Origin of the sequence: Streptomyces vulcanius, from assembly GCF_042653945.1 — a bacterium.
Taxonomy (GTDB): domain Bacteria; phylum Actinomycetota; class Actinomycetes; order Streptomycetales; family Streptomycetaceae; genus Streptomyces; species Streptomyces mangrovi.
In genome coordinates, this window is sequence record NZ_JBHSFK010000050.1 from 1 (window position 1) to 51,779 (window position 51,779).

The window sequence follows — 51,779 nt, forward strand, 5'->3', positions numbered from 1 at the left end:
CTCCTTCGAAGCGTCGGCCACGCCCCCGGGCCGAGCAGCATCGGTCGCGGGGGTTCGTCGTGGCACAGGGCGTGCGACGTCGGCCGTGATCGTGTTCGTGGCCGGCTCGGGCCGTGGGTGTCGGCGGGCCCGGGGGACGGAACGGGCTGTAGCGGTGGGTGCCGCCTGGCGCGGCGAGGGGCATACGGTCGCCCGTCTTCCGCCCCCTCACCCCCCCTCAGCCCCCTCCGCCGCCTTGGGCGGCGCCGCTGGTACGAGCGCGGGGCGGCGCTTGCCGGCCTCGCGCCGCGACCTCGTCCGCCACTGGCGGCCCATGCCGCCGCCGTTCGATGTTCGGGTCGGCCCCGCGGCGAGTAGTCGAGGGGCGGTCTCGGCGTTCAGGTCCAGCTCAAGCCGTTGTCCACGGCAGATCTGCCGGCGCGCTCGGCGCCGATCAAGCCACCGTCGTGGCCTCTGCCCTTCGGCTCCAGGGCGGGGACGGGGGCTCGTGGGGGAGGTGAAATGACAGTGGTCCGGCTGCATGAGGATGCAGCCGGACCACTGTTCCGGGGTGGGCGATACTGGGTTCGAACCAGTGACCTCTTCGGTGTGAACGAAGCGCTCTCCCACTGAGCTAATCGCCCGGACGCAGGAGGAACATTACCCCATGTCAGGGGGTGCCTGTGACGATGAGCGGGAGGGGCCGACCGGCCCCGCTCCCCCGTCGGCGATCACTGGTCCTTGATGTTCCAGGGCATCGCCATGCCGAACTTCCACAGGTAGATCCCCAACAGCACCCCGATGATCACGAGGCCGATCGAGGTGAGGATGATGTTGCGGCGCCGGACCTTGGGGTCGAGGGCGCGCTGGGCCGCCTCGGTGACCTTGCGCTTGGTCCAGCGCAGCACCAGCTGGGCCCAGACGAACTCGGTCGCCCAGATCGCCATACCGCCGAAGATCACGACCCAGCCGGGCCCGGGCAGCGGCAACATGACGATACCGGCACCCACCACGGCCAGCCCGATGACGAAGACGCCGACCTGCCAGCTCAGGTGCAGCACGCGGCGCGCCTTGATGAATTCGGGCGCCTTGGAGCCAAGCCCCTGCTCCTGCGACTCCCCTGCCGGCTCGTTCACCTTCGTCCCGTCCGCCGCCACGGCTACCTCGCCGAGCTCGTCACTCCCCGTATTCATACACCCAGACCCTACCCGAGAGATTCCAGTCACCGGAATGGTGGTACTTCGCGAACAGGGCGTCGGCCGGAAGAGTTACGTAAAGACACGCAAAACACTCAGAGGGGTTTACAACGGCACCGTAGGTGGCATGTCGATTTCGCCGACGTGCGAATCCCCGAGCGCACACTGAGCGAAAGGCCCTGGCGCTTATGAACACCACGGTCAGCTGCGAGCTGCACCTGCGCCTCGTTGTGTCGAGCGAGTCCTCCCTGCCTGTCCCCGCAGGCCTGCGGTACGACACGGCCGACCCCTACGCCGTGCACGCCACCTTCCACACCGGAGCCGAGGAAACCGTCGAGTGGGTGTTCGCCCGCGACCTCCTCGCCGAGGGCCTGCACCGGCCCACGGGCACCGGCGACGTCCGCGTCTGGCCGTCGCGCAGCCACGGTCAGGGCGTCGTCTGCATCGCCCTGAGTTCTCCTGAGGGGGAGGCCCTCCTCGAGGCCCCGGCGCGGGCCCTGGAGTCCTTCCTGAAGCGGACGGACGCGGCCGTGCCTCCCGGCACGGAACACCGCCACTTCGATCTCGACCAAGAGCTCTCGCACATCCTGGCGGAGAGCTAGGGCGAGGCTCACTCCGAGCCGCCCGGCGCCGTCCACTCGGGGAGACGGCTCGGGCCAAGACAACCGCACAGGGAACGCGCCGACGCCGCTCCACGGGCTGCCGTGGAGCGGCGTCGGCGTGCTTACGGGCACCTACCCGGTCTCCCCGGGTTGCCCGCCGGGGCAGCCGACGCCCAGCCGGAGGTCGGCCCGAGCTCTCAGGCCCGTGGATTCCCGGCCCGGGGCGGCTACCATCGGCCAGCATCGGCGGGCGCCCGCCCGACCCCCCAGGCCAGGGAGCGAAACGTGCTGATCACCCACGACGCCCGGTGTGCGCTCGATGCCGTGGTGGATCTGGTGAACACCGCACCGGAGGACGACACCACCCCGGACGGGCTGGCTGATGTCGCCGCGCTCGCGGAGTTCGTACAGAACCACGAGATCAGTGATGTCGGTGTGCTGTCCGAGTTCGACCTGTCGGCGGTGCGCAAGGTCCGCGGCCGGTTCGCCGGGATCTTCGCGGCCCAGGACGCCCGGCACGCCGCCGGACTCATCAACGAACTCGTCGCCGCCGCGGGCACCACGCCCCGGCTCACGGATCACGACGGCTACGACTGGCATGTGCACTACTTCGCCCCCGGTGCGTCCGTCGCGGACCATCTCGCGGCCGACTGCGGGATGGCGCTGGCCTTCTTCGTGGTGGCCGGGGAGCAGGAGCGGCTGCGGCGCTGTGAGGCGCCGGACTGCCGGCGCGCCTTCGTCGATCTCTCCCGCAACCGCTCCCGCCGGTACTGCGACAGCCGCACCTGCGGCAACCGTCTGCACGTGGCCGCATACCGTGCGCGCCGCAAGGAGGCGGCGGGCTGAAACCGCCCCGCTCCGGCGACGGCTGGATCCGCACGTGAGCCGGATCGGGGTGGGTTGATCCCAGACATGGCCGATCCGAGGCCAGGACCGATCCGGGGCGGCCGATCCGGGGGCCGGGGCTGATCCCCGGGGGGTTGGTCCGAGGGCGAGTCTGATCCCGGCATCCCGGCATCCCGGCATCCCGGCATCCCGGCATCCCGGCCGGGGCCGATCCGGGGGCAGGGCTGATCCCGAGGTGGGGCTGGTGCGGAGGTGCGCCTGGTCCGGGGACGAGCCCGATCCCGGGCGGAGCTGATCCGAAAGGTGGGGCCGATCCCAAGGCAGGGCTGGGCTGCGGGTGGGGCCGGGTGGGAGATTGCTGACGCGGCCCCGGCGGGTGGCGCCGGGGACCGCGGGTACGGCTCAGAGCAGCAGCAGGTCGTGCAGCGCAGCCATGAGCAGCAGGGTCCCGATCACCGCCAGAAAGATCATCAGCGGTGGCTGGGAGAGGGCGAAGAGGCATCCGCGCGGCTCGTTCTCCGGCGGCGCGGCGTCGCCTTGGTCCGTGTCCAGTTGTGTCGTGTCGAGCATCTCGCCGCGATGATGTCCTAGGCCAGGCACCTCGCGCGATCAACACGCCCGGATTGAGCGGGTGTTCGCCGTATTCCGTAGCGTCGGTTTCAGGCCGTGATCGTTTCCGGACAGGGAGGGGCCGACTGTGTTCTTTCCATCACTGGGCGCCCATCAAATGCGGGTCGGCTTCATATGCCGTGCTTCTTGAGGATGGCCTCGATGTCGCTGAAGTCCTCGGCGCCGCTCGTCGCCCGGGGCGAGGAAGCGGTCGGGCGGGACGGCGCCTGGCCCAGGGAGGGGGCCGAGGCGCCCGGCGCCACCGCTCCGGGCTGTGCGGAGCGGGCTGCCGCCTTGCGCTCCTTGCGGGTGCCACCCCGACGGCGCTCCACGGCGCGTGTCGTCGCGAACAGGGCCCAGGCGGCGCCGAGCACCACGAAGCCGGCCCAGGCGGTGGGGCTGAAGGCGGTGTCGGCGATCCACTCCACGATCCCGGTCATCACCAGCCCCAGGGGCACGAGCGAGTACGCCGCGATGCGGGCGGCCGACAGGAAACGCTTGCGGTAGGCGCTGACCGCCGCGATGCCCAGGCCGGCCGCGGCGACGGCGGAACAGACGGTCTCGGCAATCATCCGGTCCTCCAGGCGGGGCGGGTACTCGGGCAGGGTCGGTCGGACTCGGCGCTGCGACAGGCGGAGCCTTTGTCCCTTCCATCCTGCACCTCCGTACCGCTTTCGGGCCATGTTCCAGCGGGACATCAGGGACATCTCCGGGTCGGCTCCTCCGCAGGTGCCGGTCGTGGGTGGGACGGCCGGGCGCCGGCTGGGAGACTGGTGCCATGAGCGACTCCTCCCCCGCCTCCTCACCGGCTGCCCCGTCCGACTCCGCTCCGGCGTCCTCCTCGGCGTCGGACCGTCCCACCGTCGTCCTGGACGTGTGGTGCGAGTTGCAGTGCGCGGACTGCCGCAGCGCCCTCGACGATCTGCGGGCCCTGCGCGAGCGCTACGGCGACCGGCTGGAGCTGCGGCTGCGGCACTTCCCGCTGGAGAAGCACAAGCACGCCTTCGCCGCCGCGCAGGCGGCCGAGGAGGCGCTGGAGCAGGGGCAGGGCTGGGCGTACGTCGAGGCCGTGCTGGGCCGGGTCGACGAGCTGGACCGTGGGGGCGAACCCTTCCTGGTCGAGGTCGCCGGTGAACTCGGGCTCGACGCAGAGGAGTTCGACACCGCGCTGATCGACGGCCGGCACATCCTGATCGTGGACGCCGACCAGGCCGAGGGCAAGGCGATCGGCGTCACCGGCACCCCGACATACGTCATCGGCGGCGAACGCCTCGACGGCGGCAAGAGCCAGGAAGGGCTGCGCGAGCGCATCGAGCAGATCGCGGACCGGCTGCTGGCCGAGGCCGAGTGAGGCGCACTCGCGACGGGGATGGCGACGAGACGGGGACGGGGAACGCCACCGATTGACCAGCCATCCGCCACCAGCGACGAACAGTCGGCCGCTCCCGCCCACGCCCGCCCGCCTCCGGCATTGGCCTGACCGGTACGACGGCTGAGGACGCGGTCGCGGACAACAGGGTCACGAAGGGGAGCCATGGGCAGCGGAGGCACGGACGGCGCGAGCGCGGAGGGCCCGGTCGGCGGCGGCGCCACCCACCCCGTGGCGGAGGGCGAAGCGCTGGTCGGCGGCATGGCGAACGCGGGTGCGGTGTTCCGCAAGGGCGAGGTGGTCGACCGTCCGGCACCGCCCCACGCTCCCGCTCTGCACGCCTGTCTGCGCGCCCTGCGCGAGCAGGGCTTCGACGCGGCGCCGGTCCCCGTCCGGCTCACCTCCGACGGTCGCGAGCAGCTGAGCTTCGTCCCGGGCGAGGTGGCCCTGCCGCCGTTCCCCGGCTGGGTGATGACGGACGCCGCTCTGCGGTCGGTGGGGCGGCTGCTGCGACGCCTGCACGACGCCGGTTCGACGGTCCCCCTGGACACCACCAGCGGTGCCGGGTGGCCCACGGACCTCGCCGATCCGGAAGGTACGGAAGGTGCGGAAGGTGCGGAAGGTGCGGAAGGTTCAGACGGTCCGGAAGCGGGGACCGTGCTGTGCCACAACGACATCTGCCCGGAGAACGTCGTCTTCCGCGACGGACGGGCCGCCGCCCTCATCGACTTCGACCTGGCGGCGCCGGGGCGCCCGCTCTGGGACGTCGCGATGACCGCCCGGTACTGGGTGCCGATGGCCGATCTGGCCTCCACGGCCCCCTTCTATCCCGCCGGGCTGGACGCGCCCGCGCGGCTGCGGGTCCTCGCCGACGGCTACGGGCTCTCCGCGCGGGAACGCTCCGAGCTGCCCGCTGTCGTCGAACAGGCCACCGAGGTCTGCCGGGCGTTCGTGACCGCCCGGGTGGCCGGTGGTGATCCGGTCTACGTCCGGGCGCTGGCCGAGCGTGGCGGGTGGGCGCGCTGGGACCGGATGCAGGCCTGGCTGGCGGCCGGGCGGGACGCGTTCACGGCCGCGCTCTTGGAGTGAGCCGACGGCCGTGAGCCGACGGCCGCCGGCAAGCAGGATCAGAGCAGGTTCTTGTACATCGAGTACCCCACGCTCACGTACCCCAGCGACTCGTACAGCCGCTCGGCGGGAGTGTTGCCCGCGAAGACGTTCAGACCCAGCACCTGTCGGCCGGCGGCGATCGTCTGTGCCTCGGCCAGCAGCATCAGGGAGCGGCCGTGTCCCCGGCCGCGCTGCTCCTCGTAGACCTCGATGTTGTAGACGAATGCCTTGTCGCCGATGAACGTGACCCACAGGTCGCCGACCGGGGTGCCCTCGTGTTCCAGGACGCTGATCAGCGTGTTCTCCGTGGCCAGGCCCTGGGTGAGCGAGCGCGCGTGGTCCTGCCGGGACTTGGCGCGGGCCCCGGCCTCCGGGATGCCCCGGTCGATCCAGTCCTGTGCGTAGCCCGTGATGCCGCGGTCCTGCCAGGGGCCGTACTCGTCCTCCGTCAGGGAGCGGGCCCTGCTGCCCTCGGGCAGGGCGGGTGGCTCGGTGCCGAGTCGCTTCTCCATGCCGCGGTTGCGGTGGACGTAGCCGAGTGCCGTGGCGAGGCGAAGTGCGGCCTCGGCGTCGCCCGGGACCCGGATCTCGACCTGCCGGCAGCCCCAGCCGCGCGCCACCTCCTCGGCGGCGAGCGCGGCCACCGTGCCCCTCCCCCGGCCGCGGTCCGGCTCCTCGATGTGCAGGTTGCCGATGTGGGCGACGGCAGGTCCGAAGGCGGCGTCGGTGGTGAGCCGGACCGCTCCGACGGGACGGCTGTTCACGCACACCTGGTAGTGGCGCGACAGTGTCCCGTCGGCGGCGCGCTGAAGCGGCTCGGTCGGCCGCAGAGTCGTGGTCATCAGGGGGTTTCTACCCGTCGGACGGGCCTGAGTCAGCTTCTTTTGCCGACCCCTAGGGGTCGAGGTCGTGCCCGGCGCGCTCGTCGAAGATCCGCATCGCCTTGGCGGTCACCGGGCCCGGGGCGCCGGGCAGTTCGCGGGTGTCGACGCGGTGGACGGCCTGGACGTCGCGGAGGGTGGAGGTGAGGAAGACCTCGTCGGCCCGCTCCAGCACGTCGAGCGGCAGGTCGGTCTCCCTGGCGCCGGTCCACCGGACGGTGAGTTCGCGGGTGATGCCGGCGAGGCAGCCGGAGGTGAGCGGCGGGGTGTGGATCTCGCCGTCCAGGACGACGAAGACGTTCGACCCGGTGCCCTCGCAGAGCTGTCCGACGGTGTTGGCGAACAGGGCTTCGGTGGCGCCGTGTTCGTGGGCGCGGGCGAGGGCGACGACGTTCTCGGCGTACGAGGTCGTCTTCAGGCCGGTGAGGGCGCCGCGCTCGTTGCGGGTCCAGGGGACGGTGACGACGGCGGTGGTGTCGGCGCGGCGGGTGGTCCCGCCGAGGGCGACGACGAGGGTGGGGCCCTGGTCGCCGCGGTCGGAGCCGAGGGGGCCCTGGCCGCCGGTGTAGGTGATGCGGAGGCGGCCGAGGGGCATCGGGTTGGCCTCGAGGACGGCGGCGCAGGCGCGGCGGACCTCGTCGTGGTCGGGGTCGGGCAGGCCGAGGCCGCGCGCCGAGCGGGTCAGCCGGTCGAGGTGACGGGTGAGCGCGAACGTCTTCCCGTCCGTCGCCTTCACCGTCTCGAAGATGCCGTCGCCCACGGTGAGCCCGTGGTCGAAGACGGAGACACGGGCGGACTCGCTGTCCTGCAGCCCGCCGTCGAGCCAGATCTTCACGTCAGTCCCTCTCAGTGCCTGTCAGTCCCGCTCACTCGCGTCGTACGATCCCGACGCTACCGCCAGCAGGCGCGCCGCCTTCAGTTCGGTCTCCGCCCATTCCGCCCCCGGGTCGGAGCCCCAGGTGATGCCGGCGCCGGTCCCGAAGCGGAGCACACCTGCGGCGCGGTCGATCCAGAAGGTGCGGATGCCGACGGCGAGCTCGCCGGTGCCCCGGTCGGCGTCGACCCAGCCGATGCCGCCGCAGTACGGGCCGCGGGGCGCCGTCTCCAGCACGTCGATGATCCGCAGGGCGCTGGACTTGGGGGCGCCGGTGACGGAGCCGGGCGGGAAGGCGGCGTCGAGCAGTTCGGGCCAGCCGGCGTCCGCGCGCAGTTCGCCGCGGACCGTGGACACGAGATGGACGAGCCCGGGGTGCTTCTCGACGACGCACAGGTCGGGGACGGTCACGGTGCCGGCGGCGCAGACCCGTCCGATGTCGTTGCGGACGAGGTCCACGATCATCACGTTCTCGGCGTAGTCCTTGTCGAGGAGGTCCGCCTCGGTGCGGCCGGTGCCCTTGATCGGGCCGGACCACACGGTCCGCCCGTCGCGGCGCAGGAAGAGCTCGGGGGACGCGGTGGCGATCTCGACGCCGTGCCCGGGGAGACGAATCGTTCCTGCGTACGGCGCCGGGTTGCCGCGGGCGAGCAGGGCGGTGAGCGCGTCCACGTCTGCGCCGGGGGCTACGGGGGCGGTCAGGACGCGGCAGAGGTTGGCCTGGTAGACCTCGCCGGCCGCGATGTGCTCGCGTATCCGGCGCACCCCAGCGGTGTACTCGGCGCGGTCGAGCGACGACGTCCAGTCACCTGCGGCGGGCCCCCGCCACCGCCCCGGCACGGGCGCGGGCACACGCTCCTCGCGTACTTCGGCGAAGCGCGCGCAGACCAGCCGGCCCTCGAAATCCGCGCTGACGGCCCAGAAACCGGTCGCGTCGAGGGCGGCGGGGTCACTGGTGACGTCGAGGAGACCGGTGGCGACGCGGGTGCCGAAGCGGGCGAGCGGAGGGAGGTCGTGCACGGTGACGAGTCTAAGGTGGGTGTCGTACAGGTGGCCCGGGCCTGACCTTCAGGGGGCCTGACCTGGTCCTCGGGTAGGCACAGCGCAGCACGCTGCACAAACGCGTTTTTGTACTGGCCCGGGTATCCGCTAGAGTTCAACACGTCGCCGGGACGCGAGAGCCGACCGAAACGACATGCGGACGTAGCTCAGTTGGTAGAGCGCAACCTTGCCAAGGTTGAGGTCGCGAGTTCGAGCCTCGTCGTCCGCTCGAAGGATCAAGGGGTCTTCCCGGTCCCCTGCACTCCTGGTGGAGTGGCCGAGAGGCGAGGCAACGGCCTGCAAAGCCGTCTACACGGGTTCAAATCCCGTCTCCACCTCCAAGGACGATTAGCTCAGCGGGAGAGCGCTTCCCTGACACGGAAGAGGTCACTGGTTCAATCCCAGTATCGTCCACTGGATCTTCGGATCCCCCGCGCGATTAGCTCAGCGGGAGAGCGCTTCCCTGACACGGAAGAGGTCACTGGTTCAATCCCAGTATCGCGCACGCAGTACACGCCATCCCGGACGATTAGCTCAGCGGGAGAGCGCTTCCCTGACACGGAAGAGGTCACTGGTTCAATCCCAGTATCGTCCACATATCGCTGAAGCCCCCGGCCGTTTCGTACGGCCGGGGGCTTCTGCGTGGGCGGGAAGCCGCTCAGCTGGAGAACAGCATGCGGCCGAAGCTCTTCTGGCGGTGGTGGCCGCCGTGGCCGCCGTAGTGCCCACCCCCGTGACCTCCGCCGTGCGGGGCGCCCCAGGCGGGGGCGGCCGGGGCGGCCGGGTACCCCTGGGCGCCGGGCGGCGGGGGCGCGGGCTGGGACCACTGGGACTCCACGCGGGTCAGCGCCTCCAGCTCGCCGTAGTCCAGGAAGATCCCCCGGCAGTTGCTGCACTGTTCGATCTGGACGCCGTTGCGGTTGTACGTGTGCATCTGGGCGTGACACTTCGGGCACTGCATGGTTCGGCTCAACTCCTCGCAGGTCGGTCCTGTTTCGCGTACCGCCAGGACAGACTCAGTCCGGCCGCGGTCGGTTGCACCCTACTTCGTGGAGCTTGTCGCCAACTGCGGAGGGAGGGAACCCATGCGGTCACAGGCATCGACGAGGGAGTGCTCGACCTCGTCCAGGGGCCGCTCCTGCGCGACCGCCTTGGCGACGAACCGGGCAGCGCTCTGGACGGTGAGGGCGCGGGCCGGGACGTCCAGGGCGGGCCAGGGGTCGCCCGTCGCGGGGACGGCGGGGCCGTCGGCGGCCCGGTAGGCGTCCAGGAAGCGGGTCCACTCGTCGGGCGGGAGCAGGCCGCAGGCGTACCAGGCGGCGGGGCGGGCGAGGTCCCAGGCCGGGACGCCCACGCCGAGGTCGTCCACGTCGATCAGGCGCCAAGGGCCGTCGGGGGCCGGGTGGCGGACGAGTTGACCGAGGTGGAGGTCGCCGTGGCAGAGGGTGGCGGCGGTGGCAGGCATGGGGGCCTCGGCACGGGCCCACGGCGGGAGGGTGGCCCAGGCGCGCAGGACGGGCGCGGTCGCGGGGTGCCGGGCGGTCGCGCTCGTGCGCAGGGTGGCCACGGCGTGGGCGGCCTTGGCGGGGCCTCGCATCGGGGGGAGGGTGGCGGGGGCCGGGGCGCGGTGAATGCGGGCGAGGAGGGTGGCGGCGGCTTCCCAGGGGGCGGCGTCCGGGTCCTCGGGGTCCACGGGGGTGCCGTACGGCCAGAACGTGACGAGCCGGTCGTGGAGGGGGAGCGGGGTGGGGGTGAGCGGGGGCAGGAGGATGCCGGGGAGGGCGGCCGCCGTGGTGAGGCGGTGGGTCAGTTCGGCGACGGTTGTGCCGGGGGCGTGGGCCTTCGCGACGGTGTCCGCGTGGCGGACGACGGTGGCGTCGGGGCGGTCGGCGAGGGTGCGGGCGGTGCAGGGGCAGGTCGCGGGGGTTGCGGCTCCGTGTGCCCGGGCTCCGGCTCGGTACGTGAGCTCGGTGAGGAGGGGGGTGGGGGCGGTCACGGGGCTCCCTGGGCGGGGGGTTGGGTCTGTCTGGGGTGAGGGTACGCAGATGGGGGCGCCCATGTGTGTGCGTACCGCGGAGCCGGCGCTGGTCGGGGGTTCGTTTCGCTTGCCCGCGCCGGCGGGGTGCCGCTGCGCCCACCCGTGCCGCCCCTGGCCGCACGCATGCCCGCAGTTACGGGTGGGAAAAAGCAATGCCGGCGCAGCTCCCCAGCTGCGCCGGCATTATTGCCGTCCGCCGCACCCCCGTCCCCACGGGGTTTCAAATGGGTGGATGTCCCCGCCCGGACCGCTCTTCCGGGCCTGGGGTCGCCGCTCAGCGCCCCAGCATCACACCCACGGACGACGCCTGTGTGGCCACCGTCTCCCAGCCGTCGAAGACAAGGAGCAGCAGGGCCGCCAGAGGAAGGGCCATCAAGGTCGCCACCAGCGGGTGGCGACGGCCCGTCGCACGCTTTTCGTTGCGGATGATGGTCCGCGGTGCCGTGTGGGCCATGGTCCCTCTCCTGACCGTTGTCGGTTTTCGTTGGCAGCGGCGGGTGTCTGACCTCGGGGGACGAGTGCTGCACCCGCCGCTTGACCTCAAATCTAGGCGCGCGGCGGACGGTGGTCGTCATGCCGTCGTACCGATTGCCGGGCCTCCCGGAGGATGAGCCATGACCTGCGGAGTACTCCCCTGGGTGGAGACGGCGACCTAGGTCTCGGGGTCTTCCCGGAGGGGGTGTCCGGTACGGATCGTTTTCTCCGCGCTCACCTCGGGCAAGCCCTCCGGAGTGACTTCGATCACTTCCACCGGCCCTTGATCGAGCGTAGGCGCTTGTCGTGTCCCCGGCATCCACATCTGTCTGCACTCGGTCACCCCGCACCGGATCAATCCCCCTTGTCCGAACGGGTGGTTGAGGTCATGGCTTCGCCAAAGTGCGCGTGTTCTCAGGCCCTCTGACCACTCCTCAAGTCTGCCGCCCGGCACTGACAATCGATCGGGAGCAGAGGGCGCGGCCTCTGCGCGCGAACGGCCGTGGAAACGTAAGCTGTGCCACGTCAGACGGACCGGGCAGCGGGGATGAACATGGCGATGATGCGCCTGAGGCGCGAGGACCCGCGCGTCGTCGGCTCGTTCAGGCTTCACCGACGGCTCGGCGCGGGCGGGATGGGCGTCGTCTATCTGGGCTCCGACAAGAAGGGGCAGCGGGTCGCGCTGAAGGTGATCCGGCCCGATCTGGCGGAGGACCAGGAGTTCAGGTCGCGGTTCGCGCGCGAGGTGTCGGCCGCCCGGCGGATCCGCGGCGGGTGCACGGCCCGGCTGGTCGCGGCGGACCTGGAGGCCGACCGGCCCTGGTTCGCCACTCAGTACGTGCCCGGGCCCTCCCTTCACGACAAGGTCAACGACGAGGGTCCGCTCGGGGCGGCCGAGCTCGCGGCGATCGGGGCCGCGCTGTCCGAGGGGCTCGTCGCGGTCCACGAGGCCGGGGTCGTGCACCGGGACCTCAAGCCGTCCAACATCCTGCTGTCCCCGAAGGGGCCGCGGATCATCGACTTCGGCATCGCCTGGGCGACCGGTGCCTCGACGCTCACCCACGTCGGCACCGCGGTCGGCTCCCCCGGTTTCCTCGCCCCGGAGCAGGTGCGGGGAGCGATGGTCACCCCGGCCACGGACGTGTTCTCGCTGGGCGCCACCCTGGCGTACGCCTCGACGTCCGACTCGCCCTTCGGGCACGGCAGTTCCGAGGTGATGCTGTACCGCGTGGTGCACGAGGAGCCGCACCTGCACGGTGTGCCCGACGCCCTGGCCCCGCTGATCCGGGCCTGTCTGGCGAAGGACCCCGAGGAACGGCCCAGCACCCTCGACCTCTCGCTGCGGCTGAAGGAGATCGCCACCCGCGAGTCCCAGGGAATGGGCGACCCGAGGCCGCCCGTGCCGAGGGCGGCGGAGGCGGACCGGCCCACCGGTCGGCTCGCGGAGGCCGGCTATCCGGAGCGGACCCTGCGCCAGCCGGGCGGCCCGGGACCGGGCACCCCTCCCCCACGCAACGGAGTGCCCTCCGCACGCGGTACGGCTCCTTCGCGGGGCGGGGTTCCGTCGCGTGGAAGCAGTGCCTCACGGGGTGGCGGCGGTGACGGTACGGGTACGCCGCCGTCGTCGCGGTCAGGTTCGCGGCCGGCGCCCGCCGCACGCAACGCCCGTCCCGGCAGCGGCAGTCGGCCCGCGCCGCGCAGTGGGGCGAGGCGTCCGGGGCAACGGAACACCGGGACCGGGCGGAACACGGGGACGGGGCGGCGCCCGGCCAACCCCCGGCTGCTGCGGCAGCGGCTGTTCGTCTTCGTCGTCGTGACCCTGCTCGTCGCGCTGGGCATCGGCATCGTCCAGGGCTGCCAGGGGCCCGCCCGTGGACTGGGCGTCGACGACGGCGTCGTACGGCAGCAGCCGCACTCTCAACCGCAGGGGCAGCTGCCGCCCCGTGGTCAGTAGTCGCTAGCCCTGGGGGCGGCCTGTCGCCACCGCGTAGAAGGCGACCGCTGCCGCCGCGCCCACGTTGAGGGAGTCGACGCCGTGGGACATCGGGATGCGGACCCATTCGTCTGCGGCGACCAGGGCCTGGGTGGAGAGGCCGTCGCCCTCCGCGCCCAGCATCAGGGCGACCCGGTCCATGGTGTGCGGGGCCGCCTCGTCCAGGGGGCGGGCCTTCTCGTCGGGGGTGAGGGCGAGGAGGGTGAAACCTGCCTCGCGGACCGACTCCAGTCCCTTGGGCCAGGTGTCCAGACGGGCGTACGGCACCGAGAAGACCGCGCCCATGGAGACCTTCACGCTGCGGCGGTAGAGGGGGTCGGCGCAGTCCGGGGAGAGGAGCACGGCGTCCATGCCGAGTGCCGCCGCCGAGCGGAAGATCGCGCCGATGTTGGTGTGTTAGGCGGATTCATCACCTCTAACACCTTTGCCTGCATGTGTGGTTGAACAGGAGTACGAGAGCCACACAAGGAGACGCATGGTTGACGTACGGCAGATGCCGTCACGCCCCAAGCGCCGCCGGGGACGCGGGTATATACGTGTCTCCAAGCGACGCCGAGACATGATCAGCCCCGAGATTCAGCGGGAGGCAATAGACGGGCTCGCCCTTCGGACCGAGATCGACCAGGTCGAGGCACCTATTGAAGACCTCGGGCTCTCGGGCCGCGACTTCGAAGAACGCCGGATCAAGGACCTGGTCCTCGCCGTACAGGACCACGAGATCGACGTTGTCCTTCTGTGGAAGTGGAGTCGATTCGGTCGCAACACACTGGAATCCCTGAAGAACATCCAGGCGATCTACGATGCCGGCGGCGACGTCATGGCCGCCACGGAGGACTTCGACGGTCGCACCAGCGTCGGTCGGCTCCAGATCACCCAGATGCTCGGCTGGGCTCAATTCCAGTCCGACCAGATCGGCGAGAGCTGGCAGTCTGCTCATGCTTACCGCCGGAAGATGGGCCTCCCCCACAGCGGATTCCAGACCTTTGGGTACCGGGTCTGTTTCACCTGCCCCCCGAACGATCCGGGCGAGCGGCGCTACAAGTGCAATGAGTGCCGTAGCGGGATCATGCAGATCCACCCCGTCGAGGGGAAGGTCCTCGCTGAGTGCTATCGCCGATGGACATGGGAGAACGAGCCCATCAACCAGATCGCAGCAGACCTCAGGGAGCGGGGCTTCCGGACTCTTGGCGGAAAGATCATCACGCCGACTCAACTCTACAAGTGGATGGACTCAGGCTTCGGGCTTGGCTGGGTGCGGTGGCGTTCGAAGGAGAAAATCCAGCAGGACAAGCAGAACATCCGCGATGGCGCGAAGTACTACTACCGCAGTTCACGGCCGGAGTACTTCGACGTCTGGAAGGTGGGGGCGCACAAGTCCGTCATCGAGGACCCGGATGAGCGGGAGCTGCTGTGGTTGGCGTATCTGGCTAAGCGGTTTGACGCACCGAAGACGCCGGCCCATCACCATGACCCCAAGTATTCGATCTCGGGGTTGGCCAGGTGTACCGGGGTGCGCGTGCCAGCGCGGGATGTCGTCGCGCCGAACTTCTACTGCAAGCGCAACGCGGGGGCCTTCACCCGCGGTGAGGCGATGGAGAAGAAGAATCCTCCGCTGCCCAACGGTGACCGGGACCCGCGCAACGTGGTCTTCCGGTGCACGCACGGCGCGATCAACAAGGACTGCCCTGGGTGTGGCTCAGTGAGTCTGGCCCGCGTCGAGCGCGAGATCCTATCGTGGTTGATGGATCAGGCGAAGGGGGCCGAGGTCGTCGACTTCAAGATCGCCCAGTCCCAGCGGGTTGCTGTGCGTGTGAAGGATGACAGCGAGAAGACCGAGCGCCGTCTGAAGGAGTTGGACGCGGAGTTGACCCGACTGGTGGGTGGGTACACGAAGGGGATCATCCCCGAGAAGCAGTACCTGGAACAGAAGCAGGAGATCGACGACGAGGTGGCCGACTTGAACAAGGCGGTCGAGCCGGATCCGAAGAAGCAGAAGAGGAAGGTGCAGGCGGTTCGACCGTCGCGCGCGAGGTTCCTCGGGCTGCTGGAGGAGTGGGAGCACATGACGTACTCCCGTAAGCGCCAGCTTTTGGGCACAGTGATCGCGCATATCTGGCTGTACCCGGAGATGGGTGGGCGGAACACGCCGCGCACGGTCATCGTCCCTTTGTGGGCTGAGGAGCGAGAGTTGGAGGCCGATCCGCCGCCTCATCCGGCTCTCAAGCTGGCCGCCTAGGCGGCTTCCTGGAGCGGTGGGGCCTCGTCGTCCGTCGTGGCGGCTTGGCTCCACCGCTCGTGGCGTTCTACGGCGGCCTTTGCCATGACGGCCCAGAAGTTGTCCCAGCAGTGATCTTCCGTGGGTCTCCCCGGGGTTTCGGTCACTGCTGCTCCTCGTGCGACTTGCTCGATGGCTTGAGCCGCCGGCTAGGCGCTACCGGCCGTGGGCCAGGACAGACACTCCAGCTTGTTGCTCACCTTGTTCCACAAGTTATTCCACAAGTGCTGGCTGGTCAACCGAGACCGCACGAGGCCCCCGACGTTCGCGATCGGGGGCCTCGTTCAGCTCCTGTAGCCTGGTGGCTCCAGCGCGACACCATCAAGTGGAGACGCGCGATCAGGTCGATTCGGGTAGCGATGGATGCTCGAACGGCCGGGTGAGTACGGGTAGTCGGCGGCTCCCGTACGTAACCTCTGTGGGGTCCGAGGGCCTCTCAGAAAATGAGATGCGCCACTGCAAGACCCAGAGGTCCCTTGCCCATCGGCCAGCAAACCTCAACCGAAGCAATCCATGTAAGACGGGTGGCTCGGTTGAGCAGAGCTGCCCGAGTGGTTCTTCTCCGCCGAGTTCGCCCTTCGATAGAAGGGATTCAGACGGACGTGAACAGCAAGGGAGCTTGGATCGTCGCGATCCTCGCGATCTGCCTGGCGTTGGGACTCATCGCCGGCATAGTCGCTCGGACGCTCGGCGGGGACGCGGTGGTTTCCCTGACTCTCGGCAGCACCCTGTGGATCGGCTCCAGCGGTGTCGGGCTGCTCGCCCTTCAGCTCCTGTGGACGTCCCCGTAGCGGGTCACTCGATCACGACGGTGCCGTCGCCTTCGCAGATTACGCAGGCGTCCATCTCTGGCCAGCGCCCCTTGCAGTGCGAGCAGGGGCGCTCGGTCGCACGACCGTCGTTGCTGGTGTCGTCCATGGCGGTGCAGTTACTCCTGTTGTTCATGCGGCGTGGTCCTCGATCACCTCGGCGTCCACGAACCCGGTCTCGATGGCGGCGCGTTCGACGCTGATGGGATCGGGAAGGGAGCGGGCTTGCTCGCCCTCGTCTCGGCCGAACAGCCGGCTGATGAGGCCGGTCTCGGCGGCGCCCTTCCGAGTGGCGGTGATCTTCACGGAGAAGGAGTTCTCTTCCTTGTCCTCAACGCGCTTGAGCATCTTGCCGAGACGGTCCATCTCTTCCGAGAGCACCGGATTTACGATTCCACCTTCCAGTTCCTCTGCAAATCGCAGGCCGAAGACGCGTCCTGCCTGCATTTCCAGCAATGCGGCATCGACGTCGGCGCGCTGGTCTTTGGTTCGGATCTCGACGGGGAGGCTGAAGGCACAGGTGGATCCGGGCTTCGCTGCGGGGCAACTGCTGGAGAGGTAGCAGCGGTCGCAGTTGCGGACGCCGGTGTCCACAGTCCTCAGTACGGCCCGGCCAGGGGTGCCGTCCTCAGCGGCGTCGCGGACTACTGCGAGGCCGGGGAAGGGCACCTTCTCGCGGTGTTCGACGGTGGCGGGAGTTACTCCTGTGTGCCGCACCCCTTCGTGCAGTCGATCAACTGCTTCGGGGGGTGAATCCGCGTTTTCCCCAGCGAGTGCTTTTCCGGGGGCAGTTACTCCTGTGCCGTTGATGTGGTCGGTGAGCTGTCGCCAGGACCAGACGGAGAGGCGTAGGACCTCGGTGGGGTCGTCGTTGATGACGGCCTCGGCGTCGAAGCCAGCGTCGGCGATGGCGTGCTTGTGCCGGGCTCGGGACATGTCCTTGTACCGGCGGGGGTAGCGGTGCAGTTCCTTGCCCGCCCAGACGATGGTGTCGCCGAACTGGCTTGGGGAGATCCACGAGGTGGATGTGGCTCCATACCAGAGGCCGTGTTCCAGGGCCGCCGTCTTGGTCATGCCGAGGCCGAAGAGCCGGGTGTCGGTGGTCTTGGCAAGGTGGGGCAGCAGGTGGGCGATGTCCTGGCGATCGATGCCGGCTTGGGTGACACCGACGTGGGGCCAGTCCCGGCAGAGCTGCTCCAGAGTGTCTCGTCCCGTTTCGGGGCGCCAGACGACGATGGCCTTGTCCTTGTCGAGGCGCTCGCGCTGCTCGGCGATCCACTCGTCACCGAGTTGGTGTGCGTCGAACTCGACGTAGTACGTCAGTCGGTCCAGGTTGGGAGCGATGAAGGCGTCGTAGTAGTGCTCGGCGATGTCGTGCAGCTCGGCGTCGGTGATGTCGTTGGTCGGCTTGCTGTTGATGGAGTGGCATCCGGAGTCGACGAGGATCTCTGGCTCGTCCCCGAACTTCTCCGCCAGGTCGTAGGGCTTGGTGAACTTGGTGCGCCTGCGCAGTCCCCAGTAGGAGAGGGCGACGGTGGTGTAGCCCTCCTGGGCGAGCAGGCTGCGGTAGGCCGGGATCTCGGTCCCGGCCAGGTAGAGCTTCACAGGGGTGTCTCCTACAGGGGTCCGGCAGTGCGCCTGGCGTCCTGGGCGTAGTGCTGGTCCTGCGTCTCGATCTCGGCGACGAGGTCGTCCCATGCCCGGGGCTCGCCGCGGTAGTCGGGCTTCCACTGTGGGCGGGTGTAGCGGGGGTGGGTGAACAGCACGGTGGTGTAGCCGGCCGCGAGGAGGTCGCTGGCGACGGTGGGGTCGCTGACGACGACCATGTCGACGTGAAGGTCGGGGCGCAGAGACTGGATTCCGCCGCGGAGGCCGTAGCGTTCGCTGACATTCGGCTTGATCAGGCGGATGTGCTTGGTGAACCCGTTGCGCTTGAGCCAGTTCTGGGCAAGCAGCTTGGAGCGGTTGAACGTCTCGTCCTCGTCGACCAGGTGCACGACGTGGGTTTCGGCGAGGCCGTGGTAGAGGAGTTGGCCGGCAGGGATGACGGCGTCACTCTCGGGTCGCTTGAGGACGCCTTCGATACTGATGACGACGTTCACCGGGACCGCCACAGGGCCGCGTTGCGGAGGGCGAACTGGGCGTCGCTGATGGGTTGGCCCCAGGTGTCGCTTTCGACCTGATTGTGGGTGGCGACCTGGATGTCCTTGATGGAGCGGAGCCCCTCGACGGTCCCGGTTTCCTTGGCGGACTGCCAGCGGTAGTTGGCGAAGTCCCCGTAGCCGCTGCCACCGGGGCCAAAGGCTGCGCGGCGGCCGAGGTGGATGTCGTCGAAGAGTTGGGCGGCCTGGGCGACGATCGTCTTGAGCTGGGAGCCGAGGGTTATCCAGTGCCCTCCTCCCTGCGGCGAGATGTGCATCTCGTTGGCGAGGGAGTTGTAGGAGGTGACGAGGCGGTGAGCCTCGGCGGTGTCACGTGCGGCGGCTTCCTTGAATTCCTGCGGGTATTCGTCGCGGGGGTTTGCCGGCAGATCTGGTGGGTGGACAGTCCACTCGTCCTTGGTCAGGGAGTAGGCCGCGTAGGGGTTGATGTTGCGAATGTCGCGGCTGTCGGGGTTGACGTAGTAGGTGACCTCATACGCTCGGTCCCCGATTTTTGTGGTGGCGGTTTCGGGCCACAATTCCGCTTTGAGTTCCTCGTCGAAGAGGTCGGCTATTTCCCGGCTGGTCATTCCTGCGTAGTCAGGGTTGTACCAGCCGAAGGAAGAGAAGTCGACGCCGACGAGTACGTCGAGATCGCCGTTTCCGCGGTCGGCGGCCCACTGGTAGCTGGCGCCTGAGCCGGCGAGCCAGACTTCACTCCACTGACCTGGGGCGTTGTAGCGGGTGTCCCAGAACTTGTAGAGGGTGCCGAGGAGCCAGGTGCGGACGTCGGGGATGAGGTGGTCGCCGTTGAAAAGGTTCGGGTCAAGGTGGTCAGCCGGGCTGGAGAAATAGCCGGAGGCGCCGACAGCGGCCTCCATGATGGGCTGAGCGTTGTTCCCGAGACGACGGTAGAAAGAGTTCGTCTCCATATCCGGAACTCTACCGGCGATACAGAGAATTCAAAGGGGCTGGATTCTGGCCCAGAAAAAGGCGAAGGCCCCCCTTTGTGTGGAGATTGGTGGTCTCCGGGGGGCCTTCCCTTGAGAGGAGAGAGCTTCCCTCCGAGGAAGAAGGCTCAACTCACTTATGAGCGTACACCAAGATCACAGCTTCAGGCTGTTCACGAGGGCCTGGGTACGCTGCTGGTCGACCATGGCCGCAGTCACCTGCATCATCTGTTGGCCGGTGATGCTGGCGGTCTTGATCGCGATGGCGTCGTCGACCAGGACGTGGCCGGCGCGCTGGAAGTCGTCGAGGGTGGCTGGCCGGCGAGTACGGATCTTGGAGTTCAGGTTGGGCTCGGCGACGACCTGGCCGTCGGGGGTGATGACGACGAGGAACGCGGTCTCGGCGAGCCTGCCTGTTTCCTGGGCGACGCCTGCCTCCTCCCCCATCTTCTTGAGCTGCTCGCGCTGGTCGTCGGTCAGTTCCTCGACGGTGTTGGCGGCCGTGTCGGCGAGGGTGGACAGGTCAAGGGTCACTGTGGTGCTCCTGGTTGTGTTAGGCGGCTCGGTCGTACGCGGCCCGGCGGACGGCGTTGGCGACGGGGCAGAAGTGGCAGAGGTAGATGTCCTTGCTGGAGCGGTACTTGGGCAGGCCGGCCGCCTTGCGTTCGGCGGCGGTGTCCGGTGTCAGCCGCTTCTTGTCGGTGCACCAGTCGGAGCAGGTGACGGACCGGTTGTGCGCTTGCCAGCACTGGAGCGCGTCTTCCTGGAAGGTGTTCTTCGCGGCGTAGAACGCGGGGTCGAACCCGGTGTGGCCGGTGTTCTCCCGGATGCGCTTGATGATCTCCTCGCGCGTGGATGGAGAGTCCCAGTGGCGCTTCTCGACCTTCATCAGCGGGTGCGCGATGTGGGGGCTGCCGTCGGGGTTGCGGTGCCGCTTGACGAGGGTGTCGAGGAGGAAGTCCTGACGGGGATCACCCTGGTAGTCGGGCAGCTCCTCCATGGACCCGCAGTCCTTGCACAGCAGGAGGCGGATGTACTCGGCCATATGAAGTGGTGTTCCTTGCTCAGTACCAGTAATGGGATTGCCAGAAAGCCCAGGCGGCGCATGGGCTGCCGTATCTCTGGTCCATGTAGGAGAGGCCCCAGCGGACTTGGGTGACACCGTTGGTTCGCCAGTCGGATCCGGCGGAGGCGTACTTCGACGCGGGGAGGGCCTGGGCGATTCCGTAGGCTCCGGAACTCGGGTTCGTGGCGTACGGATTCCAGGCGCTTTCGTGGGTGAAGACAGCGTCAGCGCAGGCGTATTGTGCTGGGCTGAGAACGGACTTCGCGTAGGCCCTGGGTGAGGCGTACGACGGCCGCATGGCCGCTTTTTTGGAGCGGGAGGCCCGCGGGGCTGCGCTCCGGGTGTGTTTGGGCCGCGGTGACGTGTTGGCCTTGGGGTTCTTGCCCGTCTCGGTTTTCTTGTGCTTCGGCGTCTTGCTGGCCAACGGGCTGCGGGACGGCGAAGTGGAGGCGGTCGGCGTGGGCGCCGGTGCGACTACTTCAACGACCTCGCGTCGCGAATTGGAAGCGACAGGTATGAGAGCCATGACCAGCACTGTCGATATGCACGACAATGGCCTGCGAGTCACACGGGATTCCTCACCTTGGGGGCATTCCCGTCCGACGTTCCTCGCAGGCCATTCAGACGCTTCGAGCACATTAACACGAAGGCCCGAAAAAAAAAAAGGGATTTCTCGGGGCGTTCGCTGTCAGCCGTAGGCGAGGGTGAACAGAAGTGCCCACCCCTTGGGGCCGATTGTTGCGTCATAGGAGACGCCGGCGTTGTTCAGGCCGTGCTTGGCGTTGAAGCCGGCGACGGCCTTCTGGGTCTGGGGACCGTAGTTGTCGGATAGTTCGACGCTCTTGCCGAGCCAGTCGGTGGCCTTCAGAGCCTTCTGGAGCGACTTCGCCGACGGGGTGGCCTTGTTGGGGGCGAGTCCCTTGGGGAACGCCGGCGGGGTGTACTTCTGGGTCGGCGTGCTGGGGGTCGTCGTGTTCGAGCCCGAGGATCCGGTGGACGGCGCTGCGGCCTTGTACGCTGGTCGGCCGAAGCCGAGGATGTCGGATCGGTACCGGATGCGCTCGTAGACGCCGTCCCCGTTGGACTGTGAACCGGCCGTGCCGGAGCTGGTGTTGCCGCCGATGGTGGCTACGGTCGCGCCGGGCGCGGAGGCGGCTCGGGCGATCTCGACGTGGTCCGCGACGCCGTCGTCGTTCCAGTCGAAGAAGATGATGTCGCCCGGCTTGATGGTCTCGGATGCCTTGTGCCACTGGCCGCGGTTCTTGAAGAAGTTCACGTGGCTGGGGCAGTACGCGTACTGGCCGACGACGTCGGCGTTCCCGGAGGCGTAGGCGCAGTAGGAGACGTACTCGTCGCACCAGGCGGCGTAGGCGAAGGACTTGTCCTTGACGAGGGTGGCGTACCACTCGCCGAACTTGGTGTGGTTACTGGCGCCTTCCTTGTAGCCCTTCCACTTCTTGGCTTCGGTCAGTAGGGCGGCAGCGGTGCTTGCCATCGGAGTGCTCTCCCGAGGGTGAGTGCTCCGAGTGGTGTCGCCGTGTTGGAGGTCTGTGTGGTGCTACGCGAATGGGTGTGTGGTCAGTAGCCGTGGACCGAGCCTCGGCGGCCCTGGACCGGGTCGCGGCCGTGAAGGGCGTGCCATGTGTGGTCCAGCGAGTCGAGGTCGTCGGTGGCGTCGCCGCCCCAGTTGGGGTTGAGCTGACGCGAGCGGCCGTCGTCGAGGCCGGAGTCGAGGTCGCCGTTGAGGCTGCGCTGGCTGGGCAGGCCCATCACATCACCGCCTTTCCGCCGAGCTTGAGGTCCTTGCCTCCGAGCGCCGAAGTCCTGCACACCCCCATCGCGAAGCTCGACCGGGAGGGAGATCGCGTGACCGAAAGCATTGTCACCAATGCAAATGCTCTGGAAGACGTCAGCCGGGGTCGTGGCGTTACCGTTCGCGACCTTCTTTACCTGTGTGGTCTCGATAAAAATCACGTCGTCGATGCGGCCGATCTCGCCCAGGGAGAACGCCCCCGGCTGCGCGTACTTCGACGACTCGATCCACGTCGGGTCCTCACGCAGCCAGCGGCTCTGATGCGGATGGACGAACGAGACGTACACGTCCCCGAGCCTCGGGATGTTTCGGGTCGCGAGGGTCTCGACCATGTCCTTGACGAGGGCGCTGGTGAAGCGGTAGTTGCCGGTCAGGCCGGCGCGGTTCGCGGACGGGGCGCCCTTGTCGTACGGGGAGATGCGGGTGATCGCGTTGCCCGTGGTGGCGAACTTGTCGTAGCCGTACAGGACGGACGACGCCTGGAGGAGGGTGTCGCGGGCCTGCTCGTCCAAGTACTTCGCCATGTTGCGGCCCAGGAGGCGGGAACCGGACGCGAGCACGTCGTCGAAGGACGAGTTGAGGAGCAACTCGCTGACCGCGATGGCGTATCCGTGCTCGCTGACGGTGATGCTGAACTGAGACGCGGTGAGGGCGTGCGTCTCCATGCGGACACCTTCGACGAGCTGCGAGGCGTCGCCGAGGTTGTCGTACCGCATGAAGTGGATCACGAGACCCGGAGAAACTCCGAGTTCGGTCTTCTTGACTGCGAACTGCTCGACAATTCGCGCTTGTTACCCGCTGGATGCAGGGCCAGGTCATTTCTGCCTGGCTCTTACGGTTTTCCATCCCGCAAGATCGGACTATATCTTCACCTCCAGCTTCAGCTCACTTCTCACCTAAGAGCTGAATCTGTGGGAGGTGCCTCGCGTGTAGTCTCTACGGAGTCCCAGGTGTTGGGTTCCCTCGGTATTCCCCGTGCTACGAGTGAGTACGACGAGGAGGAGGGGTTCACCGATACAGCGTGGTTCTCACTGACGCATCACTGCGTCAGGCGGCCCGAGACCGGAGAATCGGCATACTCTGGAACAAGATCTCCTTCGACCACAATTCCTGGATCGCCGGAGAGAGCTGCGAGTTCGACCCGCTGTAGTTCGTCGGAGACGCCGACAGTCGCGGCGTACCGGTGATGGCAGATGCCATGCGTTATCCCTTACTTGTGCGGCGGGTTAGCCGAACATGCCCTGGCGCGCGGCGTTGCCGGCGGCCGGCAGGAGCTGTCCTCGGAGCTTCGAGTACTCGGACATGGGCATGTTCTTGATGTCGCCAGCGGAGTACTGGCGGTAGCCGGCGTCCGTGTCGGCCGGACCGACGCCGTAACCGGTGGGAGCGGTGCCTCTCATCGAGGCCCTCGCAGCGACCTGGGTCTGCTGGATCTGGGCGACGATCGCTGCGGACTTCTGCTTCATCAGCTCGACGCTGGCGCGGAGTTCGTCCTCGGTGTTGCCCTGGACGAGGTCGACCAGCTCGGGCGCGATGTCGTCGGCGGCCTGGGACAGCAGGTCCCCGCGGACGTTCTGGAGGCGCTGGAACTCCTGCTCGCGGGCGAAAAGCTCGCGGTCCTGCTCGTACTTGGACTGGAGTTCCGTGAAGCGCTTCTCCCACTCCTGCTCGCGCTCCTTGAGCAGGGACTTGGCAGACAGTTCCGCCTGCCTCTTCGCCTCGGCCTCGTCCTCGGCCTGCTTGCGGGCGGCGGCATCGGTGGCCTCCTGCTCCTCGCGGGCGCGACGGACGGCTTCCAGCTCTTCCTTGGTGGCCTTCAGGACCTCGTCCTGCTGGCTCAGGCGGCCGTAGAGCTTCTCGCGCTCCTCGCGCCGGACCTTCTCCAGGTCCTCGGAGGTGAAGCGGCCGTCAGCCTGCGGGTCCTTGGGCGGCTCGGGGACGACCGGCACGGTGATGACCTGGTCGTTGGGGCCGTTGGTGGGCGCAGGGGCGGTGGCGGTGGTCGGAACAGTCATTAGCTCGTCTCCTGGTTACTGGCGTCCTCCGAATTCCGGCGCTGTGGCAATTTGGTGCCGTAAGCCGTGGTCACGAGTTGGTTGAGCAACGATTTGGTGTCCACACCGAGGTCGATCCCGGTTGCTCCGGGAAGAACTCCGGTCTGAGCATTGCCAGCGGGAGTTCCCGGCTGAGCCGGACTTCCCTCGCTTGACGCGACGGGCTTGCCGCCCTCTTCGGTGGCAATTCCAGTCATCTGGAGGATAGCAGAGGAAATGGTTGCTTTGATAAGCTCCAGCGCCCCCTGCTCTATGACATCTCGGCGCTGCTCGCTGAACATCTCTTCAAGGCGCTCGTCCGGGAATTCTTCACCGAGTTCGACGAGGGCGTTGCGTTTGGATTCTAGACCGATGGCGAGCTTGGCCTGGATTTCGTTGAGGGCTACCAGTTTGTCGACAGGGAGTGGGCTAGGCCAGACGCAGTCGACGTTGTAGACGTCGGGGTCGTTCGGGTCGAGGAGGTCGGGCTGCTCTTCCTCGGTCTTGATACCGTCCGTCTTCGGGTCGTACAGCAGCGTCTCAGGCTCGTGGCAGAAGAGGGTCCGCAGCACCAGCTCGTTTATCCGCTTGATGCCGATTCCGTAGTTGAGCTGCTTCAGGGAGTTCTTGTTGATCAGCGGGTACCACTGGATCGAGAGGGCAACGCCGGACGTATTGGAAATCGGCTGCATCTGTCCCAGAGCGCTTTCGGGGACTCCTGTGATTTCGTGCATGGCGAGCTTCAGCGTCTGGATGTAACCCATGGGTCCGGCCAAATCAACGCCGTTCTCAAGGTTGTACACCTTGGCCTTCTCCGGCAGGCCGCCCCAGATCTTCCGGGGACCGCGCTCAAGATTGCTCGCTTTCGCCCCCTGCACGATTGTCGTCGGGGATGCATGGTAGTTGATGATGTCCGAGACGTCGGTCATCTTTTCGTTGAGTTCACGGTTGATGGAGATGATGTCGCCGATATCGGAGAGGCCCCAGGGCGACCCGGACACGGATATGTTCCGGATGTGCGCCACAGGAATGACGCCCAGCGGGTTGGGGCGGGAGTCGATCAGCTCGTCGTTCAGGAACTCTTGGATGTGGGTGTCTGTCAGGACCTCGGTGTAGGTCATTACCATCCGAGCCCCGTCTGCACCGGTCGTCCAGAACTTGTAGCGCAGCTTGAAGCCGACCAAACGATCCCGGTCGTGCGGGTGATACTCCGGGAAACAGTGCGCCGAATTCAGGGGAAGGATGCGGACGCGGCCCGAATGGATTCCGCCTGCCGAGTCGACCCATTGCGGCTCGTAGGCGACCTTCACGAAGGAGTCACCGGTGATGCCGCCTTGTTCTCCGACCGAGTTCAGGAGGGACTGCTTGTCGTTGTCGACCTCCCAGACCCGCTTCAGCAGTGCCGGCACGATGTGCTCGAATCGCTTAGAAACCGCGAACTTCACGCCCTTGGAGAAGCAGAAGTTGTTGATGTAGCGCGCGAACGTCGCCACGTAGTTGAGCGTGATCTGCGGTTCGCCGGCTTCTCGACGGTAGGCCCAGTGATGACCGAGGTAGAACGCGAAGTTGGTGGCGTAGCGGTTCAGCCGCGGTCCGTGAACTTCGAAGTCCTCGTCCGACAGCTCCACCAGGCCGAGCGGGCTGACGGAGATGGTGAGGTCCGAGCCGGCCGCGCGCTGATTCGGCGGAAAGAAGGCGAAGGACAACCGACACATCCTGGGCTAAGCACCGAGTGGTGCACCTGTACGGAGGCGCGGTGCTATGAATTAATGTGCCGAATAGCGCTGTGCTCCATGCTCACACGGAGCGTGTGCAGAGTGTTAGCAGGCTAAAATGCAGAAGCCCCCTGGTTTCCCAGAGGGCTTCGCTGCTGCTGCGGTCAGTCGGAGGTCTTGGCGTAGTTCGGCCGTTCCTGGTGCCCGCCGTCACGGACAACCATCTCGAAGCGCTGCTCCGCACCGTGGCCGGCACCATGAGCGAAGCCGCCCAGGAATTCTGGTGCCTCGGGCCAGGCTGCACTGCCTACGTGAGCGCGCTCCCGCATGGTCTCGGCCGCAGGCTTCTCGAACACGTTCAGGTTGTGGTTGTTCCGACCGGGGGCGGTCCGGTAACCCTGCATGACGCCCTTGCCAAATTCCTGCGGAATGTCGGTGTCGGTTGCGACGCCCTCCTCGAAGCGGAGGCGGCCCCGGCGGGTGGTGTTGACACCTGACTTGACACCGTAGTCGTAGTGGCCCTTCTCCGGGAACTCCGGAGTCGGGGCGAGGTTTCCTGCCATGCTTCCTCAATTCCGTACGAGACGTCTCGGAATCAAGGGTGAGAGGTTTCCTCGAAAAGTGTTAACAAGACGTGGCCTAGTGGATGCTGAATCCCTACCTCAAACATCAACGAGAGGCTGTTACGCCTATCGGCGCCTACACCAGGGAATCTCTACGAGGGTTCCCTCCGCGAGAGAGCATCTCGAATTAACGCGTGCGCATACCGCTCCAGCGGCATGTTCGCGGCAGCGGCCTTCACTTTGAGGACCTGATGCTCGTTCATGTCCAAGAGAATGAGTACACCGCGGGCAGGGCCAATACCAAGGAGTTGCGGCGTGTAGTGCCTGCCAAGGTGCTCTGTGAGGAGTTCGGCAAGAAGGTCGGGAACGGGGGACCGGGGTTTCTCACCATGGCGTATCCACCGGCTGACGCGTGAACGATCAACAGCGAGAGCCCGGTGCCCTCGTTCCAGGGCTCGGGTGTTGATGCGCCGGGCAGTCTCGCTGTTGTTCCAGCCGGCCTCGGCAAGGGCAAGCGCGAGTGGGTAGTTCGGCGCCCTCATCGTAATCCGTGTTGCGAATGCCTTCGCAACACCGCAGGTCGTAGACGGTATGAGGGGCTGCACGGGACGGTTGTAGTGCGCCCAACAAGGGTGCGATCACTGCCAGTTGAGACGGCTGGGGCCGTCTCGGAGGAGGCTGTTTCATGGCGGAAACCGCAGTCCCCAGGATCAAACCGGATGTGTCGGCCGCAGGGCCAGTCGACCTGCGTCGTGCGCACTTCGTGGGTGTCGGCGGCATGGGGATGCTTCCGGTCGCGCGCGTGTGCGCGGAGCGAGGGTTCAGCGTGTCCGGCAGCGACGAGCGTACGTCGGAGGGGCTGAAGGAACTGGATCGCCTCGGTGTGTCCGTGTACACCGGGCATGCGGCCGAGCAGGTGCCGGCGGACGCGACCGCGGTCGTGTTCACCCACGCGATCGGACCGGACAACCCGGAGATCCTGGAAGCGCGGCGGCGCGGCATCCCCGTGGTGCACCGGTCCGCCGCGCTGAGCATGCTGATGAGCACCGCCCGTACGCCGGTCGCAATCATGGGAACCCACGGCAAGTCGAGCACGGCGGCGATGGTGGCGCTCGCGCTCACACGTATGGGACAGGCTCCGTCGCACGTCGTCGGCACCGACATCGACGAGCCGGGAACCGGCGGCCGGTCCGGGGCGGACGGCTTCTTCGTGGCTGAGGTCGACGAGTCGGACCGATCGCACATCGGCGTGGGCATGAAGGTCGCGGTGATCACGAACGTCGCGCAGGACCACCCGGAGAACTACGCCGAGGAACTGGACCACGTCGACGCGTACGAGAAGTGTGTCCGCACCGGGATCCACGCGGACGGCACGCTGGTACTCAACGCAGACTCGCCCGGCTGCCGCGAACTCGCCTCCCGGCTCGCGATGTCCGGCGACGGCCCGCGCGTGATCACCTTCGGCATGTCGTCGGGTGCGGACTGGCAGCTGGTCGATGCGTCCAGTCTGGGCGGGCGCAGCACGGCGGTGCTGCGCGGGCCGGGCGGGCGTGAGGTCGAACTCACGCTGAGGCTGCCGGGTGTGCACCAGCTCCTGAACGCCGCCGCCGGGATCGCGACCCTGGAAGTCCTGGGTCAGGACATCGACCAGGCTGTCCAGCACCTGTGGTACTTCGACGGCGTGGCACGGCGCATGACCCCGGCCGGCGAGAAGGCCGGGGTACGGGTCTACGACTCCTACGCCCACCACCCGGACGAGGTGAGCGCGGACCTCGCGGCGGCGCGCTCCCTCGTCGGATCGGACGGCCGGGTGCTCGTCGTGTTCCAGCCGTCCGATCAGCGTCGGCTCGACACGTTCGACATCGCGTTCGGGAAGGCCCTGGTCGGCTGCGACGAGGCGGTGCTGACGGACAGCACCGCCGGTGTGGACCTGGCGGCCCTGGAACGGCTGGCCGCCCGGATCGACGGCGCCGGCGGCAACGCCCGGTCCGTGGAGCCGGACCGGGCCGAAGCCGTGGTTCGCGCGGCCGGGCTGGCGAGGCCGGGCGACGTGGTGGTGCTGATGGGTACCGGCGATATCGCTGAGTCGGGTCCGGTGCTGCGGGCCGCGCTCGGCGAGCTGGTCGCGTCGGCCGCCTAAGCGTCCGCGGGGCCGGGGTTCGGTTGCAGGAGCTGGTCGGCGAGTTCCTGCAACTGGACCCCTCGGCTTCCCTTGACCAGAACGACGTCGCCGGACCGGAGGGTGTTCTGGAGCAGGTCCAGGGCGGTTTCCTGGTCGGGCAGATGGACAGCTTTTCCTCCGGCCGCACGGACGCCCTGCTCGATCCATCCGGCTTCTTCCCCTCCCACCAGGATGATCTGTTCCAGGCCCAGTTCGGCGGCGTACCGACCGATCTCCTCGTGCGCGGTGCGCGTGTCCGGACCGAGTTCGTTCATATGGCCGAGAACGGCGACGGAGCGCTGGTCGCGCCCCCTGGTCATGGAGGCGAGGGCGTCGAGGGAATGACGCATCGCGGTGGGGTTGGCGTTGTAGGCGTCGTTGACGATCGTGACGCCATCCGCCCGGATGTGCGTCTCCATCCGCCACTTAGAGCGTGGTTGGGCAACGGACAGGCGGGCGGCGATCTCGTCGACCGTGAGGCCGACTTCCCGGCCGACGACTGCCGCGGCCAGGCTGTTGGGAACCTGCACATCGCCGATGAGCTGAAGTTGGACGGGAGCGCTGCCTTCGGGGGTGGTCAGGATGTAGGAGGCGCGGCCCTGGTCGTCGGTGGTGATGTCGACGGCGCGGACCATCGCGTGCTCGCTGAGGCCGTAGGTGGCGACGCGGCCCTTGGTGCGGTTCTGCATCTCCCGTACGAGGTCGTCGTCGGCGTTGAGGACGGCGAGACCGCCCCGGGGGACCGCTTCGACGATCTCTCCCTTGGCCTGCGCGATGTTCTCGCGGCTGCCGAACTCGCCGAGGTGCGCGGTGCCGACGTTGGTGACGACGCTGATGTCCGGCTGGGCGATCCGGGTGAGGTCGCGAATGTCTCCGATGTGGCGGGCGCCCATCTCCAGCACCATGAAGTTGGTGGTCGTGTCGGCCATGGTGATGGTCAGCGGGAGGCCGATCTCGTTATTGAAGGACTGCGGGGTGGCAACGACGTTGCCGGGCAGCACCTGGGCAATGAAGTCCTTCGTGCTGGTCTTCCCGGCCGAGCCTGTGATGGCCACCACCTGGGCGCGGCCGAAGACGCCGTTGATGAGGGCGCGGCCAAGCCGGCCGAATGCGGCGAGGACGTCGTCGACCACGATTGCGGGGACGCCAACCGGCTGAGTGACCAGGGCCACGGTGGCGCCCTTGTTGACGGCCGCCTCGGCGAAGGCGTGACCGTCGGTGTGCTCACCCTTGAGCGCGAGGAACAGCGACCCCTCGACAGCTTCGCGGGAGTCGAAGACAGCCGGCTGGGTGACCAGGGCCTCGGGGTCGAGGGCATCGACGAGACGGCCGCCGACCACTTCGGCGATTGCGGACACGGTCATGGCATACAACGTGGTTCTCCCTGCTCAGGTGGTGGGTCGAGACGCTACCGGGCTGGTCGTGGTGACCAAGGCATGCCTGCGTCGTACGGAGCGGCGTGGGTCGAGCGAGATGCCTCGGCCTCCGAAGAAGGCGTCGAAGCGGTCCGGGGGCAGCGCCGCTGCGCGGGACTCGGGGGTGTGACCGCTGGGGTTGCGGAAGTGGATCCGCCCATCTCGGTATCCGATGGCGAGGACGAGGTGTCCGCCCTTGCGCTCCGGGTCCGCTTCGGGCTTGCGGATTTCCTTGGACACGGACGTCATCACCATGTGGCCGGTGCCCAGGAGGGCGAGGAGGCCGTCCATGTCGAGGTTGCCCTGAACGGCCGCGTCGAGGTCGTGCGTCTGCTGCACGTAGTCGACGAACGGCGCGTAGATCAGGCCCTTGATGTCATTACCCGTCCGGACGTACGCGCCGTGGTGCCGCGCGCCCTGAAGGAGGGCGAACAGGTTGGGCGCGTAGCCCTTGTGGTGCAGCAGGACCATGCGCAGGCAGGCCACCCCGCACATGTGCCGACACCAGCGGGCGTAGATGTGTTGGGACGGTGCGCCGGTGGTTTTCCAGGCAGGATCGGCGCCCGGGTCGTGCCCCTCGTAGGCGATACCGCCGATCAGGTCGGCGGTGGCGTACTGGGTGACGATCCCGACCGGCTCGTGGAAGGAGCTAGGCGGGGACGTTTCGGTGCAGCACGGCGGCGGCATGGGCCGGTGCCTCCATTCTGGTCATCGCGTGGTCGAGTTGGGTTCTGTAGGTGTTCCAGTCGACGTTGCCGCCGGAGACGACGACGCCGATGGGGCCCGGGGGTAGATGGTCGAGGGACTGGAGCAGGCCGGCGAAGGCAACGGCTCCGGACGGTTCGACGACGAGACGGAAATGGCGGAACAGGTACGCCATTGCCGCAGCTATCGCTTCTTCCGGGACAGTGAGGACATCGGCGAGGAGTCGCTGATTGATCTCGAAGGGAATGCGGGCCGGCTCGGAGTGGCCCAAGCCGTCGGCGATGGTGACCGGCGGTGCGATGGATATGACGCGACCCACGTTCAGGGAGCGATAGGTGTCGTCGGCGGCGGCCGGCTCGACCCCGAAGACCTTCAGGCTCGGGTCGTGCCCGGTGGCTGCGACCGCGGTCCCGGCCGCGAGGCCGCCGCCCCCGACTGGTACGAGGAGCGTCGCCAGGGTCGGGACTTCTTCGAGCATCTCCCAGCCGACGGTTCCCGCTCCAGCGATGACCTGCTCATGGTTCGCCGACGGCACGATCGCCAACCCGTTCTCGTGGGCGAGCTGGTGGACCAGGGCGTCGCGCCGTCCGGAGCGCCGGTCGTACGAGACGATCTGGGCGCCGAGCTTCGTGATGGCCTGTCGCTTCACCTCGGGGATGTCCTCCGGGACGACGACCAGGGCCGACACCTGGAACAGCTGCGCTGCTCGGGCGAGGGCAGTGGCGTGATTCCCGGAGGAGGCGCCGATGACGCCCCGGCCGCGTTCCTGCGGGCCAAGGGTGGACAGCGCGTTGTACGCGCCTCGGAACTTGAAACTGCCCGTCAGTTGCTGGTTCTCGGCCTTCACCCACACGGGACGGCCGAGCTGCTCATTGAGAGCGGCCGACGTCAACATGGGCGTGCGTAAGGCCACGTTGCGAAGGGTATCGGCGGCGTTCAGGATGTGGTGGATCGAGATCATCACCGCCCCCCTCACGGCCGGGCGCGACGGTCAGTGGCCGCGCCACGCAGGATGTGGGTGAGGAGCAGTTCGTAGGAGATCCCGTCGGCCTGCGCCATGCGGGCGAGGTTCCCGCCCTTCGACAGGCCCGGCAGGGTGTTGACCTCCAGCCACCAGGACAGGCCGTCGTCGCCGACGACGAAGTCGTGCCGCGAGTACGAGTGGCAGTGCAGGGCACGGTGAGCGGTCACCGCCTGGTCCTGTAATGCATTCATCGTCTCGGGGCTCACCCGGGCCGGAACGTGGTAGTCGCAGTCGGCGGTGCCCCGCTTCGCGGCAAAGGAGTAGATACCGTTCGGCGTCACGGCCTCCAGCGGAGGCAGGACGTGCACGACTCCGGCCTGGTCCTCCAGGACACCGACGCTCACGGACCGGCCGGGGTGGAACGCCTCGGCCATCAATTCTTCCTCGGCGACGTACATGAGCGCGGAGGCGAGGCTCTCCACCGAGGTGGTGACCTGGAGCCCGATCGATCCTCCTTCGTTGGTCGGTTTCACGATCACGGGCAGGTCCAGCATCGTGCAGATGCGCGCGGCCTCGTCGTCGGCGATAGCTCTCGGCTCGATGCGGGTCCCGACGGGAACCCGTACGCCGGCGGCCGACACCACAGCCTTGGCATGGATCTTGTTCATGCCGATGGCCGAAGCCAGGACCCCCGACCCGGTGTAGGGGACGCCCAGAGTCTCCAGGAACCCTTGGAGCCGACCGTCTTCCGCGCCCCGCCCCGCTATGGCGAGGAACGCCAGCTCTTCCTCGGCCAAACTGTCGAGCATCCTCTCGCGAGGTCCAGCAAGGTCGATGACGCGGGTCTTGACCCCCATCTCGTCTAATGCCTCGGCCACCGTCCGGCCGGACAACAAGGCACGATCCCGCTCGCGGGACCACCCGCCGGTGATCACCGCAACAGGTGAACTGAGTTCGGCGGGATCGAGGGGGGTGATGATCATCAACGTCTCCGTCTCGTCACGTGGGCCTTATGGCCGTGCCCCTGCCGCCGAGACGGGGGAATGCTCGGCGGCAGGGAGTGGAAACCGCGCGGCGACGGGACCGGAGCAACAGGGCCGCCGCCGCGCGGGGTCAGAAGGCGGCGCTGAGCGCCACTTCGGGAAGTGCCTCGGCCGGCACCGGGCCAGGGCGATGCTCAGCCAGCAGCTTCCGGAGGGGGCCCGGGGGTACGAGCCGGTCTCCGCGGAGGGGCCGGAGCCAGTACGCCCCCGGAGGATCGGTGTGTGCCACGGCCGGCACGGGGAGCGTGTGGGGGCTCCCAAGGCACACGCCGTACAGGTGCGGTTCCCAGTTCGCGCTAGTGCCCGGCGGAACGAGCCAGATCAGGCACCCGTGATCGGGGTCGTCGATGACCGGACCGCAGGACTCGACTGGGCCTCCCCGTTCACGCTGGATCTCGTCCATGTGCCTCACCACGTCGAGGGCGACGCGGCTGCTCGCCGTCAAGACGACGTCGAAGAGGGCTCCGCCCAGCTGAAGTTGAGCGGAACGACCCTGCTGGAGTGCGATCAGGTTCTTGATGCGGCTGGTGAGGTCACCCATGTCGGGTTGGACGGACTCCAGCGGAGGGGTGTAGTTGGTCTCGGCGAAGCTGGGGGGCCCGGCCGGAGGAATCTCGCGGTCCGGGTCTACGCGAGGGCGGCGAGGAATTGGTGGCGGGCTCACACGTCACCTCCCCAGATGGCAGGGAGCACGGCTTGTACGGTCTTGCCGGTGACCTGACCAGCGTCGTCCGTGATGACGTCCCAGGACAGGCGTCCTCGGTAGTGGAGGGCCCACTCCAGCCCGGTGCGGGGAGGGCCGCCGGCAAGGTCCCGGCTCACGGCCTGGTCGAAGTCCGGGAATTCGGGGTTGGCGTCGTCCACCTCGATGGCGAGTTCATCCTCTTCGGGGAGGACGATCAGCCGGATCGGGAACTTGTCGTCGTCGAAGGACTTTCCGTGCTTGACGGCGTTGTCCATCAGCTTGTCGGCGACCCGGGAGGCTTGGTCGACGTTGCCGCGCCAGTTCGCGATGGTGAGCTGTGTCCGCGTGCGCAACCGGGCGTTGGGGCCAGCTGCCTCGTTCGCCTGCAACCGGGTGTCCCAGGTGAACGGCGGTTCCTGCTCGGGTTCCAGGGGCAGGAGGGTCACCGTGGCGAGTACCGGGTGTCTGTCCTGAGCGCGCTCGTCGACGGTTACTCGCGGCGGGGGCGCGGATAGTTGAGGTGCTGCCGCTTCGACTGCGGTGTGGACCGTGGGTTGGTGCGGCGGATTCACTGGGAGGGCTCCCTGATTCACAAGGTGTGTTCCGTACACCCAGAAAACCGCCGGACGGCCATGGTCGGGATGCCGTATGGGCCGGAAGTTCTCTGCAAGCACCCTGCCGTTTTGACTGTTCCTTTACTCTTGACTCTGACGTCGAGCCCTAACGTTCTGTCATGCAGGGAACACGGAACGAGGCACTTGTAGCGTGGCTGGACAATCACCGGACGACGGTGAAGGAGCTAACGTCCCTGCTCAACACTGCAATCTATGAGCTGACCGGGAAGCCCGGGTCAGTCAACGAGCGACACGTCTTCAAGCTGCTCCGCGGGGAGCACAAGTCACCCAATTCCGCTCTGAGGATGGCCCTTCAGAAGGTGACGGGTCGAACTGCCGCAGAGTTAGGCTTCGTTCCTCGGGGGAGTAAGAAGGAAAAACCCGCTCCAGCACCCGAGGATGACCCGTTGTACCGCCGCGCCCTGCTCGCCGCAGCCACCGCTGCCGGCGTCTCCCTTGCCGCGCCGCCCCTTGGAGGGCAGCGGCCCCGCCGCCTCAACGCCAACGACGTCGAGGTGTTGAAGGCTGAACTCGTAGCCTGGACAACCACTGAGAGCACGTACGGAGGCACGCCGGAACTGGAGAAGCGCGCCGAAGACCTGACCGACAAGGTGATCGGACTCCAGCAAGGGAACACCGCGTCCGCGCGGATCCGTTCCGAGCTGTATACGGTTGCTGCCGCCTTCTCCAACAGCGCTATGTGGGCTGCCATCGACGGCCAGCGCTTTGGGCCAGCCGAGTACCACCTGGACAGGACCATCCGCCTCGCTGGCCTATCCGGCGACCCGGCCACCGAGTTCCGCGTGTGGGGCCACGCCAGCATTCTCTTCCGGCACCTCGACCGCCCCACCGACGCATTGGCCGCAGCCGAGAGGGCTCAGGCGTCCGCCATCGCCCGGCGCGACCCATTGTTCTCCTCACTTGCGATGTCTCGCCTAGCGGTCAACCATGCCAAGTTCGGCGACGACAGGAGCGCCATGCGCTATGTGGACCTGGCGCAGAAGGCGCTGGACCGTGCCGATCCGAACAGGCACCGCCCGAGCTGGGTCGGCTTCTACGATCAAGCCGAGCTTGACCACCTCGCGATGGTCACGCGCATGCAGTTGGGGCAGTGGGCTGCCGCCGAGCGACATGCACACCGCAGCCTCGCGTACTTGCGGCCGGACCTCAAGCGCAACAGCGCACTCGTGCACGCGCATCTTGCCGTTGCGCAACTTGGCCAAAGGGACCTGGAACAGGCGATCGGCACCGCTCAGAACATCCCCGAGGGCATGATGAGGCACGCCCGCGTCCGCGGTCTCCTGGATGGCTTCACCGAGCAGGTCATCGTCCTGGCCCCCCGTAATTCCGAGGTCCGCGACTGGCGGGCCCGCTACCGAACGGTGGTCGAATGACTGACGCTGACTCCCTGATACTGCTCCGCACCAGCGACGTGGAGAAGTACCGCCAGGTCTTCCTCGATGTCCACGTGGAAGTCCGAACCCAGTTCGGGTTGATGGACAGCCCGTTCAACGCCGTAAACCGGTTCGACGAGCGTCTGACCAACTATGCCTCCCGAGAGGGCTGGCAAGCCGTCATCGCCTTCAAGGGTGATGAGCCTGCCGGCTACATCTTCGGAGGGCCGCTCGCTGCCGGATCACTGTGGTGGTCCTCTATGCGGCAGCCCCTGCCGGACAGCTTCACACGGGAAACAGGCAGCCGCACGTTCGCCGTACAGGAAGTCCTCGTTCGCGAGGCGTATCGCGCCACCGCGGGCGCAGGAGCCTCCCGCATGTTGCACGAGCATCTTCTCACCGAACGCAACGAGGAACGCGCGACGCTCCTGGTCGACCCCACCCGCTCCGACGGGCGGCTGAAAGCGGTGTACGAGTCCTGGGGATATCGAGACGTCGGCAAGCAACAGCCCTTTGCCGACTCGCCCGTTTTCGCCACGATGCTCCGGGACCCACTTCACCAGTAGCAATAGGAGCTTAGTCCCGAGGGGAAGGCCGGGGCTCGCATCAATACCCCCCGAGTCGAAAGCTCAGGGCATAGATCCGGGGGGGCTGGATCTCCTTGTAGTCCGTCGTCACGACCAGGTCGTGGAGACGGAGTGGGCCAGCCACATCGTAGGGAACGCTGATCATGAACTTCCGGCCGCCAGGGACCACCTCGTGCACGGAGTAGAGGAACGGCTCGTCGAGGTCGGGATCCGTGCCGGCCGGCAGGTCGACGCTCAAGGACCCGTTGACCACCTTCAGCCGGCGGGCGTTGGGGACGACCAGGTCCCCTGTGGCCTTGTCGCGGTAGCGCCGGTCGGCCTGGATGAGCACGCTGCCGGGCAGTGGCTGGCCGCCCTCGGCCATGTAGGTCGCCGTGACGGTCTGGACGGCGACATCGGCGGGGAAGGGTGCCGGCGGATTGGCAGCCGGATATCCGGGGCCGGGAAGCTGGTTCTGGCTGGTCCAGCCGGGGATGTTGTAGGGGTCATTGGGGTCGCTGGAGTGGTAGTTGGGGTCGATCGTCACGCTGGCTCCTTACGCGGCCCTGGAGTAGAAGAAGTTCGACTCCTCCTGAACCTCCGGCATGGACAGGTCCGCAGTCATGTAGACCGCGTTCGCGAGGCTGTCGACGTAGTCGTCGTGGGCGCCGGCCTCTTCGGGCGCGTGCACGATCACGTTTGGGCCCTGGAAGTCGAGTTCGGCGTCTTCCATCTGCGTGCGGAACCGCTGGAAGACCTTGGTCCGACGGACCTTGGAGTGTGCGGGCCAGGAGAGGTTGTGGGTGCGCATCAGTTCCATGAGGTGCTTCCAGCGCTTGGACTGGGCACCGCGGTCTGAGGGGAGGTCGATGATGTCGATGCCGGGCATGAGGACGCGTAGCCGGCTGGCGACGACATCGCCGATGCCACCGGCGTCGATCCCGATCGCGAGCACGTTGTACGAGGCCAACCAGTCCACGATGCGGTAGTACTGCTCCTCCCACCCGAGTCCGCTGAGGTCGAGCCAGCTGAGGACCCGGTGCTCGTACTGGCCGAACTCGTCCGGGTAGTCCCAGTTCACCCACACGACGGTGACGATGGTGCTGTCCTGCTTGCGGGCGGGGTCGATACCGACGATGACCGGGGTCCTGTGCCAGGCCGGCACGGTCTGCATCGACCGATCCCCCAGCTCATCCATGCGCTCGGAGGTCGTGAACATGCCCCTGTCGAGCAGCCACTGGAGCCTGTACGAGAGACGGAACTCGTCGGAGTCCTCCCCCATGGTCAACATCTCGCCGCGGATGTAGACGCCGTAGTCCGGGTGCGCCTTCGCGACGTCCTTCCAAGTTGCCTCGTAGTGGTTCAGCCGGGCGCCCCGGTTTGTCGCGCGCCGCTTGTTCTGCTGAATGATCTTGTAAAAGATGCCCTTGGTGTACGTCGGCGTGCCCGTGAGGATCATGGAGCCTCGGGTGGAGGCAAGCATGGGGCTGATCGACTTGTTGACGACCTTCTCGTCGGCGACCTGGGCCTCGTCGATCAGCACGACGTGGTAAGTGCGCCCCTCGATCTGGGCCCTGGGGTGGCAGGTCTGCTTGCGGACCAGGCTGCCGCACTTCACCAGCCGCAGCTCCTTGCCCTTGCCGACGACCTTCTCGTCGATCTCAGGGTCGGCCATCAACTCCAGGGCGCGTTCGCTGGTGAGCCTCGCGACGATGCGGCCGTAGATGTTGTCCGCCATGTCGTCCACGGGCGCGAAAGCACCGAGCCAGACACCCTCGCGGAAACGTCCGAGGAGGTTCGGGAAGAGCGGTGCCAGGCGCGGGAACATGATCAGCACTGCGGCGAGGGTATTGGCAAGGGTCTCGCTCTTGCCCGACTGCCGGGCCCAGCACGCGGTGATCTTGGCGGTGTCGCCGAGGATCAGCGACTCCAGAATTCGCCTCGCGAGCGGCACCTGGTAATCGCGTAGAGGGTGTCCCGACAACTCGTCGATGACGAGCAGCATCTTCGAGATGATGCGGTCGACGGTTTCCTGGGAGACCTCGGGATTGACAGGGAGCTGGAACTCCTCGTCTTCGTCTATTCGAGCCCCGTCTACGGCCGTCAGCGTCATCCATTACCCCACATTGCTCCATTCGGTGCAATAAGAGTAAAAAGGGGTAACTGAATTGTGTTAGTGCCGCATCAGGCAACGTTCGCCCTGCCGTGAGGCATTGCCTAGTTGCTGCGCTGGGTGGCATCGAGTCGTTGACCGGACTACCGGAGAACAGGCCGGGCGCGGTACCCGGCCGCCCTGGCCAAGTACCGCGCCCGCATCACCGGTCTCCCCCCTGCTGGGCAGGAAGGCTGGGGCCTGCTACTTGATTTCGAGCAGCCAGCCGACGGGGGAGTTGTCGACGAAGTCGCCGGCGGTCTTCTTCTCCCGGCCGATGCTGACCTTCTGGGTTCCGGGGGGAAGTTGCACGACAGCCCGGCTGTTCGCCGCGACCACGTCGATGTGTTTGACCCAGACCCAGCTCGTGCCGTCGTGGGCGGCCACGCGCAGACGCGCGTCCGCCCAGTCCGAGCCGAAGCTGAGCCACTCGCCACCCCACGTGCCGCTCTCGTTGGCCGTCGGAGTGGCGAGGAGGATGACGTGCTTGTAGTGGATGATGTTGCCGTCCTCGTTGTACGCGAAACCGTGCGGGACGTCACCGAGCTGGAACGAGGCCATGAGATCTCCCTGGCTGGTCGGGCCTGGACATCAACGACCGTAGGGGGTGCACAGCAGCTCTGAGCTGGCCCTACCGGCAAACCCCACGTACGAAGTCCACAGAGTCACAAACCCGCGCACGGTGACACAGCCCACGCTCAGTCACAACCACAAGAACGACGTCTTAGTCAGGTCCGGGAGATTGATGGCGACGAAGGCAGGCGGTTGCTGCAACAAGCACGCCGCCGACGAACGCCTCCGCGAGGTCGCGAACAGGGCGAACGTTGCCTGACGCGGCATTAGCACTTCAACGCCAGTGCGGCGCTACAGTTGCTCCACGCTGTACACACATTCCTGGGGGCGGGTAATGGGGAGAATGGACTGGGAGTCCGAGGACATCTGGGCTGGCAGAATCACAGCGGAGGCCGATGCCGTCCGCTCCGTGCCGGGCCACGGACTCACCGATCCGCAGGCGTATGCCGTCGCGGCCGGCCGCGTCGCCGAGCGACACCTGGTTCGCGCCTACCGCTTCGGCGTCTGGGGCGGCACCGTCCTCGCCGTGTACGTCGGCGCCCAGACTTGGCATGCCTCGGGAAGTTTCCGCGACTCCCTCGCGCCGTTGGCCATCACTATGCTGCTGTTCTGCGCGATCGGCTTCCGCCTGACCCGTCGCCGGCGCTGGGCCGGCTTCGACGTCGGGCCATACGCCCGTGAAGTCGAGACCTCGCTCCGCCGCGCGCAAGGCGGCGTTCACCTGCTCCGCATCTCCGCCTACATCGTGGCGGCCAGCGTGCTCTTCTACATCGTCTGCGTCTCCTGGGCGTTCCCGCTCACATAGACTCAACTGCGCAGAGCCCCGGCCCGAATCAGGTGCGGACTGGGGCTCTGTCACAGCCGCTGGCGGTCCTCCAACTCGCAGACGATGACCGCGAGGGCGACCACTCCGTCCACGGCCTCGGCGAGGGCCTCCGCGCTCGGCGTCTTGCGGTGCCGGTAGAGCGCCGCGGCAATCGTCGAGCCTGTGTTGTCGGCCGCGTCGAGCAGCTCCACGTGCGGCAGCCGCTTGACGCGCCGCTCCGCCTTCTCCAGCAACCGGTGCGCCGGCCACAGCCGCTCCAGCAGTCGTCTCAGCTTCATCAGTCCAGCCCCAGCATCTCTAGCAACTCCCACTCCTCGTCCGCGTCCTCGCTCCTGCGTGCCACCTGGCGGCGGGCCAGTTCCTCGTCAGTCATCGTGACCGGGGAGGTACGGCCTCGGGTTGCCCAGGACCGCCACCAGGGCGTGGTCCTCGCTCGGCAGCGTCTCGGTCCAGCGGCCGAATCCGATCCCTTGTCGGAAAGGGAGTCGGAATACGCGGGTCTCGCCGCGACGAAAGGGCTCCCTCATCTCCTGAGTCCAGGTCTTGTAGGTGAAAGGCCAGCCCCTGAGTGTGGGAACGTGGCGCACAAAGCAACGAAGTATCATGCGCCGCACGGTAATGAGGATCTCCGGATTGTGTTAACGGATGCGCCGGTAGGGGTGGCCTTCAAGGGCCTTGTTGATGATGTTCCTGCCCTCAGATCCGGTACGGCGCACGTTCTTCCATACGTTCGGGGAGACGCGGTAGTACTCGTAGATGGGACCGCCGGGCTTCCCGCGTCCGTCCTCACCGTTGCGGAATTCGACACGAAGGGTGTGGGACTTCGAGTCGTAGCCGGCGGAGACGGTGCGCGGCCGGTCACGGTTGATGGTGTGGTTCGGCCAGGTGCTGAACGTCAGCAGCTTGTCGGTGTCGCCAGTCTGCTCGAACTCCTGAAGCGCCGCACGGGTCTTGGGGCGCATGTCCCGCTGGTCGTACGCCTGGAACCGGTCGACCTGTCTCTTGGAGTAGCGGCCACCGCCCAGTGCCGGCTCGGGCAACGCCCTGACCGGCGGCGGCTTCCAGCCCTTATTGGGCATCCTTGCCTCCAGGGTTCTGCACGGTCCATCCGACGGGGTGCTCGTTGCCTTCGGGGTCGATGTCGACGCCCGGCTTGTGCGGGCAGAACCGGCCGGCCTGAACGTGCTTGCCCTGCCGCCACACGCACGTGGACACCTGCATCACAGCCTCCCGGCGGCTCTTGCGCAGTCCCTGCACAGGTGGATCTGGCTGTGGGCTCCGCCGCTGGTGGTGCTCAGGGCTGCGCCGCGACTGGGGTGGTTGTCGCAGTAGTTGCGCGGCTCGTCATCGTCAGTGGCTCTGGTGCCCTTCCGGGTGGTGGTGGTCATGCTGCTCCCTGGTTGTTCACGATCTGGGACTCGACGCGGTCGGTGAAGCGTTGGGCGTCGTTGGAGGCGTGGCGTGCCCTGATGGCGGTGAGGCGCAGTGAGATCGCTGCCTTGTGCATGCGTGCTGAGGCGTCTGTGATGTCGATCGTGTTGTGCTGGGGACGCTTGGTGCTCCAGAGGGCCACGGTCGCCCCTTTCAGCCGTCTCGGCGGGGTTCGGCCAGTGTGGTGACGATGCGGTCCATCACGTCCGTGACGCGGCTTGTCGCCGTGACCATCTCCTGCGCGGTCGTCGTCATCGACTCGGCCAGGGGGATGACCTGCTCCACGAGATCCCGCAGTCTCGCGTTTTCTTCGACCTCCCGCCGATATGTCTTTCCGGGAACGACGACTTCGCTGACGAAGATCGCGAAGACAAACGCGGCGAGCGGCCCGAGAATGAGCGGGTTGTCGAAAGTGACACCGCTTCCGTCTGGGGCCGCTGCCGCGATCAGGTGGTGAAGCATTCAGACCGCCTTCAGCGTCAAGGACTCACGTCTTCAATGCTAAGCAGGCGTATTCACATTGTGTTATCCGGCGATCTGCTGGGAGAGATAGTGGGTGAGGATATCGACACCGACCAGTGTCATGTCGGCCGACCGGTAATTCGGTCCCTTCAAAACCTTCCCGTCCTCCCGGAGCACAGGTCGGCCGTCGTCCCCCAGCTTCGACATGTTGCTGGCGTGGACCTCCGCGAACGCTTGGCCGAGCGGGATGCCCAGCAGTTCGGCGCTCCCGAAGACCACGTAGAGCAGGTCGGCCAGCTCCTTGGCGAGGTGCTCGAACCTCTGCACCGGGAAGCCGGGGTTGCCGACGCTGCCCTTCGCCGCGTTCAGGGCCTCGATCACCTCGTGGAACTCCTCGGTGATGAGCGTGGTGCGCCGCTCCAGCAGGGAGCGCAGGTTGTCGGGGTTGACGATGCGGTTGTCGACGTCGAACGCAAGGTGGAACTGGGCGACCGCGCCCTCGAAGTCGACCAGGGCGGTGCCCGATTCAGCCATTGCGTGTCTCCTTGTTCTTCTGCCGTCGCAGGAAGGCGCCGAGCGCATCGTGCAGTTCGCTTACTTCGTCTCCGGACATCGGAGCGGAGCAGTCGCAGCCGTGTATCCAGACGCCGCCTTTCTCGCTGACGACGACGCCCAGGTGGCCGGACTGAACACCTAGGGTCTCGCCGCTGACGAGCCGTTCCATTGCGCTAGGCGGCATCGGCCACCACCTGGGGCGCGGGGATGATGGGCCAGGACCCGTTGACCACGGCGTTGGGGTTCTTGGTCCGGCGGAGCCAGGTCTGGTAGCCGGCGGACTGGGCGGCGAACCACAGCGTCTGCTGCCCGTGCAACACGCCCAAGTCCTGGCCGAACACCTCGTGGTGGTGGGTGCTCCGGTTCCACGCACGGTCGTCCTCGGCGCAGCGCAGGATCTGCTGAGTGACCTGTACGGCGGCCAGGGCGTCGGCGTCGGCCTCGTGCGCGCTGTCCAGCGTGACGCCGTAGTACTCGGCGAGGCTCTCCAGCGTTCGCTTGCCGGGCCGGAACGGGTCGACGCGGCGGTCCAGGACGTAGGGGTCGAGGACGATGCCGTCCTTGGCGTCGGCGAGCATCTCGGTGATCGGGGTGACGTCGTAGCGTCGGCATTCTCGGTCGAGCAGCGTCAGGTCATAGGGCGCGTTCATGATGACCAGCGGGATGCCGTTGGCCAGGACGCCCCATATTTGACCGGCGATCTGCGCTGCGGCCCGGATCGCGTTCACGCCCTCCCGCTGCGCCATCTTGGTCGTGATGCCGTGGACCCTGGTGGCTCCCTCGGGGATCGGGATGCCCGGGTCCACGAGCCATTTCCGTGAGCGCCGGGGGGCGCCGTGCAGGACCTCGACCATGGCGGCTGTCACGATGCGGTCGTTCTCGACGTCGACTCCCGTGGTTTCCAGGTCGAAGCCGACGAAGGTGTCGGGCAACTGGTTCACGCCGCCTCCTGTACGACCGTCGCCTCGTGGGTGGTGTTGTCCAGGAGGGTGGTGATCAGGCCGTTGGCCACACCACGTTCCACGCCGGACAGCTGGCGGGCGCTGGACCGCAGCTCGTCGATGACCATGCCCCGGTACATCGGCAGAACGGTGCTCAGCACGGCGCGGGCCGCGACGTCCGGGAGTCCGGTCGCGCGCACGAGGCGGTGCGGTACGTCGGCCATCGGTAGCGGGCTGGGCTCACGGAGGAGTTCGCGATAGGCGTCGATGAGTGCCGGCATCGCCGTGCGGGCCACGAGGTAGAAGGTGAGGTCGTCTCCCTCTTCGTCGTCGAACAACTCCAAGCCGTGGAACTGTCTCATGCCGTTCGCGGCCAGTCGGCCGCCGTACAGGGGGCCCGTGGCGTCGCAGACACCCTGGAGGAAGTCGAGGTCGGACTCGGCGAGTCGCTCCAGCGGCTCCTCGGGGTGCGGGGTACGGCAGTCGGCGCACGAGACGTTGCCGTACTGTGTCCGCTCCCAGATGTGGTGTTCGGACGGGTCGTCGATGGCCTTGGCGGGGCACTTACCCGACGGCGGGTAGTCATCCCGGAAGAGACGGACCTCGTCCGGCGTGACCTCTGGCATGCTTGCTCCTCTCATGGATCAGGCGGCGACGAGTTCCGCGGCGGCAAGCACCTCGCGGAGGGCCTCGTCGACCAGGACCTCGACGGCCTCGTCCAGCGCTGCCTCGGCTTGGCGGCGGGCGGCGACGGCGCGCAGTTGCTCGTCCAGCGCGTAGCTCGGCGAGTTGTCGAGGTTGTTGCGTGCGCGGTCGTACCGGCGGGTGGTGCGTGGATCGGCGTGGCCGAGCAGGTCCTGGACGGCCTCCAGCGGCTTGCCGCTCTCCAGCGCGAGGGTGGCGCAGGTGTGGCGGAGGTCGTGGGTGCGGATCAACCGGATACCTGCGCGCCGGCACACCCGCTTGACCATGTCCCAGATGCCCTGCCGGGTGATGCGCCGGCCGGTGGCGGTGATGATCAGCGCTCCGCTGGTGCGGCCGTCGAGGTAGGTCTCCAGGGCCGCCCACGCGCTCGGCGGGATGACGATGGTCTGGCGACGGCCGCCCTTGCGGATGATGCAGAGGACCTTGTGTCCACGCTCCTCGCCCAGGTCCTCGATGTCGGCGTTGACCAGCTCGCTTACGCGCATGCCGGTCAGCAGCAGGACGTGAACTACGGCCGCACACCGAAGGCTGTACGCCTCGGCTCCGCGCAGCAGCTGCTCGGACTCCTCAAAGGTCAGGCCGGTGGCCTGCGAGATGTTCGAGACCGGCTGCCGCTTGACTAGGGCGGCGGGATTACGGAAGACGATGTCTTCCAGCTCGGGCTCGCCCATCGCGTACTTGAACAGGCCACTGACCACGGAAAGGTGCCGGTTGACCGCGCCGTTGCTGTAGTTGTCGACGAGCCAGTTCTTGAAGGCGTCCATCTGAACGCGCTTCTGGTTGAAGGGGTCCAGACCGAACTCGGCGCACCAGGTGAGGTAATGGCGTAGGTCGCGCCTGTACTCCTCGCGCGTGCGGCCGGCCTTACTCAGGAGGAAGGCGCCCGCGACAGCGATCGGCTGTATCCGACCGTTCTCCACGAGAACGAGCTGAGCGCCCATGTACGCCTTCCTTCAGTCGAGTTGGGAAGGCCCTCGGCGCTTGGTGCCCGCCAAGCAAAGAAGGCCCGGAGTGTCCCGGTCCGCGTTGCCCAACGCTCCCGGTGACTCTCCGAGCCTACTAGAGGAACAACTTGTGGCACAAGTTGTTGGAATTAAGTTTTGCCTGGTCACATGACCCAAACCTCGGTGGCACTGACTATGCGCAGCCGACTGGCGTCTCCGCCGGCCGCCTTCAGGGCCGCCGCCATCACCTCAGGCCAGACCTTCACCACGGTCTCCACCCGGCCATTGCGCGAGTTTCGCCGGCGAGCCGCCGCTCCACGCCTGATGGACCGCTCGCGTCGCGCCAACCTCTCCTCGCCGTCCAATCGGTGCCACGCATCCGCACTGTGGCGAACCGTCCGGTCGAACGCGGAGGACTGTTCTGTGAAGTACTCACCCATCCGCTGCGCTCCTTGCGTCTCGCTGAAAAGCAAGAGGGGCTGGCCTCGGCCTTCCGAGTGCACAACCCCTCTTGAGTTAGGTCATCTCCCGGCTCGGGAGGCCGCGCCGCGGCGACGTAGTGACGTCACTTGCTCACCGCCGGGTCGTCCGATGCGGACCGGTCGCGGTCCGCTCGCCGAAGTCGTGCGTACAGCTCCATCAGCGGTTGCGCCGGCATACCCGTCTCCGGCATCCGCGCGATCAGCCGCTTGTCCGCAGTCGACAGGCGAGCGTCGTTGTTATCGAACGCGCCGTTGAGGTAGTCGCGGACCCGAGAAGGCGTGACGTCCTCCCACTCGTCCGCCTCAAGCGCCTCTTCGCGCCGACGGACCGTCTTGAAGAGGTCCTCCACGGCGAAGCTGAGCTTGCCCTTGTCCTGGAGCGCCTCCACCAACTCCCGCTCCTGCGAACTCTGGAGCAGGTCGTCGCGACCCTTGAGAACATCCCGCAGGTAGGAGCGGATCTCCGCCGTAGTGAAAAGGTTGCCCGCGTGATCCTCGAACAGCTTCTCCAGCGCGACTTTCGCCGCCTGGGCGCGGTCGAAGAACGGGGCGTTGTACGCGAACCACTCCTTCTTGTGCTCACCACACAAGAGGAGATCGAGGGCCTTGGCCCCATTGATCTGGACATGAAGCGGGCGTCCCGGAACCGGCTGGCCGCAGTTGATCTCACGGCCGGCGTCGTCATGGCCAACTAGCCGGTTGCACCGCGCGACTGGCTGATCCGCCATGGCGCTCCTTCCCTACCGCCCACCCTCAACGGGCGGCGCAAGCTCCTACAAGACGACCCGCCCTGGCGGATCCAACTCAACACGTTGCAGTGTTGGCGGCAACTATAGACCAGGAGTTGGTCATCTTGTTGGCCTACTTGTACATCAAGCGGCAGGCGTGAGTCACAAACCACTCACGTGTTCGAATTTCGAATCGAACGCGTCAACATCGTCTCCCCCGTCGTCAGATTCACCGACCACCGCAGCACCCCACGCTCGATAGCCTGCTCGATAGCCATGTCGGCCTCCAGCCCATACAGATCCGGTAGCGCGCCGCCATGGGGAACATCCTCGTCGAGGTCCAGTAACGGCGCCCCTCGATTGAACTCCTCCACTCTCAGGACCGGGATCGCTCCCGTGTCCTCCACCCCGGCAACGATTGCCATGGCGCACACTCCCCGATTCCCAGACCCCCCACAGGGTCAGCACAAACGCTTGCCGCTTCGCCGCCATTCGGCCTCCTGAGTGGCTAAAACCAGGTCTATCACCCACACAGCTTGTCCACCATCTTGTGGATCTTCTTGTGGTACATCGGCAAAAGCGCGCAAAGCTCGGTACAGCACTCGCCATCCGGGGGTACAGCCTCCGGTAACCCCTCCCTGACGTGGGAATATGCCACCGACAGCGCCAATCCGGGTATCGAACAGTGACGACGGAGACACCTGAGGGCGTGCACGGGTTGTAGTGACGAGGGTCACATGAACGGAGAGCGTCACCCTTCCGTCAACCGTCACACGAAGGCCCCTACTAGCCGGTATGAACTATCTGACCTGCTACTTCACAGATTAGACACAGGTACCCGCGCGGCACCTCGATACGGATTCGCTGCAAACCCTTGCCAGGCTGCTCGCGCGCCGAGACGCACGAGCACTTCTCACGCAGCCTCACCCTCGGCGGCCCGGATCGGTATCCACCGATGCCGGCCGAAGCCCAGGTCCCGCTTCTGAACCTTCAGCAGCTCCGCCGCCACCTCGACCGCCGAGTGCCGCTCCTCGCGGGTCACCTTCCCCCAGCGCCGCACGACAGTCCCGAGCCACACGGCCACCGCCCAGCCCACCGCCGGCGAACCGAACAGCGCCAGGTACTCCAGGACGTACTCGTACCGCGGCGCGAACACCTCGACCACACAGCTCGGTGCCTCGACGTCGTCGACCACCACCGGGGTACCGCTCCCCCGCGTCTGCGACTGGACGTACCGCCGCCGGCTCTGCTCCTGGACCGCTGCGCTCGACGTCTTCAGCAGCTTCTCCGCGGCCAGTTCGACCAGCGCGCGGTCCTGCTCCTTCTGCAACTCATCGCTCATGCGCGGAACGTACGTCCGTGCACGCCAGTGACGCCTCAACCCGACTTACTCGCCCCGAGCAACCGTGACCGAACCGTCATCACCACGCCCGCTTGGCGTTCGGGATCAGCTCCGACCTACGCGATCTCCTCTTCGGCGGAGTACACCTCCGGCTTCGGATGCCGTACGTCGTTGCGCTGACTGTGCCTGTCGGCCTTCCACTGCGCGAGGATCTCTGAGGTCTCGCCATAGCGAGAGTGACCGCCGCACTCACAGCGCCAGTGCCACAGCGTCCGAGTGCTGGGACCGCCGTACGCGCTACCCGACCGCGCCGCAGCGCCCTGGAGCACACGCGCAATGATCAACGCGCCAGCCGCAGCCACCGCAGTCACGCCGGCCCATCTTCCGCTCTTCATGGGCGGCACCGTAGCGCCTGCCCGACTGCTCCCGACACCTGATCGGCCTACCCCGACAGGCCGTCGGCTGGTACGCCTGTTGGTGTTAGCTCACATTCGAAGTCATGAGCGAGCGTGCCAAGCCCATGGTCAACCTCTGGGTCTCGATCCTCCGCGACAAGGCTTCAGACAACAAGGACGACGTGAGCTTCGCGAAGTTCATGACGCTTCTCCTCGGACTGGGTCCACCCACCGGCCTCGCCATCGGCGGCGACAAGATGGCCAAGCACGGCCTGCCTATCTGGTTGGCGGTGATCGCCCCGCTGATTGTCGAGATGGTCTGCTTCTGGTTCCTGTACGCGAAGCCGCAGGAGGAGGCTGAGGCCGTTGTGCGAACTGTGAAGTTCCTGCCGGACACCATCAAGGCCAAGACCGACTTGCTCAGGACTGCTCTTACCGACGCAGCCAACCTATCCAGTGAACTCGAAGCGGAATTGACCGTCAGCAACGCAGCGCTCAGAGACATCGAGCAGCAAGTTGCCGACAACCGGGAGCTGGTCAACCTCAACAAGCCGGCAGCCGACGCGGTCGTTCGCGCCCTCGGCAAGGACGCTGCCCAGCGCGACGCCAAGAACAGCCGCAGGTCCTGCCTGTGGGGCGTCATCTGGTTCCTGGCCGGCAGCGCTGTGACCATCCTCGCCACCATGTTCAGCGGCACCCTGACTCTGCATTGATGCTGTGACGGACGCCATAGTGACGCTCCGTGCTGCCCGACTCGACAGTGCCACCGGCTCGCGTGCTAGAAAGCTGCTCAGCGTGACCAGCTCGGGCGCTTTCGTGGCTCTCCGTCTACGAAATCGCAAAACCCACCCCAGTCACGGACGGCTACTGTCCAGATTGCTCGACCTGGTGGCCACATGACTCGTCAGGGGGGAGTCGCCGGTTTTGACTACTTAAGGGTGGGGTGTCCGTTTGGCACCTTTGCATGTGCATGCATATTATGTCGAACATTGCATACCACTACATGCATATGCGCATGCATGATTCGCACCCAATGTCGACTAGACCGGTATATGCACAATTTGGGTAACTCCCAAATTCCCATTTGGGTACGCCCCCAACAGGCGAGACGCCACCGAGCAACCTAAAAGAGTGTCAGCATCGCACCGGTCAACCCCTTTGTGGCATCTTTTTCTGCATAAAGTCGATAGTTACGCAGCGTGTAAGGCTACTGCTCACCGAGCGGTGCGGGGCCATGGGGCCACCCCCTGACAAACGGACCATCAGATACTCAGAGAGTTACTCAACGTGCGTACATGCTGGTCACAGGCGTAGAGCCGGGCAACGTGCGCACTATACCAATGGGGCGTCAGATACTTAGGCTTACCTATGTCAGCAGTGACGGAAAGTAGCACCGAGAAAGGTAGCGGAAAGTAGCAAGAGGCTACCGAGTGTGCGCACGGCGCATGCTGGCACAACGTAGCTACCTACTCACTGTGCGCATGGGGAGCATGGGGAGACTTCCGGACACTTCCCGCACCCCCCGGATTCCTACCGAGAGCCACCGAGAGCCGTTGTGGAGCCGCTAGCGAGAGCTATGGGCACCGAGAGCCGTAGGCAGTGCCGAGAGCCGCTGAGAGCCTCACCGTGCGCCATGGGGAGCGCACGGCACCGAGAGCCGCTGAGAGCCACCGAGACGCGCGCGAGTGAGTCGTAGGCACCGAGAGCCGTAGCGCATGCCGAGAGCCGTTGTGGAGCCGTGCCCTAGGCGTACGTGACGCATGCCGACCACTACGCACCCCCCGAATCTTCAGGGCCGCTAGCAGCTGCTGGGCACGCTGCGAGCCATGCCGACGAGCATCGCAAAAAAAAAATGGACATATACGCCCATATATACACGAGGCAGTCGCCGGCGATCAGTATGTGACCCACGTCACATTATAGGTAAAACGGCAGCTCACACGGGGTGCGAGGTAACTCGCGCGAGATAACTCGCCATCCTGGGTTGTGCGAGGTACCTCGCACCCCCTAGTGTCTTCCTTGTCAGCAGGACGGACCGCCGGAAACGGAGGATCGGAAAGCAGACACAAAGCCAAAAGGCACGCACGGAGGAAAGCCACCCCACAAAGGGCGGTTAGTACAAAGGAAGCGGCTGTTACTTGAGAACTCAACAGTGGATATAGACGCACGGAAACGGTAATGACGTTTCTGCACGGGGACCGAGAGGTCCTCACTATCGATCAACGTGTCGATAGGGCACGCATGCCACAGGGGTGAAGTCTGCCTACTGTCGCCGAAGGGTTAGAGCCCGGGGCCTAATGCGCGTGACTAGACGTCCTTAGCTTTCATAGTATGGAGACAGATAGTCAGTGGAGACGTGGTGGCTAGAGCTAACACAGAGGTACCGCCACCGTTTTCCGTAGCGTCACTCTCTCTCATATCGCGCCGGATTTATCCGTGCGCGATCGGGGGCACCGTTCGTGGTGCAATTGGTGAGTAACACGTGCGTAATCTGCACCATGGTTCACGCAACACAGGTGAATAATGTCCGATATATCGGCATCGGCTTCGGACCAATTCCATGGGATGAACGTGCGGCCTATCAGCTTGTTGGTGAGGTAACGGCTCACCAAGGCGACGACGGGTATCCGGCCTGAGAAGGCGTCCGGACACAGTGGGACTGAAACATGCCCACACGCTAGAGGGATGAAAGCCTTCGGGCTGCAAACCTCACGGAGAAGCCACGTTAGAAATTCTCCGGTGCCCCCCCCTTACCCTCTCTGTTTGGTCCGTTTACCGACGGACAATGCAGTCTCATGCACTACGGCGCAGCAGGGTGCTAGGTCTCATTAGCTGAATCCCCTGCTGTAGCCGAGAGCCAACGGATGTGGTGTCCGTTGGTCGCCCATGAGAGGAGAGAGCTATGGATCGCAACAGCCTCAAGGACTTCTTTTACCAGAAGGTCTATGAGGTGAACAGCGACGTCAATGGACAGGGTCGGTCTTACGGCTGGCGGGAAAAGCACTGGAATGACCTCATGGAGGCCATAGACCAGTACGCCGATGCTCGTAACGCTCGCTCCGAGTCCGTAGTGCCGTCCAAGAGCAATGCGCTCGTGTGGGCTGGCAAGGAAGCCGTGAAAAAGGATCCGTCCAACTGGGATGACGATCTCACGTGGCGCCTCGAAAACGAGGACCGCTACAGGGGTATCGGCCTGACCAAGGTCGAGGCGCTCGTAGACGCGATGCGCAACGACCTTCTGACGTGGGATGTGACTCCGTACCTGAAGCCATCTGGTGAGGTGGACTGGGTCACCGTCCTCAAGGACATCGATCACGGCGCCATGTCCGAATTCATCGAGACACCGCACGGCGTGCTGTTCATGGACTGTGGCTGAAGGTCGCACAAGCGGACAATCCGGCTGAGGTATACCCGTATGCCGGCCTGCCCTTCCATGCCTAAATTCGAATGCCGAAACTCCCTGATTGGGAGTCGTCCCGGAGTGGTGTCCGGGGCCTGATGATGGCAGCCGCTTGATTCAGTTGTGAGAGGAGAGAGTTATGTCGACCGCTGTGCGTGAGCAGTGCGCCCCGTCCGAGGCTGACTGGTATGTCGAGGTCATCTACGGAAAGACGTTCTGCGACCACAAGAAATGCCGTCGCGACGCCTGTGCGCGTCAGTACGGCACGGATACCGACTACAACTACGGCTACTTCAAGGGTGAAGAGCGTCCTTCCATTCCGGATCGGGACAGCCTCGTGCCCGACGAGTACGTCCGTCTGGAGTCGACCGTCAAGCGCATCGAAAGGTGACCACCAATGCGTGAGTACCTTGTGTGGTGCGAAAACGGTGATCTGATATCCGGTCCGCACCGTAAGCGTGAGGTTGCCGAGACCAAAGAGCGTGAGGCGCGCGAAGAGTGCGCAAGGAATGGGTGTGGTAACGGAAACCCAGACTCCTCCGACGATCCCGGTTACGGGACAACGTGTGGGGTCCTGAATCCGCACGGATTCAGCATTCAAGTGACCGAAGGTGGTCGCGATATCACGGGACACGACTACTGATCCAACATGCCGAAACGCCTTCGGGCGTCGTCGTGGGGTGGTGCCCACGGCCTGATGAAGGCAGCCAAGTCTGAGTCAGCTGTGAGAGGAGAGAGCTATGTCTTCGCAAACCCTTGAAATGGTTGCGTCCGACTTCCTGTACGACTCCACCGAAAAGGCCCTGAACGAGCTGTTCGCGGCCCCGCCGGCTATGGAGGCGCACGTCGACGCGCGCTTCGACAAGGGCAACGACACGATCGTCATCGACGGTGTGAAGTTCTACGCCAAGCGCGTCGA

60 protein-coding genes, 6 tRNA genes, 2 other RNA genes, 1 pseudogene and 1 other annotated feature (1 of these 70 running past the window's edge) are annotated in these 51,779 nt (G+C 66.6%); of the genes and pseudogenes, 22 read left to right on the forward strand and 47 right to left on the reverse strand.

What is annotated here, in order from left to right:
- Window positions 1–551 precede the first annotated feature (551 nt).
- Together ACFPIH_RS47345 and ACFPIH_RS47350 are read right to left on the reverse strand one after the other, a co-directional pair.
- Window positions 552–623 (reverse strand) — tRNA-Val (locus ACFPIH_RS47345).
- A gap of 87 nt (window positions 624–710) precedes the next feature.
- On the reverse strand, window positions 711–1,172 hold the full coding sequence (locus ACFPIH_RS47350; protein WP_381177330.1) for a TIGR02611 family protein: 462 nt from the start codon (window positions 1,170–1,172) through the stop codon (window positions 711–713).
- Window positions 1,173–1,363: 191 nt separating this feature from the next.
- Between ACFPIH_RS47350 and ACFPIH_RS47355 the strand changes: the two genes are divergently transcribed.
- Both ACFPIH_RS47355 and ACFPIH_RS47360 read left to right on the forward strand, forming a co-directional pair.
- Entirely contained in the window at window positions 1,364–1,777 is a 414-nt protein-coding gene (locus ACFPIH_RS47355) for an SsgA family sporulation/cell division regulator (RefSeq protein WP_004002642.1), read from the forward strand.
- Between the two features lie 285 nt (window positions 1,778–2,062).
- The gene (locus ACFPIH_RS47360) at window positions 2,063–2,623 is read left to right on the forward strand and encodes a CGNR zinc finger domain-containing protein (protein WP_381177333.1); all 561 of its coding nucleotides are present in this window, start codon (window positions 2,063–2,065) and stop codon (window positions 2,621–2,623) included.
- Between the two features lie 402 nt (window positions 2,624–3,025).
- On the opposite strand, the gene ACFPIH_RS47365 is transcribed toward ACFPIH_RS47360, so the two are convergent.
- Complete coding sequence (locus tag ACFPIH_RS47365) at window positions 3,026–3,193, reverse strand: hypothetical protein (RefSeq protein ID WP_381177336.1); 168 nt, start codon at window positions 3,191–3,193, stop codon at window positions 3,026–3,028.
- 170 nt (window positions 3,194–3,363) lie between these two features.
- Complete coding sequence (locus ACFPIH_RS47370; RefSeq protein ID WP_381177339.1) at window positions 3,364–3,804, reverse strand: hypothetical protein; 441 nt, start codon at window positions 3,802–3,804, stop codon at window positions 3,364–3,366.
- Between the two features lie 206 nt (window positions 3,805–4,010).
- Between ACFPIH_RS47370 and ACFPIH_RS47375 the strand changes: the two genes are divergently transcribed.
- A complete protein-coding gene (locus tag ACFPIH_RS47375) occupies window positions 4,011–4,583 on the forward strand; it encodes a DsbA family protein (protein ID WP_381177342.1) in 573 nt (190 codons plus the stop codon).
- A gap of 279 nt (window positions 4,584–4,862) precedes the next feature.
- Complete coding sequence (locus ACFPIH_RS47380; RefSeq protein ID WP_381177881.1) at window positions 4,863–5,690, forward strand: phosphotransferase enzyme family protein; 828 nt, start codon at window positions 4,863–4,865, stop codon at window positions 5,688–5,690.
- A 38-nt stretch (window positions 5,691–5,728) separates the two neighbouring features.
- Here ACFPIH_RS47380 and ACFPIH_RS47385 read toward each other — a convergent pair whose 3' ends face one another.
- The 3 genes from ACFPIH_RS47385 to ACFPIH_RS47395 are packed head-to-tail and all read right to left on the reverse strand — an operon-like array spanning window position 5,729 to window position 8,486.
- A complete protein-coding gene (locus ACFPIH_RS47385; protein ID WP_381177884.1) occupies window positions 5,729–6,556 on the reverse strand; it encodes a GNAT family N-acetyltransferase in 828 nt (275 codons plus the stop codon).
- Window positions 6,557–6,605: 49 nt separating this feature from the next.
- Window positions 6,606–7,427: an aminotransferase class IV gene (locus ACFPIH_RS47390; RefSeq protein ID WP_381177345.1), complete on the reverse strand. Its 822-nt coding sequence runs from the start codon at window positions 7,425–7,427 to the stop codon at window positions 6,606–6,608.
- A gap of 21 nt (window positions 7,428–7,448) precedes the next feature.
- Window positions 7,449–8,486: a chorismate-binding protein gene (locus tag ACFPIH_RS47395; RefSeq protein ID WP_381177348.1), complete on the reverse strand. Its 1,038-nt coding sequence runs from the start codon at window positions 8,484–8,486 to the stop codon at window positions 7,449–7,451.
- Window positions 8,487–8,663: 177 nt separating this feature from the next.
- On the opposite strand from ACFPIH_RS47395, the gene ACFPIH_RS47400 reads away from it, so the two are divergent.
- The 5 genes from ACFPIH_RS47400 to ACFPIH_RS47420 all read left to right on the forward strand — a co-directional run bounded on the left by ACFPIH_RS47400 (window position 8,664) and on the right by ACFPIH_RS47420 (window position 9,102).
- Window positions 8,664–8,736 (forward strand) — tRNA-Gly (locus ACFPIH_RS47400).
- A 38-nt stretch (window positions 8,737–8,774) separates the two neighbouring features.
- Window positions 8,775–8,848, forward strand: a tRNA-Cys gene (locus ACFPIH_RS47405).
- Window position 8,849: 1 nt separating this feature from the next.
- Window positions 8,850–8,921 (forward strand) — tRNA-Val (locus ACFPIH_RS47410).
- A 19-nt stretch (window positions 8,922–8,940) separates the two neighbouring features.
- A tRNA-Val gene (locus tag ACFPIH_RS47415) sits at window positions 8,941–9,012 on the forward strand.
- Between the two features lie 18 nt (window positions 9,013–9,030).
- A tRNA-Val gene (locus tag ACFPIH_RS47420) sits at window positions 9,031–9,102 on the forward strand.
- A 63-nt stretch (window positions 9,103–9,165) separates the two neighbouring features.
- On the opposite strand, the gene ACFPIH_RS47425 is transcribed toward ACFPIH_RS47420, so the two are convergent.
- The 3 genes from ACFPIH_RS47425 to ACFPIH_RS47435 all read right to left on the reverse strand — a co-directional run bounded on the left by ACFPIH_RS47425 (window position 9,166) and on the right by ACFPIH_RS47435 (window position 10,999).
- Entirely contained in the window at window positions 9,166–9,468 is a 303-nt protein-coding gene (locus ACFPIH_RS47425) for a TFIIB-type zinc ribbon-containing protein (RefSeq protein ID WP_381177351.1), read from the reverse strand.
- A gap of 81 nt (window positions 9,469–9,549) precedes the next feature.
- Window positions 9,550–10,503: a phosphotransferase family protein gene (locus ACFPIH_RS47430; RefSeq protein WP_381177354.1), complete on the reverse strand. Its 954-nt coding sequence runs from the start codon at window positions 10,501–10,503 to the stop codon at window positions 9,550–9,552.
- A gap of 316 nt (window positions 10,504–10,819) precedes the next feature.
- Complete coding sequence (locus tag ACFPIH_RS47435) at window positions 10,820–10,999, reverse strand: hypothetical protein (protein ID WP_381177357.1); 180 nt, start codon at window positions 10,997–10,999, stop codon at window positions 10,820–10,822.
- Window positions 11,000–11,566: 567 nt separating this feature from the next.
- On the opposite strand from ACFPIH_RS47435, the gene ACFPIH_RS47440 reads away from it, so the two are divergent.
- Window positions 11,567–12,973: a serine/threonine-protein kinase gene (locus tag ACFPIH_RS47440; RefSeq protein WP_381177887.1), complete on the forward strand. Its 1,407-nt coding sequence runs from the start codon at window positions 11,567–11,569 to the stop codon at window positions 12,971–12,973.
- A gap of 3 nt (window positions 12,974–12,976) precedes the next feature.
- Here the strand turns inward: ACFPIH_RS47440 and ACFPIH_RS47445 are convergent.
- Window positions 12,977–13,408 (reverse strand): annotated as a pseudogene (locus ACFPIH_RS47445) (TrmH family RNA methyltransferase); the annotation flags it as partial.
- Between the two features lie 97 nt (window positions 13,409–13,505).
- Between ACFPIH_RS47445 and ACFPIH_RS47450 the strand changes: the two are divergent.
- Complete coding sequence (locus ACFPIH_RS47450; protein WP_381177890.1) at window positions 13,506–15,248, forward strand: recombinase family protein; 1,743 nt, start codon at window positions 13,506–13,508, stop codon at window positions 15,246–15,248.
- Here the strand turns inward: ACFPIH_RS47450 and ACFPIH_RS47455 are convergent.
- Window positions 15,245–15,394, reverse strand: a complete 150-nt coding sequence (locus ACFPIH_RS47455) for a hypothetical protein (protein ID WP_381177360.1) — start codon at window positions 15,392–15,394, stop codon at window positions 15,245–15,247. The genes ACFPIH_RS47450 and ACFPIH_RS47455 overlap by 4 nt on opposite strands.
- Before the next feature lie 495 nt (window positions 15,395–15,889).
- Here ACFPIH_RS47455 and ACFPIH_RS47460 point away from each other — a divergent pair, with 495 nt between their 5' ends.
- On the forward strand, window positions 15,890–16,078 hold the full coding sequence (locus ACFPIH_RS47460) for a hypothetical protein (RefSeq protein ID WP_381177363.1): 189 nt from the start codon (window positions 15,890–15,892) through the stop codon (window positions 16,076–16,078).
- A 4-nt stretch (window positions 16,079–16,082) separates the two neighbouring features.
- Here ACFPIH_RS47460 and ACFPIH_RS47465 read toward each other — a convergent pair whose 3' ends face one another.
- From ACFPIH_RS47465 to ACFPIH_RS47520, 12 genes are all read right to left on the reverse strand, one after another.
- Window positions 16,083–16,232: a hypothetical protein gene (locus ACFPIH_RS47465; RefSeq protein ID WP_381177366.1), complete on the reverse strand. Its 150-nt coding sequence runs from the start codon at window positions 16,230–16,232 to the stop codon at window positions 16,083–16,085.
- Window positions 16,229–17,701, reverse strand: a complete 1,473-nt coding sequence (locus ACFPIH_RS47470) for a hypothetical protein (protein ID WP_381177369.1) — start codon at window positions 17,699–17,701, stop codon at window positions 16,229–16,231. The genes ACFPIH_RS47465 and ACFPIH_RS47470 overlap by 4 nt, the downstream gene beginning before the upstream one ends.
- An 11-nt stretch (window positions 17,702–17,712) precedes the next feature.
- The gene (locus ACFPIH_RS47475; RefSeq protein WP_381177372.1) at window positions 17,713–18,198 is read right to left on the reverse strand and encodes a hypothetical protein; all 486 of its coding nucleotides are present in this window, start codon (window positions 18,196–18,198) and stop codon (window positions 17,713–17,715) included.
- Entirely contained in the window at window positions 18,195–19,169 is a 975-nt protein-coding gene (locus tag ACFPIH_RS47480) for a hypothetical protein (RefSeq protein ID WP_381177375.1), read from the reverse strand. Before ACFPIH_RS47480 ends, ACFPIH_RS47475 begins: the two co-directional genes overlap by 4 nt.
- A 174-nt stretch (window positions 19,170–19,343) precedes the next feature.
- Entirely contained in the window at window positions 19,344–19,721 is a 378-nt protein-coding gene (locus ACFPIH_RS47485) for a hypothetical protein (RefSeq protein WP_381177378.1), read from the reverse strand.
- A gap of 19 nt (window positions 19,722–19,740) precedes the next feature.
- Window positions 19,741–20,232, reverse strand: coding sequence for a hypothetical protein (locus ACFPIH_RS47490; protein ID WP_381177381.1), 492 nt, complete (start codon window positions 20,230–20,232; stop codon window positions 19,741–19,743).
- 19 nt (window positions 20,233–20,251) lie between these two features.
- Window positions 20,252–20,779, reverse strand: a complete 528-nt coding sequence (locus ACFPIH_RS56565; protein ID WP_465270394.1) for an aggregation-promoting factor C-terminal-like domain-containing protein — start codon at window positions 20,777–20,779, stop codon at window positions 20,252–20,254.
- A gap of 162 nt (window positions 20,780–20,941) precedes the next feature.
- Complete coding sequence (locus tag ACFPIH_RS47500) at window positions 20,942–21,748, reverse strand: CHAP domain-containing protein (protein WP_381177384.1); 807 nt, start codon at window positions 21,746–21,748, stop codon at window positions 20,942–20,944.
- Between the two features lie 83 nt (window positions 21,749–21,831).
- Window positions 21,832–22,848, reverse strand: coding sequence for a N4-gp56 family major capsid protein (locus tag ACFPIH_RS47505; protein ID WP_381177893.1), 1,017 nt, complete (start codon window positions 22,846–22,848; stop codon window positions 21,832–21,834).
- Between the two features lie 444 nt (window positions 22,849–23,292).
- The gene (locus ACFPIH_RS47510; RefSeq protein ID WP_381177387.1) at window positions 23,293–24,081 is read right to left on the reverse strand and encodes a hypothetical protein; all 789 of its coding nucleotides are present in this window, start codon (window positions 24,079–24,081) and stop codon (window positions 23,293–23,295) included.
- The gene (locus ACFPIH_RS47515; RefSeq protein WP_381177390.1) at window positions 24,081–25,805 is read right to left on the reverse strand and encodes a phage portal protein; all 1,725 of its coding nucleotides are present in this window, start codon (window positions 25,803–25,805) and stop codon (window positions 24,081–24,083) included. The genes ACFPIH_RS47510 and ACFPIH_RS47515 overlap by 1 nt, the downstream gene beginning before the upstream one ends.
- Window positions 25,806–25,978: 173 nt before the next feature.
- Window positions 25,979–26,377 carry a hypothetical protein gene (locus ACFPIH_RS47520; RefSeq protein ID WP_381177393.1) on the reverse strand — a complete coding sequence of 133 codons (399 nt, stop codon included), beginning with the start codon at window positions 26,375–26,377 and terminating at the stop codon, window positions 25,979–25,981.
- A gap of 685 nt (window positions 26,378–27,062) precedes the next feature.
- On the opposite strand from ACFPIH_RS47520, the gene ACFPIH_RS47525 reads away from it, so the two are divergent.
- Complete coding sequence (locus ACFPIH_RS47525) at window positions 27,063–28,517, forward strand: UDP-N-acetylmuramate--L-alanine ligase (RefSeq protein WP_381177396.1); 1,455 nt, start codon at window positions 27,063–27,065, stop codon at window positions 28,515–28,517.
- On the opposite strand, the gene ACFPIH_RS47530 is transcribed toward ACFPIH_RS47525, so the two are convergent.
- From ACFPIH_RS47530 to ACFPIH_RS47550, 5 genes are all read right to left on the reverse strand, one after another.
- Window positions 28,514–29,911, reverse strand: coding sequence for a UDP-N-acetylmuramoyl-tripeptide--D-alanyl-D-alanine ligase (locus ACFPIH_RS47530; protein WP_381177399.1), 1,398 nt, complete (start codon window positions 29,909–29,911; stop codon window positions 28,514–28,516). The genes ACFPIH_RS47525 and ACFPIH_RS47530 overlap by 4 nt on opposite strands.
- 15 nt (window positions 29,912–29,926) lie before the next feature.
- Complete coding sequence (locus tag ACFPIH_RS47535; RefSeq protein ID WP_381177402.1) at window positions 29,927–30,640, reverse strand: C39 family peptidase; 714 nt, start codon at window positions 30,638–30,640, stop codon at window positions 29,927–29,929.
- The gene (locus ACFPIH_RS47540) at window positions 30,603–31,571 is read right to left on the reverse strand and encodes a threonine ammonia-lyase (RefSeq protein WP_381177405.1); all 969 of its coding nucleotides are present in this window, start codon (window positions 31,569–31,571) and stop codon (window positions 30,603–30,605) included. Before ACFPIH_RS47540 ends, ACFPIH_RS47535 begins: the two co-directional genes overlap by 38 nt.
- A gap of 59 nt (window positions 31,572–31,630) precedes the next feature.
- Window positions 31,631–32,605 (reverse strand): D-alanine--D-alanine ligase family protein, encoded by a 975-nt coding sequence (locus ACFPIH_RS47545; protein WP_381177407.1) that lies wholly within the window; start codon window positions 32,603–32,605, stop codon window positions 31,631–31,633.
- A gap of 720 nt (window positions 32,606–33,325) precedes the next feature.
- Window positions 33,326–33,796 carry a hypothetical protein gene (locus tag ACFPIH_RS47550; protein WP_381177410.1) on the reverse strand — a complete coding sequence of 157 codons (471 nt, stop codon included), beginning with the start codon at window positions 33,794–33,796 and terminating at the stop codon, window positions 33,326–33,328.
- A 287-nt stretch (window positions 33,797–34,083) separates the two neighbouring features.
- Here ACFPIH_RS47550 and ACFPIH_RS47555 point away from each other — a divergent pair, with 287 nt between their 5' ends.
- Both ACFPIH_RS47555 and ACFPIH_RS47560 read left to right on the forward strand, forming a co-directional pair.
- The gene (locus ACFPIH_RS47555) at window positions 34,084–35,358 is read left to right on the forward strand and encodes a Tat pathway signal protein (RefSeq protein ID WP_381177413.1); all 1,275 of its coding nucleotides are present in this window, start codon (window positions 34,084–34,086) and stop codon (window positions 35,356–35,358) included.
- Window positions 35,355–35,924 carry an N-acetyltransferase gene (locus ACFPIH_RS47560; RefSeq protein WP_381177415.1) on the forward strand — a complete coding sequence of 190 codons (570 nt, stop codon included), beginning with the start codon at window positions 35,355–35,357 and terminating at the stop codon, window positions 35,922–35,924. The genes ACFPIH_RS47555 and ACFPIH_RS47560 overlap by 4 nt, the downstream gene beginning before the upstream one ends.
- Before the next feature lie 40 nt (window positions 35,925–35,964).
- On the opposite strand, the gene ACFPIH_RS47565 is transcribed toward ACFPIH_RS47560, so the two are convergent.
- The 3 genes from ACFPIH_RS47565 to ACFPIH_RS47575 form a co-directional block, all read right to left on the reverse strand.
- Window positions 35,965–36,471 carry a hypothetical protein gene (locus ACFPIH_RS47565; RefSeq protein ID WP_381177418.1) on the reverse strand — a complete coding sequence of 169 codons (507 nt, stop codon included), beginning with the start codon at window positions 36,469–36,471 and terminating at the stop codon, window positions 35,965–35,967.
- Between the two features lie 9 nt (window positions 36,472–36,480).
- Window positions 36,481–38,037 (reverse strand): phage terminase large subunit family protein, encoded by a 1,557-nt coding sequence (locus ACFPIH_RS47570; RefSeq protein ID WP_381177420.1) that lies wholly within the window; start codon window positions 38,035–38,037, stop codon window positions 36,481–36,483.
- A gap of 243 nt (window positions 38,038–38,280) precedes the next feature.
- On the reverse strand, window positions 38,281–38,637 hold the full coding sequence (locus tag ACFPIH_RS47575; protein ID WP_381177422.1) for a hypothetical protein: 357 nt from the start codon (window positions 38,635–38,637) through the stop codon (window positions 38,281–38,283).
- Window positions 38,638–38,992: 355 nt separating this feature from the next.
- Between ACFPIH_RS47575 and ACFPIH_RS47580 the strand changes: the two genes are divergently transcribed.
- A complete protein-coding gene (locus tag ACFPIH_RS47580; RefSeq protein ID WP_381177425.1) occupies window positions 38,993–39,454 on the forward strand; it encodes a hypothetical protein in 462 nt (153 codons plus the stop codon).
- 50 nt (window positions 39,455–39,504) lie between these two features.
- On the opposite strand, the gene ACFPIH_RS47585 is transcribed toward ACFPIH_RS47580, so the two are convergent.
- The 15 genes from ACFPIH_RS47585 to ACFPIH_RS47655 all read right to left on the reverse strand — a co-directional run bounded on the left by ACFPIH_RS47585 (window position 39,505) and on the right by ACFPIH_RS47655 (window position 47,065).
- Window positions 39,505–39,753 (reverse strand): hypothetical protein, encoded by a 249-nt coding sequence (locus ACFPIH_RS47585; protein ID WP_381177428.1) that lies wholly within the window; start codon window positions 39,751–39,753, stop codon window positions 39,505–39,507.
- Between the two features lie 360 nt (window positions 39,754–40,113).
- The gene (locus tag ACFPIH_RS47590) at window positions 40,114–40,554 is read right to left on the reverse strand and encodes a KTSC domain-containing protein (protein ID WP_381177431.1); all 441 of its coding nucleotides are present in this window, start codon (window positions 40,552–40,554) and stop codon (window positions 40,114–40,116) included.
- Complete coding sequence (locus ACFPIH_RS47595) at window positions 40,544–40,696, reverse strand: hypothetical protein (RefSeq protein WP_381177434.1); 153 nt, start codon at window positions 40,694–40,696, stop codon at window positions 40,544–40,546. The genes ACFPIH_RS47590 and ACFPIH_RS47595 overlap by 11 nt, the downstream gene beginning before the upstream one ends.
- The gene (locus tag ACFPIH_RS47600; RefSeq protein WP_381177436.1) at window positions 40,696–40,863 is read right to left on the reverse strand and encodes a hypothetical protein; all 168 of its coding nucleotides are present in this window, start codon (window positions 40,861–40,863) and stop codon (window positions 40,696–40,698) included. Before ACFPIH_RS47600 ends, ACFPIH_RS47595 begins: the two co-directional genes overlap by 1 nt.
- On the reverse strand, window positions 40,860–41,048 hold the full coding sequence (locus ACFPIH_RS47605; RefSeq protein ID WP_381177439.1) for a hypothetical protein: 189 nt from the start codon (window positions 41,046–41,048) through the stop codon (window positions 40,860–40,862). The genes ACFPIH_RS47600 and ACFPIH_RS47605 overlap by 4 nt, the downstream gene beginning before the upstream one ends.
- A gap of 11 nt (window positions 41,049–41,059) precedes the next feature.
- Complete coding sequence (locus ACFPIH_RS47610) at window positions 41,060–41,368, reverse strand: hypothetical protein (RefSeq protein WP_381177442.1); 309 nt, start codon at window positions 41,366–41,368, stop codon at window positions 41,060–41,062.
- A 63-nt stretch (window positions 41,369–41,431) separates the two neighbouring features.
- The gene (locus ACFPIH_RS47615) at window positions 41,432–41,902 is read right to left on the reverse strand and encodes a pyrophosphohydrolase domain-containing protein (RefSeq protein WP_381177444.1); all 471 of its coding nucleotides are present in this window, start codon (window positions 41,900–41,902) and stop codon (window positions 41,432–41,434) included.
- Window positions 41,895–42,092 (reverse strand): hypothetical protein, encoded by a 198-nt coding sequence (locus tag ACFPIH_RS47620; protein ID WP_381177447.1) that lies wholly within the window; start codon window positions 42,090–42,092, stop codon window positions 41,895–41,897. The genes ACFPIH_RS47615 and ACFPIH_RS47620 overlap by 8 nt, the downstream gene beginning before the upstream one ends.
- Before the next feature lie 4 nt (window positions 42,093–42,096).
- Window positions 42,097–42,864: an exonuclease domain-containing protein gene (locus tag ACFPIH_RS47625; protein WP_381177450.1), complete on the reverse strand. Its 768-nt coding sequence runs from the start codon at window positions 42,862–42,864 to the stop codon at window positions 42,097–42,099.
- Window positions 42,861–43,490 (reverse strand): hypothetical protein, encoded by a 630-nt coding sequence (locus tag ACFPIH_RS47630; protein WP_381177452.1) that lies wholly within the window; start codon window positions 43,488–43,490, stop codon window positions 42,861–42,863. The genes ACFPIH_RS47625 and ACFPIH_RS47630 overlap by 4 nt, the downstream gene beginning before the upstream one ends.
- A gap of 18 nt (window positions 43,491–43,508) precedes the next feature.
- Window positions 43,509–44,510, reverse strand: a complete 1,002-nt coding sequence (locus tag ACFPIH_RS47635) for a tyrosine-type recombinase/integrase (protein ID WP_381177455.1) — start codon at window positions 44,508–44,510, stop codon at window positions 43,509–43,511.
- Between the two features lie 167 nt (window positions 44,511–44,677).
- On the reverse strand, window positions 44,678–44,953 hold the full coding sequence (locus ACFPIH_RS47640) for a hypothetical protein (protein ID WP_381177458.1): 276 nt from the start codon (window positions 44,951–44,953) through the stop codon (window positions 44,678–44,680).
- 125 nt (window positions 44,954–45,078) lie between these two features.
- Window positions 45,079–45,723 (reverse strand): hypothetical protein, encoded by a 645-nt coding sequence (locus tag ACFPIH_RS47645; protein ID WP_381177461.1) that lies wholly within the window; start codon window positions 45,721–45,723, stop codon window positions 45,079–45,081.
- A gap of 173 nt (window positions 45,724–45,896) precedes the next feature.
- Window positions 45,897–46,148 (reverse strand): hypothetical protein, encoded by a 252-nt coding sequence (locus ACFPIH_RS47650; RefSeq protein ID WP_381177464.1) that lies wholly within the window; start codon window positions 46,146–46,148, stop codon window positions 45,897–45,899.
- A 488-nt stretch (window positions 46,149–46,636) separates the two neighbouring features.
- A complete protein-coding gene (locus ACFPIH_RS47655) occupies window positions 46,637–47,065 on the reverse strand; it encodes a hypothetical protein (protein WP_381177467.1) in 429 nt (142 codons plus the stop codon).
- Between the two features lie 499 nt (window positions 47,066–47,564).
- On the opposite strand from ACFPIH_RS47655, the gene ACFPIH_RS47660 reads away from it, so the two are divergent.
- The 6 genes from ACFPIH_RS47660 to ACFPIH_RS47685 form a co-directional block, all read left to right on the forward strand.
- Complete coding sequence (locus ACFPIH_RS47660) at window positions 47,565–48,173, forward strand: hypothetical protein (RefSeq protein ID WP_381177470.1); 609 nt, start codon at window positions 47,565–47,567, stop codon at window positions 48,171–48,173.
- A 1,753-nt stretch (window positions 48,174–49,926) separates the two neighbouring features.
- Window positions 49,927–50,145 (forward strand) — a sequence feature (16S ribosomal RNA rRNA prediction is too short).
- A 217-nt stretch (window positions 50,146–50,362) separates the two neighbouring features.
- The gene (locus ACFPIH_RS47665; protein WP_381177473.1) at window positions 50,363–50,836 is read left to right on the forward strand and encodes a hypothetical protein; all 474 of its coding nucleotides are present in this window, start codon (window positions 50,363–50,365) and stop codon (window positions 50,834–50,836) included.
- 72 nt (window positions 50,837–50,908) lie between these two features.
- An RNA gene (locus ACFPIH_RS47670) (hammerhead ribozyme type II) lies at window positions 50,909–50,974 on the forward strand.
- Window positions 50,975–50,999: 25 nt separating this feature from the next.
- On the forward strand, window positions 51,000–51,251 hold the full coding sequence (locus tag ACFPIH_RS47675) for a hypothetical protein (RefSeq protein WP_381177476.1): 252 nt from the start codon (window positions 51,000–51,002) through the stop codon (window positions 51,249–51,251).
- A gap of 259 nt (window positions 51,252–51,510) precedes the next feature.
- Window positions 51,511–51,573: hammerhead ribozyme type II (locus ACFPIH_RS47680), an RNA gene on the forward strand.
- Between the two features lie 27 nt (window positions 51,574–51,600).
- Window positions 51,601–51,779, forward strand: the 5' end (the start) of a protein-coding gene (locus ACFPIH_RS47685) for a hypothetical protein (protein WP_381177479.1). Its footprint extends 532 nt past the window's final position; the window shows 179 of its 711 coding nt (coding positions 1–179); it begins with the start codon at window positions 51,601–51,603; its stop codon lies off the right edge, out of view.

What these genes read in the sequence shown, in the direction of transcription:
- ACFPIH_RS47575 (WP_381177422.1), bottom strand. Translation starts at nt 38,637, where the DNA reads ATGGCCTCGTTCCAGCTCGGTGACGTCCCGCACGGTTTCGCGTACAAC.
- ACFPIH_RS47375 (WP_381177342.1), top strand. Translation starts at nt 4,011, where the DNA reads ATGAGCGACTCCTCCCCCGCCTCCTCACCGGCTGCCCCGTCCGACTCC.
- ACFPIH_RS47590 (WP_381177431.1), bottom strand. Translation starts at nt 40,554, where the DNA reads ATGCCCAATAAGGGCTGGAAGCCGCCGCCGGTCAGGGCGTTGCCCGAG.
- ACFPIH_RS47545 (WP_381177407.1), bottom strand. Translation starts at nt 32,605, where the DNA reads ATGATCATCACCCCCCTCGATCCCGCCGAACTCAGTTCACCTGTTGCG.
- ACFPIH_RS47615 (WP_381177444.1), bottom strand. Translation starts at nt 41,902, where the DNA reads ATGGCTGAATCGGGCACCGCCCTGGTCGACTTCGAGGGCGCGGTCGCC.
- ACFPIH_RS47580 (WP_381177425.1), top strand. Translation starts at nt 38,993, where the DNA reads ATGGACTGGGAGTCCGAGGACATCTGGGCTGGCAGAATCACAGCGGAG.
- ACFPIH_RS47500 (WP_381177384.1), bottom strand. Translation starts at nt 21,748, where the DNA reads ATGGCAAGCACCGCTGCCGCCCTACTGACCGAAGCCAAGAAGTGGAAG.
- ACFPIH_RS47520 (WP_381177393.1), bottom strand. Translation starts at nt 26,377, where the DNA reads ATGGCAGGAAACCTCGCCCCGACTCCGGAGTTCCCGGAGAAGGGCCAC.
- ACFPIH_RS47650 (WP_381177464.1), bottom strand. Translation starts at nt 46,148, where the DNA reads ATGGCAATCGTTGCCGGGGTGGAGGACACGGGAGCGATCCCGGTCCTG.
- ACFPIH_RS47510 (WP_381177387.1), bottom strand. Translation starts at nt 24,081, where the DNA reads ATGACTGTTCCGACCACCGCCACCGCCCCTGCGCCCACCAACGGCCCC.
- ACFPIH_RS47675 (WP_381177476.1), top strand. Translation starts at nt 51,000, where the DNA reads ATGTCGACCGCTGTGCGTGAGCAGTGCGCCCCGTCCGAGGCTGACTGG.
- ACFPIH_RS47630 (WP_381177452.1), bottom strand. Translation starts at nt 43,490, where the DNA reads ATGCCAGAGGTCACGCCGGACGAGGTCCGTCTCTTCCGGGATGACTAC.
- ACFPIH_RS47525 (WP_381177396.1), top strand. Translation starts at nt 27,063, where the DNA reads ATGGCGGAAACCGCAGTCCCCAGGATCAAACCGGATGTGTCGGCCGCA.
- ACFPIH_RS47425 (WP_381177351.1), bottom strand. Translation starts at nt 9,468, where the DNA reads ATGCAGTGCCCGAAGTGTCACGCCCAGATGCACACGTACAACCGCAAC.
- ACFPIH_RS47355 (WP_004002642.1), top strand. Translation starts at nt 1,364, where the DNA reads ATGAACACCACGGTCAGCTGCGAGCTGCACCTGCGCCTCGTTGTGTCG.
- ACFPIH_RS47560 (WP_381177415.1), top strand. Translation starts at nt 35,355, where the DNA reads ATGACTGACGCTGACTCCCTGATACTGCTCCGCACCAGCGACGTGGAG.
- ACFPIH_RS47440 (WP_381177887.1), top strand. Translation starts at nt 11,567, where the DNA reads ATGAACATGGCGATGATGCGCCTGAGGCGCGAGGACCCGCGCGTCGTC.
- ACFPIH_RS47585 (WP_381177428.1), bottom strand. Translation starts at nt 39,753, where the DNA reads ATGAAGCTGAGACGACTGCTGGAGCGGCTGTGGCCGGCGCACCGGTTG.
- ACFPIH_RS47635 (WP_381177455.1), bottom strand. Translation starts at nt 44,510, where the DNA reads ATGGGCGCTCAGCTCGTTCTCGTGGAGAACGGTCGGATACAGCCGATC.
- ACFPIH_RS47480 (WP_381177375.1), bottom strand. Translation starts at nt 19,169, where the DNA reads ATGGAGACGAACTCTTTCTACCGTCGTCTCGGGAACAACGCTCAGCCC.
- ACFPIH_RS47570 (WP_381177420.1), bottom strand. Translation starts at nt 38,037, where the DNA reads ATGACGCTGACGGCCGTAGACGGGGCTCGAATAGACGAAGACGAGGAG.
- ACFPIH_RS47655 (WP_381177467.1), bottom strand. Translation starts at nt 47,065, where the DNA reads ATGAGCGATGAGTTGCAGAAGGAGCAGGACCGCGCGCTGGTCGAACTG.
- ACFPIH_RS47665 (WP_381177473.1), top strand. Translation starts at nt 50,363, where the DNA reads ATGGATCGCAACAGCCTCAAGGACTTCTTTTACCAGAAGGTCTATGAG.
- ACFPIH_RS47370 (WP_381177339.1), bottom strand. Translation starts at nt 3,804, where the DNA reads ATGATTGCCGAGACCGTCTGTTCCGCCGTCGCCGCGGCCGGCCTGGGC.
- ACFPIH_RS47535 (WP_381177402.1), bottom strand. Translation starts at nt 30,640, where the DNA reads ATGCCGCCGCCGTGCTGCACCGAAACGTCCCCGCCTAGCTCCTTCCAC.
- ACFPIH_RS47660 (WP_381177470.1), top strand. Translation starts at nt 47,565, where the DNA reads ATGAGCGAGCGTGCCAAGCCCATGGTCAACCTCTGGGTCTCGATCCTC.
- ACFPIH_RS47610 (WP_381177442.1), bottom strand. Translation starts at nt 41,368, where the DNA reads ATGCTTCACCACCTGATCGCGGCAGCGGCCCCAGACGGAAGCGGTGTC.
- ACFPIH_RS47490 (WP_381177381.1), bottom strand. Translation starts at nt 20,232, where the DNA reads ATGGCCGAGTACATCCGCCTCCTGCTGTGCAAGGACTGCGGGTCCATG.
- ACFPIH_RS47645 (WP_381177461.1), bottom strand. Translation starts at nt 45,723, where the DNA reads ATGGCGGATCAGCCAGTCGCGCGGTGCAACCGGCTAGTTGGCCATGAC.
- ACFPIH_RS47600 (WP_381177436.1), bottom strand. Translation starts at nt 40,863, where the DNA reads ATGACCACCACCACCCGGAAGGGCACCAGAGCCACTGACGATGACGAG.
- ACFPIH_RS47640 (WP_381177458.1), bottom strand. Translation starts at nt 44,953, where the DNA reads ATGGGTGAGTACTTCACAGAACAGTCCTCCGCGTTCGACCGGACGGTT.
- ACFPIH_RS47555 (WP_381177413.1), top strand. Translation starts at nt 34,084, where the DNA reads ATGCAGGGAACACGGAACGAGGCACTTGTAGCGTGGCTGGACAATCAC.
- ACFPIH_RS47350 (WP_381177330.1), bottom strand. Translation starts at nt 1,172, where the DNA reads ATGAATACGGGGAGTGACGAGCTCGGCGAGGTAGCCGTGGCGGCGGAC.
- ACFPIH_RS56565 (WP_465270394.1), bottom strand. Translation starts at nt 20,779, where the DNA reads ATGGCTCTCATACCTGTCGCTTCCAATTCGCGACGCGAGGTCGTTGAA.
- ACFPIH_RS47595 (WP_381177434.1), bottom strand. Translation starts at nt 40,696, where the DNA reads ATGCAGGTGTCCACGTGCGTGTGGCGGCAGGGCAAGCACGTTCAGGCC.
- ACFPIH_RS47450 (WP_381177890.1), top strand. Translation starts at nt 13,506, where the DNA reads ATGCCGTCACGCCCCAAGCGCCGCCGGGGACGCGGGTATATACGTGTC.
- ACFPIH_RS47435 (WP_381177357.1), bottom strand. Translation starts at nt 10,999, where the DNA reads ATGGCCCACACGGCACCGCGGACCATCATCCGCAACGAAAAGCGTGCG.
- ACFPIH_RS47380 (WP_381177881.1), top strand. Translation starts at nt 4,863, where the DNA reads ATGGCGAACGCGGGTGCGGTGTTCCGCAAGGGCGAGGTGGTCGACCGT.
- ACFPIH_RS47465 (WP_381177366.1), bottom strand. Translation starts at nt 16,232, where the DNA reads ATGAACAACAGGAGTAACTGCACCGCCATGGACGACACCAGCAACGAC.
- ACFPIH_RS47620 (WP_381177447.1), bottom strand. Translation starts at nt 42,092, where the DNA reads ATGGAACGGCTCGTCAGCGGCGAGACCCTAGGTGTTCAGTCCGGCCAC.
- ACFPIH_RS47365 (WP_381177336.1), bottom strand. Translation starts at nt 3,193, where the DNA reads ATGCTCGACACGACACAACTGGACACGGACCAAGGCGACGCCGCGCCG.